56 protein-coding genes and 1 pseudogene (1 of these 57 only partly in view) are annotated in these 57,411 nt (G+C 45.2%); 29 read left to right on the top strand and 28 right to left on the bottom strand.

The window, feature by feature from the left end; genetic code table 11:
* Positions 1-2,361 carry the 3' portion of a tail fiber domain-containing protein gene (locus VF412_RS14155; RefSeq protein WP_331339902.1) on the top strand. 2,436 nt of this gene lie to the left of the window's left edge, so 2,361 of the gene's 4,797 nt are visible here — the last part of the coding sequence; its start codon lies off the left edge, out of view; its stop codon occupies positions 2,359-2,361.
* Between the two features lie 56 nt (positions 2,362-2,417).
* Here VF412_RS14155 and VF412_RS14150 read toward each other — a convergent pair whose 3' ends face one another.
* The 6 genes from VF412_RS14150 to VF412_RS14125 form a co-directional block, all read right to left on the bottom strand.
* Complete coding sequence (locus VF412_RS14150) at positions 2,418-2,705, bottom strand: HU family DNA-binding protein (protein WP_331339901.1); 288 nt, start codon at positions 2,703-2,705, stop codon at positions 2,418-2,420.
* A gap of 124 nt (positions 2,706-2,829) precedes the next feature.
* On the bottom strand, positions 2,830-4,089 hold the full coding sequence (locus VF412_RS14145) for a glycosyltransferase family 4 protein (RefSeq protein ID WP_331339900.1): 1,260 nt from the start codon (positions 4,087-4,089) through the stop codon (positions 2,830-2,832).
* 4 nt (positions 4,090-4,093) lie between these two features.
* Positions 4,094-5,191, bottom strand: a complete 1,098-nt coding sequence (locus VF412_RS14140; RefSeq protein WP_331339899.1) for a hypothetical protein — start codon at positions 5,189-5,191, stop codon at positions 4,094-4,096.
* Between the two features lie 5 nt (positions 5,192-5,196).
* A complete protein-coding gene (gene mutT, locus VF412_RS14135; RefSeq protein WP_331339898.1) occupies positions 5,197-5,658 on the bottom strand; it encodes an 8-oxo-dGTP diphosphatase MutT in 462 nt (153 codons plus the stop codon).
* Positions 5,642-6,628 (bottom strand): quinone-dependent dihydroorotate dehydrogenase, encoded by a 987-nt coding sequence (locus tag VF412_RS14130; RefSeq protein ID WP_331339897.1) that lies wholly within the window; start codon positions 6,626-6,628, stop codon positions 5,642-5,644. The genes mutT and VF412_RS14130 overlap by 17 nt, the downstream gene beginning before the upstream one ends.
* A gap of 59 nt (positions 6,629-6,687) precedes the next feature.
* Positions 6,688-7,962 (bottom strand): Glu/Leu/Phe/Val dehydrogenase, encoded by a 1,275-nt coding sequence (locus tag VF412_RS14125; protein ID WP_331339896.1) that lies wholly within the window; start codon positions 7,960-7,962, stop codon positions 6,688-6,690.
* 198 nt (positions 7,963-8,160) lie between these two features.
* Between VF412_RS14125 and VF412_RS14120 the strand changes: the two genes are divergently transcribed.
* Positions 8,161-9,786, top strand: coding sequence for a hypothetical protein (locus tag VF412_RS14120; RefSeq protein WP_331339895.1), 1,626 nt, complete (start codon positions 8,161-8,163; stop codon positions 9,784-9,786).
* Positions 9,787-9,828: 42 nt separating this feature from the next.
* Here VF412_RS14120 and VF412_RS14115 read toward each other — a convergent pair whose 3' ends face one another.
* Positions 9,829-10,791, bottom strand: a complete 963-nt coding sequence (locus VF412_RS14115; protein ID WP_331339894.1) for an alpha-ketoglutarate-dependent dioxygenase AlkB — start codon at positions 10,789-10,791, stop codon at positions 9,829-9,831.
* A 126-nt stretch (positions 10,792-10,917) separates the two neighbouring features.
* Here VF412_RS14115 and rfaE1 point away from each other — a divergent pair, with 126 nt between their 5' ends.
* From rfaE1 to VF412_RS14095, 4 genes are all read left to right on the top strand, one after another.
* Positions 10,918-11,946, top strand: coding sequence for a D-glycero-beta-D-manno-heptose-7-phosphate kinase (gene rfaE1 / locus VF412_RS14110; RefSeq protein WP_331339893.1), 1,029 nt, complete (start codon positions 10,918-10,920; stop codon positions 11,944-11,946).
* A complete protein-coding gene (locus tag VF412_RS14105) occupies positions 11,946-12,329 on the top strand; it encodes a DOPA 4,5-dioxygenase family protein (protein ID WP_331339892.1) in 384 nt (127 codons plus the stop codon). The genes rfaE1 and VF412_RS14105 overlap by 1 nt, the downstream gene beginning before the upstream one ends.
* Before the next feature lie 223 nt (positions 12,330-12,552).
* Positions 12,553-13,761, top strand: a complete 1,209-nt coding sequence (gene rlmN / locus VF412_RS14100; RefSeq protein ID WP_331339891.1) for a 23S rRNA (adenine(2503)-C(2))-methyltransferase RlmN — start codon at positions 12,553-12,555, stop codon at positions 13,759-13,761.
* A gap of 11 nt (positions 13,762-13,772) precedes the next feature.
* Positions 13,773-14,681, top strand: coding sequence for a PfkB family carbohydrate kinase (locus tag VF412_RS14095; protein WP_331339890.1), 909 nt, complete (start codon positions 13,773-13,775; stop codon positions 14,679-14,681).
* A 157-nt stretch (positions 14,682-14,838) separates the two neighbouring features.
* Here VF412_RS14095 and VF412_RS14090 read toward each other — a convergent pair whose 3' ends face one another.
* The gene (locus tag VF412_RS14090; RefSeq protein ID WP_331339889.1) at positions 14,839-15,255 is read right to left on the bottom strand and encodes an organic hydroperoxide resistance protein; all 417 of its coding nucleotides are present in this window, start codon (positions 15,253-15,255) and stop codon (positions 14,839-14,841) included.
* Positions 15,248-15,700, bottom strand: coding sequence for a MarR family transcriptional regulator (locus VF412_RS14085; protein WP_331339888.1), 453 nt, complete (start codon positions 15,698-15,700; stop codon positions 15,248-15,250). The genes VF412_RS14090 and VF412_RS14085 overlap by 8 nt, the downstream gene beginning before the upstream one ends.
* Before the next feature lie 204 nt (positions 15,701-15,904).
* On the opposite strand from VF412_RS14085, the gene VF412_RS14080 reads away from it, so the two are divergent.
* From VF412_RS14080 to VF412_RS14070, 3 genes are all read left to right on the top strand, one after another.
* Complete coding sequence (locus VF412_RS14080) at positions 15,905-17,311, top strand: hypothetical protein (protein WP_331339887.1); 1,407 nt, start codon at positions 15,905-15,907, stop codon at positions 17,309-17,311.
* Between the two features lie 61 nt (positions 17,312-17,372).
* Positions 17,373-18,452: a hypothetical protein gene (locus VF412_RS14075; RefSeq protein WP_331339886.1), complete on the top strand. Its 1,080-nt coding sequence runs from the start codon at positions 17,373-17,375 to the stop codon at positions 18,450-18,452.
* A gap of 23 nt (positions 18,453-18,475) precedes the next feature.
* The gene (locus VF412_RS14070) at positions 18,476-19,693 is read left to right on the top strand and encodes a glucose-6-phosphate isomerase (RefSeq protein WP_331339885.1); all 1,218 of its coding nucleotides are present in this window, start codon (positions 18,476-18,478) and stop codon (positions 19,691-19,693) included.
* A 23-nt stretch (positions 19,694-19,716) separates the two neighbouring features.
* Here VF412_RS14070 and VF412_RS14065 read toward each other — a convergent pair whose 3' ends face one another.
* Complete coding sequence (locus VF412_RS14065; RefSeq protein WP_331339884.1) at positions 19,717-20,667, bottom strand: hypothetical protein; 951 nt, start codon at positions 20,665-20,667, stop codon at positions 19,717-19,719.
* Between the two features lie 14 nt (positions 20,668-20,681).
* Entirely contained in the window at positions 20,682-21,086 is a 405-nt protein-coding gene (locus VF412_RS14060) for a DUF3465 domain-containing protein (protein WP_331339883.1), read from the bottom strand.
* 238 nt (positions 21,087-21,324) lie between these two features.
* On the opposite strand from VF412_RS14060, the gene VF412_RS14055 reads away from it, so the two are divergent.
* A complete protein-coding gene (locus tag VF412_RS14055) occupies positions 21,325-22,242 on the top strand; it encodes a S1 family peptidase (protein ID WP_331339882.1) in 918 nt (305 codons plus the stop codon).
* 590 nt (positions 22,243-22,832) lie between these two features.
* Here the strand turns inward: VF412_RS14055 and VF412_RS14050 are convergent.
* Genes VF412_RS14050 through VF412_RS14025 form a run of 6 tightly spaced genes read right to left on the bottom strand, consistent with a single transcriptional unit; the run spans position 22,833 to position 32,018 of the window.
* Complete coding sequence (locus VF412_RS14050) at positions 22,833-23,810, bottom strand: ROK family protein (protein ID WP_331339881.1); 978 nt, start codon at positions 23,808-23,810, stop codon at positions 22,833-22,835.
* On the bottom strand, positions 23,807-25,234 hold the full coding sequence (locus VF412_RS14045; protein ID WP_331339880.1) for an alpha-amylase family protein: 1,428 nt from the start codon (positions 25,232-25,234) through the stop codon (positions 23,807-23,809). Before VF412_RS14045 ends, VF412_RS14050 begins: the two co-directional genes overlap by 4 nt.
* A 34-nt stretch (positions 25,235-25,268) precedes the next feature.
* Positions 25,269-26,312, bottom strand: a complete 1,044-nt coding sequence (locus tag VF412_RS14040; protein ID WP_331339879.1) for an ABC transporter ATP-binding protein — start codon at positions 26,310-26,312, stop codon at positions 25,269-25,271.
* A gap of 2 nt (positions 26,313-26,314) precedes the next feature.
* The gene (locus tag VF412_RS14035; RefSeq protein WP_331339878.1) at positions 26,315-27,133 is read right to left on the bottom strand and encodes a sugar ABC transporter permease; all 819 of its coding nucleotides are present in this window, start codon (positions 27,131-27,133) and stop codon (positions 26,315-26,317) included.
* Positions 27,133-29,331, bottom strand: coding sequence for an extracellular solute-binding protein (locus VF412_RS14030; RefSeq protein WP_331339877.1), 2,199 nt, complete (start codon positions 29,329-29,331; stop codon positions 27,133-27,135). Before VF412_RS14030 ends, VF412_RS14035 begins: the two co-directional genes overlap by 1 nt.
* Positions 29,331-32,018: an alpha-1,6-glucosidase domain-containing protein gene (locus tag VF412_RS14025; protein ID WP_331339876.1), complete on the bottom strand. Its 2,688-nt coding sequence runs from the start codon at positions 32,016-32,018 to the stop codon at positions 29,331-29,333. Before VF412_RS14025 ends, VF412_RS14030 begins: the two co-directional genes overlap by 1 nt.
* 95 nt (positions 32,019-32,113) lie before the next feature.
* Here VF412_RS14025 and VF412_RS14020 point away from each other — a divergent pair, with 95 nt between their 5' ends.
* The 6 genes from VF412_RS14020 to VF412_RS13995 all read left to right on the top strand — a co-directional run bounded on the left by VF412_RS14020 (position 32,114) and on the right by VF412_RS13995 (position 37,596).
* Positions 32,114-33,424, top strand: a complete 1,311-nt coding sequence (locus VF412_RS14020; protein ID WP_331339875.1) for a carbohydrate porin — start codon at positions 32,114-32,116, stop codon at positions 33,422-33,424.
* Positions 33,425-33,559: 135 nt separating this feature from the next.
* A complete protein-coding gene (locus VF412_RS14015; protein WP_331339874.1) occupies positions 33,560-34,492 on the top strand; it encodes a diguanylate cyclase in 933 nt (310 codons plus the stop codon).
* Between the two features lie 63 nt (positions 34,493-34,555).
* Positions 34,556-34,996 (top strand): MAPEG family protein, encoded by a 441-nt coding sequence (locus VF412_RS14010; protein ID WP_331339873.1) that lies wholly within the window; start codon positions 34,556-34,558, stop codon positions 34,994-34,996.
* A gap of 67 nt (positions 34,997-35,063) precedes the next feature.
* Complete coding sequence (locus tag VF412_RS14005; RefSeq protein ID WP_331339872.1) at positions 35,064-36,206, top strand: hypothetical protein; 1,143 nt, start codon at positions 35,064-35,066, stop codon at positions 36,204-36,206.
* Positions 36,193-36,570 carry a hypothetical protein gene (locus tag VF412_RS14000; RefSeq protein ID WP_331339871.1) on the top strand — a complete coding sequence of 126 codons (378 nt, stop codon included), beginning with the start codon at positions 36,193-36,195 and terminating at the stop codon, positions 36,568-36,570. The genes VF412_RS14005 and VF412_RS14000 overlap by 14 nt, the downstream gene beginning before the upstream one ends.
* A 162-nt stretch (positions 36,571-36,732) precedes the next feature.
* On the top strand, positions 36,733-37,596 hold the full coding sequence (locus VF412_RS13995; protein ID WP_331339870.1) for a hypothetical protein: 864 nt from the start codon (positions 36,733-36,735) through the stop codon (positions 37,594-37,596).
* A 49-nt stretch (positions 37,597-37,645) separates the two neighbouring features.
* On the opposite strand, the gene VF412_RS13990 is transcribed toward VF412_RS13995, so the two are convergent.
* A complete protein-coding gene (locus VF412_RS13990; protein WP_331339869.1) occupies positions 37,646-37,894 on the bottom strand; it encodes a hypothetical protein in 249 nt (82 codons plus the stop codon).
* Positions 37,895-38,221: 327 nt separating this feature from the next.
* Between VF412_RS13990 and VF412_RS13985 the strand changes: the two genes are divergently transcribed.
* The 4 genes from VF412_RS13985 to VF412_RS13970 are packed head-to-tail and all read left to right on the top strand — an operon-like array spanning position 38,222 to position 41,176.
* The gene (locus VF412_RS13985; protein ID WP_331339868.1) at positions 38,222-38,845 is read left to right on the top strand and encodes an RNA polymerase sigma factor; all 624 of its coding nucleotides are present in this window, start codon (positions 38,222-38,224) and stop codon (positions 38,843-38,845) included.
* 4 nt (positions 38,846-38,849) lie between these two features.
* On the top strand, positions 38,850-39,332 hold the full coding sequence (locus tag VF412_RS13980; protein WP_331339867.1) for a hypothetical protein: 483 nt from the start codon (positions 38,850-38,852) through the stop codon (positions 39,330-39,332).
* 21 nt (positions 39,333-39,353) lie between these two features.
* Positions 39,354-39,848: a hypothetical protein gene (locus VF412_RS13975; protein WP_331339866.1), complete on the top strand. Its 495-nt coding sequence runs from the start codon at positions 39,354-39,356 to the stop codon at positions 39,846-39,848.
* Positions 39,849-39,853: 5 nt separating this feature from the next.
* Entirely contained in the window at positions 39,854-41,176 is a 1,323-nt protein-coding gene (locus VF412_RS13970; RefSeq protein ID WP_331339865.1) for an MFS transporter, read from the top strand.
* Here VF412_RS13970 and VF412_RS13965 read toward each other — a convergent pair.
* Together VF412_RS13965 and VF412_RS13960 are read right to left on the bottom strand one after the other, a co-directional pair.
* Positions 41,160-42,140 carry an aminopeptidase gene (locus VF412_RS13965; protein WP_331339864.1) on the bottom strand — a complete coding sequence of 327 codons (981 nt, stop codon included), beginning with the start codon at positions 42,138-42,140 and terminating at the stop codon, positions 41,160-41,162. The two genes, VF412_RS13970 and VF412_RS13965, sit on opposite strands and share 17 nt — an antisense overlap.
* Before the next feature lie 53 nt (positions 42,141-42,193).
* A complete protein-coding gene (locus VF412_RS13960; protein WP_331339863.1) occupies positions 42,194-42,766 on the bottom strand; it encodes an outer membrane protein in 573 nt (190 codons plus the stop codon).
* Between the two features lie 90 nt (positions 42,767-42,856).
* Between VF412_RS13960 and msrB the strand changes: the two genes are divergently transcribed.
* Positions 42,857-43,276: a peptide-methionine (R)-S-oxide reductase MsrB gene (gene msrB, locus VF412_RS13955; RefSeq protein ID WP_331339862.1), complete on the top strand. Its 420-nt coding sequence runs from the start codon at positions 42,857-42,859 to the stop codon at positions 43,274-43,276.
* On the opposite strand, the gene VF412_RS13950 is transcribed toward msrB, so the two are convergent.
* Positions 43,273-44,181 carry a TonB family protein gene (locus VF412_RS13950; RefSeq protein WP_331339861.1) on the bottom strand — a complete coding sequence of 303 codons (909 nt, stop codon included), beginning with the start codon at positions 44,179-44,181 and terminating at the stop codon, positions 43,273-43,275. The two genes, msrB and VF412_RS13950, sit on opposite strands and share 4 nt — an antisense overlap.
* 186 nt (positions 44,182-44,367) lie before the next feature.
* Here VF412_RS13950 and VF412_RS13945 point away from each other — a divergent pair, with 186 nt between their 5' ends.
* The 4 genes from VF412_RS13945 to VF412_RS13930 all read left to right on the top strand — a co-directional run bounded on the left by VF412_RS13945 (position 44,368) and on the right by VF412_RS13930 (position 47,196).
* Entirely contained in the window at positions 44,368-44,871 is a 504-nt protein-coding gene (locus tag VF412_RS13945) for a PilZ domain-containing protein (RefSeq protein ID WP_331339860.1), read from the top strand.
* 156 nt (positions 44,872-45,027) lie between these two features.
* Positions 45,028-46,344, top strand: coding sequence for a PhoH family protein (locus VF412_RS13940; protein WP_331339859.1), 1,317 nt, complete (start codon positions 45,028-45,030; stop codon positions 46,342-46,344).
* Between the two features lie 11 nt (positions 46,345-46,355).
* Complete coding sequence (locus VF412_RS13935; RefSeq protein WP_331339858.1) at positions 46,356-46,775, top strand: MaoC family dehydratase; 420 nt, start codon at positions 46,356-46,358, stop codon at positions 46,773-46,775.
* Complete coding sequence (locus VF412_RS13930) at positions 46,768-47,196, top strand: BLUF domain-containing protein (RefSeq protein WP_331339857.1); 429 nt, start codon at positions 46,768-46,770, stop codon at positions 47,194-47,196. Before VF412_RS13935 ends, VF412_RS13930 begins: the two co-directional genes overlap by 8 nt.
* 56 nt (positions 47,197-47,252) lie before the next feature.
* Here the strand turns inward: VF412_RS13930 and VF412_RS13925 are convergent, their stop codons facing one another.
* Together VF412_RS13925 and VF412_RS13920 are read right to left on the bottom strand one after the other, a co-directional pair.
* Complete coding sequence (locus VF412_RS13925; protein ID WP_331339856.1) at positions 47,253-48,443, bottom strand: clostripain-related cysteine peptidase; 1,191 nt, start codon at positions 48,441-48,443, stop codon at positions 47,253-47,255.
* Positions 48,444-48,608: 165 nt separating this feature from the next.
* Positions 48,609-49,166, bottom strand: coding sequence for a TetR/AcrR family transcriptional regulator (locus VF412_RS13920; RefSeq protein ID WP_331339855.1), 558 nt, complete (start codon positions 49,164-49,166; stop codon positions 48,609-48,611).
* Positions 49,167-49,262: 96 nt separating this feature from the next.
* Between VF412_RS13920 and VF412_RS13915 the strand changes: the two genes are divergently transcribed.
* The 3 genes from VF412_RS13915 (at position 49,263) to VF412_RS13905 (ending at position 51,967) form a co-directional block, all read left to right on the top strand.
* Positions 49,263-50,543, top strand: coding sequence for an acetyl-CoA C-acetyltransferase (locus tag VF412_RS13915; RefSeq protein ID WP_331339854.1), 1,281 nt, complete (start codon positions 49,263-49,265; stop codon positions 50,541-50,543).
* Positions 50,544-50,597: 54 nt separating this feature from the next.
* Positions 50,598-51,548 (top strand): hypothetical protein, encoded by a 951-nt coding sequence (locus VF412_RS13910; protein WP_331339853.1) that lies wholly within the window; start codon positions 50,598-50,600, stop codon positions 51,546-51,548.
* A gap of 92 nt (positions 51,549-51,640) precedes the next feature.
* Positions 51,641-51,967: a hypothetical protein gene (locus tag VF412_RS13905; RefSeq protein WP_331339852.1), complete on the top strand. Its 327-nt coding sequence runs from the start codon at positions 51,641-51,643 to the stop codon at positions 51,965-51,967.
* A 17-nt stretch (positions 51,968-51,984) separates the two neighbouring features.
* Here the strand turns inward: VF412_RS13905 and VF412_RS13900 are convergent, their stop codons facing one another.
* From VF412_RS13900 to VF412_RS13890, 3 genes are all read right to left on the bottom strand, one after another.
* Positions 51,985-52,395, bottom strand: coding sequence for a hypothetical protein (locus VF412_RS13900; protein ID WP_331339851.1), 411 nt, complete (start codon positions 52,393-52,395; stop codon positions 51,985-51,987).
* A 110-nt stretch (positions 52,396-52,505) separates the two neighbouring features.
* Positions 52,506-53,927 (bottom strand): dihydrolipoyl dehydrogenase, encoded by a 1,422-nt coding sequence (gene lpdA / locus VF412_RS13895; protein ID WP_331339850.1) that lies wholly within the window; start codon positions 53,925-53,927, stop codon positions 52,506-52,508.
* A gap of 1 nt (position 53,928) precedes the next feature.
* On the bottom strand, positions 53,929-55,605 hold the full coding sequence (locus VF412_RS13890) for a 2-oxo acid dehydrogenase subunit E2 (protein WP_331339849.1): 1,677 nt from the start codon (positions 55,603-55,605) through the stop codon (positions 53,929-53,931).
* 296 nt (positions 55,606-55,901) lie between these two features.
* Here VF412_RS13890 and sfsA point away from each other — a divergent pair, with 296 nt between their 5' ends.
* On the top strand, positions 55,902-56,633 hold the full coding sequence (sfsA, locus tag VF412_RS13885; protein WP_331339848.1) for a DNA/RNA nuclease SfsA: 732 nt from the start codon (positions 55,902-55,904) through the stop codon (positions 56,631-56,633).
* On the opposite strand, the gene VF412_RS13880 is transcribed toward sfsA, so the two are convergent.
* Positions 56,634-56,999: a hypothetical protein gene (locus tag VF412_RS13880; RefSeq protein WP_331339847.1), complete on the bottom strand. Its 366-nt coding sequence runs from the start codon at positions 56,997-56,999 to the stop codon at positions 56,634-56,636.
* Positions 57,000-57,075: 76 nt separating this feature from the next.
* Positions 57,076-57,411: pseudogene (locus tag VF412_RS13875) on the bottom strand (hypothetical protein); the annotation flags it as partial.

Raw genomic sequence — 57,411 nt, 5'->3', positions numbered from 1 at the left:
GGTGGCGTGGGTTGCACTGCGGGACAGACTTTGACCTGGACGGCAGCCACTGACAACCTGTCTTGTACAGATATTGCGATCACAGGATCGCAAGTAACGTATTCTTCGCAGACGGCGAACACATTCTTTGCGGCACCCAATGGAAGTACCGGCGCACCAACATTTAGAAATATTGTCGCGGCGGATCTTCCTACAAGTGGCGTGACAGCAGGGACATACAAGTCTGTGACAGTCGATGCCTATGGTCGGGTGACTGCTGCGACCAATCCAACAACGGCCAGCGGTTATGGTATTACGGATGCCTTTGTCAACGGAGGAAACTCCTTCGGAGCTGCAGCGAATCTTGGAACAAATGATTCCAACGTTCTTAATTTAAAAACTAACAACGCCACTGTTATGACCTTATCTACATCTGGAAAGGTAGGAATCGGCACAACATCACCGGGCTCATTAAATAGTACGGATGCTCTGACTATTTATAAAGCCAACTCAAATATCGGGGAGTCTATCATCAGCGACAATACGTCGACAAATACAGCCCGCTATCCAGCCATCATGGTGATGAACTTTATGGGTAGCCCTGGCACTGGGAGCGGGGGCAATCCATCATTTAATATGTTGAATTCGCGCGGAAGCTCCAGCAGTCCAGCGGCGATGAAGTCGGGCGAGTCCTTAGGTGCATTTGTATTCAATGGAGCCTCTGATACCAGCGGAAATTATATTGAAGGTGCGGCGATTTGGGCGATGACGACTCAAGCATATACATCGTCAGCAGCGGGAACGATGCTACAGTTTTATACGACAGCGAATAATACCAATACCGCAGTTCCTCGTGTGACGATTGATCAAAGCGGTTATCTTGGAGTTGGAACCCAATCTCCAGTATCAATGTTACAAGTCGGTGGCAGTGCACTGTCGCAAGCCTCTTGGACGACCCAAGGTTCTCATCTTTATATTCCTGGTGTGACTTCAACAGACACAACTGGCTCTGGGACAATTGCGGCTAGAACTGTAGCTTCAATTGGTACTCACACTTTCGCGGCATCAAGTTCTGAAACAATCACAAACGCTTCGACGATGTATCTTGCGGGTGCGCCTTCAGCAGGAACTAATGTGACGATCACAAATCCGTTGGCGCTTCACGTCGGAGCGGGCAACAGTGCTTTCATGGGCAATGTGGGAATCGGTACCACAAGTCCAAATTCTCCTCTTCAAGTTCAGGGGAATATTGCATCTATAGGTTCGCAAGCGAGCACCACAGTCTCTGTTACGAATGACAATGGAACTTCATCTGCAGGTAACTATCCCAAGATTTCTGTCACGAACTTCAAGGGGACGTCTTCAGGATTTCCACAAATGACGCTGACAAACTATGGGGGGAGTGGCGCAAGTCCCTCTGCTGTGGCTGCGGGTGATATTCTTGGGAATATCAGTGTTGGAGGAGCGAATGGTTCTGGGTATAATGTCAATTCTGGCGCACAGATCAACTTTACTGCCTATGACGCTTTCTCTACGACTGATGCCGCCACCGATATTTCTTTCCTGACGGCACCAACTGGCTCTGTAAGTCCTGCCACCGTGATGACAATTAGCCATACGGGCGCTGTGGGTATCAATTCAACATCTCCAACGACAAAATTATATATTGCGAACAGCTCGACGTATAGTCCGTCTACAAATGCTTTAGGTGCAATGACGGTTCAAGGCTCTTTCGGTGGCGGCATTATTCTTCAGGATGGTACTTATAGCGGTGTCATTTATACGAATAACAATGGGGCGAATTTAGTATTCGCGGCCGGAGGTACTTCGACAGGAAGTCCTTCCGCTTCGATGAATATCAGTTCTGCGGGTAATCTAGTTGTCTCGGGGTGTGTGGCGTACAATGGAGGCACATCTGGTACATGTCTTTCGGATCGTCGGCTGAAAAAAGACATTCGTCCGTTTGATCTCGGATTGGATAAAGTCTTGGGGTTGAATCCGGTATTTTATAAGTATAATGGTCTTGGAGGAAACGACGCTGATACCAAAGACCGCCTTGGTGTGATTGCACAAGAGGTTGAAAAAGTCGCTCCGGAGCTTGTTGAAACTCGCCAAGTAAAACTGCACCGAGATGATAAAGAAGAAACGACAGTGAAAGTGGTTAACTATAACGCCTTCACTTATATGCTGATTAATGCCATGAAGGAATTTTACCACCAATTCACCGATACAAAATCGGAAGTCGCAGGACTGAAGCGTGATATTGCCTCTTTGAAAGATGAAAATGCAGCTTTGAAAGCAAAAGAGGAAAAGGCTCAGAAAGAAAATGCTGAAATTAAGGCTCGTCTAGAGCGTATCGAGAAATCTTTGAACTCAAAATAACCGAAAATATCTGCAACAACCCAAAAATAAAAAAAGGGATCTTACGATCCCATTTTTTATTCACCTTTACCGTTATTGATATCTTCTTTAAGTTCTTTACCGACTTTAAAGAATGGAAGTTTCTTTTCTTCGACGTTGATGATTTCACCCGTGCGTGGATTGCGTCCTTTATAGGCGCCATATTGACGATTCACAAAGGAACCGAAGCCACGGATTTCGATACGATCGTCACGCATAAGAGCTTCAACCATAGAATCAAAAATAGTGTTAACTACAGTCTCAGCTTTCACGCGAGTGATGCCAGCTTTTTCAGAGATCAAATTTATCAAATCCGCTTTAGTCATCTTCAAATTCCTTGGAATCCGCAGGGGACAAAAATGACTCCCCGAGGTCCTTCATAAAGTATTGATAACACTCTCGATTATACAGAAGGGAAAAGGCCTGACTACCACTTTTCAATGGTTTAACTCAATGCTTCTTATACATTCCAGTGTTTAAGAGGATTTTTTGGTAGGCATCGGACACCGACTGGACCAGTTTTGGGGTATCAAACAGGTCTACGACCCGTTGGCGAGCCCTTTCACCGATTTCGTCCGCAGGCATTGTACCTGAAAAGATCTCTACCAAAAGATTGCTCATAGATTCCACGTCGGCAGGTCTAAGAAGGAATCCATCACGGCCATCTTCAATAATATTGGCAATCGGAGAGACTTCCGAACCCATAACGACTTTTTTCTGAGCCATCGCTTCCAAGGTCGAAGGTTCAAAGCCCGTTGTTCGTGAACTCATGTTCACAAAAACATCACCTAATACGATATAGTCTTCAATTTCTGGAGAGGGCACAGCTCCGGTCAAAATCACGCGATTGCCTAAAGCTAAATTTAAAACTTCGAACTCGATATCTTTAAATCTTGGACCGTTGCCCACAAGAATCAAATAGCTATTTGGTTTTTTGATGGCGACTTTTTCGAAGGCCTTCAGTAATGGAATCAGCTCTTGAACCTCAGTCATGTCGCTGATCGTAACCGCCACGTGCGAGTTTTCAGGCAAGCCTAATTTCTTACGAAGCTCTAACGACTTTTCTTTCGGAGACAAATCGCCTAATTCGATTCCGTAAGGAACTGTGTAGGTATGAAAGTCAGGATAAAGATAGTAACGCTCAAGAATGATTCTTTGCTGCGGATTCGTCACAAAGATTCCGTCCGCTGTCGAAAGAAGCTGACGATCGCCACCGTAATAAGTGGTCAGAAACTTGTAAGCCGTGGCAATCGCCGTTGTCAGCATACTGCCCAAGGTTTCACGTTTCATCGCTAAGATAGCAAAAAGTTGCGACATCTGAGTCGCCTCAACATCATAAGCCATGGCAACGTTGAATTCTTTTTTTCGAGTCCCAATGCGATAACCCGAATTATCGATACTATGAACCAGATGGAAGGGCTCTTCCTTATGAAGTTGTGCAAACTTCTGGCGCACGGCCATCTGGAAATTTAAGTGAGAAAGGCTTTTCGCACCTTCATGAAGATATAAGACACGAACGCCATCGCGAATCACTTCAGATTTCTTTAGGAAAGAACTTGTCGAAAGAACTGTCACCTTGTGGCCTTGACGAGCAAGTCCTCGGGCAATAGGCCACAAAAAACCGTGATCTGTTGCACGACTTAAAATCGGGAAACGATACGATGTCAGGCAGATATTTAAGTTTTCAGGCAACTTCGACTTGGAAAACATGCTCTTATCTTAGATGAGATAAGGCCTTGTTGTACAGACGATTGAGTTCATTTAAAGAGGAATCGATGAGGTGGCTGTTTTGCGCGGACTGCTCTGACAACATCTCGGGCAGACGAAGGTGAGGGCGGGACAAAAGTTTCACCAAATCCCTTTGCACATTTTCATGATTCAGGACCCAGCAGTTCACGGCATTCTTCCAAAGATCAGAATGGATGCTGGTTTGTTTTGAGTCCAGGATCAAAACAGCCTGGGACTGAATCGCACGCATATAATATTCAGTCATTTCAACCGGGGTGAATCTTTGTCCTGCCAGAACAAATGCGGAAGCACGCTCGAGTAAAAGCTTCGAATAGTGCGAGGGCATAGAGCCAGTGACAACCCAACGATTCTCGCATCCAAACTTCGCCATCCAAGAGGCAAATTGTTTGCGGTCTCTTAATGGCCAATGGGAATAAGACCCCCACAAAGCCACTTTGTGTTTTTGCGCCAATGTACGAATACGCACAAAATTGTCAGAATCAGGTTTAAAGCGAGCCTCATGGAAAGGAACGACGAAGTATTTTTCATCGCTCAGATCATGAATCAAACGGGCTTCGCTGCCATCAGCATAAATCTTGTCGATTTTTGTGTGACGAAAATCCAAAGCTGGCGCCAAGATTCCGCGGCCTTGTTGATTCGCGCGAACGTTCAAACCACGAAGTTGCCCCAATGTTTCAACAGTCGGGAAGGTGATGATGTCGCTTTCTTCAACCAGATAACGAACGGGATTATTGCGACGAAGACCAAAGCGAATATTTAGCAAAGAGGTTGTTAGAACACAGCTCGGGTGAGACTTCGCAAAAGTAGAAAGCACAATTTGCGCTGGGTTCATGCGGTCTTCATCAAGAATGACATGCAAGATTTGGGGCTGCAGGCCGAAGAGACCTGGAATGATTTTAATGCCTTCAAGGAAACTCCATTTTTTGAAGTAAGCCATGAATTCAATATTTTTTAGATCATCTAAAGGTTCTTCGCCCTGACTTGTGAGAATCACGACATCATGCTGTTGGCTGCGCAAAGCTTGTGCTAATTGCCAGGAGGTCGCCGTGATGTTCTTACTCACAAGAATTATTTTCGCCATTCAATCCCTAAGGCTTTGTAGATGCGATCCAGAATTTTGCGATTGGCTTCTGGAATATTGCGATGCTTGAGTTCCTCGGGGTGAATCCATTCGAGCATCATATGATGTTTCGCACGGGGCTCGCCCTTCCAATAAAGAATCTCATAGAACAAGATGAGGATCCCTACATCTCCGTAGGAATGAGTGCAGGCCAGCTTTAATTCACCGACTTCAGCCTCGATACCTAGCTCTTCATTCAGTTCGCGAGCCAAAGCTTGTTCAGGAGTTTCACCGTTTTCAATTTTTCCGCCAGGAAATTCCCACTGACCCGCAAGAGAGTTGTTTTCAGGGCGTTGACCGACAAGAATCTTGCCGTCTTTACGCAAGAAGCCCGCAACCACAGGAATCCAATGTCCTTTACGGATTTTAGATTTTTTAGGTTTTAGTGCCGTGCTACTTTCGTCCGTCATTTTTCTTTCTTGCAACTTCGTGGAAAAAACCAGGTCCGTGAAACACGAGTGCAGAATAAATTTGAACAAGATTGGCGCCCATTTGCAATCTTTCAAAGACATCTTCTGGGCTCATAATGCCACCTGCGCTTACTAGAAGCTTATCTCCCCGGTTTTTGCCTAAAGTTTCAACAGCAATTTGCAAGGCGCGTTGTGAGAGATTTTTCAAAGGAGCCCCTGAAAGGCCCCCTTCTGCTGGGAAATGGCATCCTTCGGGACGGGAAAGAGTGGTGTTCGTCAAAACAAAACCATCAATCCCAAGCTCTGCACAATGTGTGATTGCTTCGGCCAAATTTTCATCGCCCATGTCAGGGCTCAATTTAACTAAAACTGGTGTAGGTTCAAAGTGCGAGACCCGATCTAAAATAGGGCCAAGAAGATTGAGAAGGTTGTCTTTGTTCTGAAGATCACGAAGTCCCTTTGTATTGGGACTAGAAACATTCACAACAAAGGCATCCGCAAATGGGCGGAACTTGTCAATCAGGGTCAGATAATCCTTCAGTGCCTCGCTGTTCGGCGTATTGCGATTTTTCCCAATATTCACAAATACAGGAGTGCGGAAGTTCGGAGCATAAGAAGCCAAGTTATAAAAAACTTCGTCGGCGCCGTGACTGGGGAAACCCATTTTATTCCACATTGCTTGCAGTTTTAAATCGCGATCCATGATTTTCCCGGGATTCGCATTTTGGGCCAGGGGAGTCACAGTTCCCACTTCGATGAATCCGCACCCTAGTTTCCACCACTCTTTTAAATGCTCGGCATTTTTATCAACGCCACCCGCGATACCCAAAGGATTTGGAAACGTCATATCTCGCCAAGTGAAACTATTCCACTCAGGAGTTGGTTTTCCATAAATTAAAGAAATAAGAGGCAAAGCAAAAGGAGTTAGATCGTGAGCTAAGCGAGGAGGAAGTAACAACCAAGGGCGCATTAGAAAGAAGCTCCGTAAACAAAAAAAAGGCGGCCTTACAAGCCGCCTTTTGAGAAACATTATCTAGGGTACAAACCTCTAAGAAGCATTGCTTTCTCAAGGCGTTGAACAGACACCGCCATAGCAGCAGATCTCATATCAACATTCTTTTCTTGGGCCATAGAGTAACCTTTGTCGAAAGCTTTCGTGATGATAGTTTTCAACTTGCCGTTAACTTCTTCTTCGTCCCAGAACAAAGACATAGTGTCTTGAACCCACTCAAAGTAAGAAACGATCACACCGCCACCGTTAGCGATAACGTCTGGAGCGATGAATACGCCACGTTTAGAAAGAATTTTAGTACCAGCATTTGTGATAGGACCGTTCGCACCTTCAACGATGATTTTAGCTTGGATTTTTTCAGCGTTGTGAGTGTCGATTTGGTTTTCAAGAGCGCACGGGAACAAAGCATCACATTTTACTTCAAGCAATTCTTCATTGCTGATGGGTTGTGCTTTTGGATAACCCTTCAAGAATTTGTGAGCTTTCACGTATTCAAGAACTTCAGGGATATCAAGACCGTCACCGTTGAAGATACCGCCAGAAACGTCAGAGACTGCAACGATACGCGCGCCACGATCGTGAGCGAATTTAGCTGCGAAAGAACCTACGTTACCGAAACCTTGGATCGCGATAGTCGCGCCCTTCATGCTCATTTTGCAAACTTCGAAGGCTTTCTCTGCTACGTAAACAACACCCAAACCTGTGGCGTGGTTACGTCCCAATGAACCACCGATTTCAACTGGTTTACCAGTGACAACACCTGGTTGTGCATAGCCGCCTTGCTCTTGAGAGTAAGTGTCCATGAACCAAGCCATTGTTTGAGGATCCGTGCCCACGTCTGGAGCTGGGATGTCTTTCGTTGGTCCAACGAAAGGAGCGATCTCAGAAGCATAACGACGAGTTAGATTTTGTTTTTCAGTGCGAGAAAGTTTAGTTGGATCAACAGTGATACCGCCTTTCGCGCCACCCAAAGGCAAACCTAGTACAGAGTTTTTGAAAGTCATCAAAGCGGCTAAGCCGACAACTTCTTGTAGGTCTACGTTTTGGTGATAACGAATACCACCCTTGTATGGGCCCAATGTAGGAGAGTATTGCACGCGGTAGCCTGTGAAAACTTTCACAGAGTAATCGTCCATACGCACAGGTACTGAAACCGTGATGCTGCGACGAGGGCGTTTAAGACGTTCTAGTACGTTCGGGTCGCAGTTAATGATCTTAGCTGCTTCATCGAGAGTTTGAATGGCGTTTCTAAATAACGGGCCATCATAAAGAGGCTCGATTTTGTGTTCCATGATTTGTGTCTCCTTAAAAATACACGGATGAAGTTTAATTAAGTAAATACTCAGTGTCACTCTGGAAAAAGGTGATGACTCGGTGGTTCTTTTTGGCCACAATCGAGACCTATGCTTCGGTCTTGTTTAGCCTCGCTCACACTTCTTCTAACTGTTTCGGGTCCCGCTTTTTCGGCAACGACTCCGCAGCAGTCTTTTATGGAACAATTCCAAAGCTCGCGAATCGCGTTTCCTTCAGAGGATTCTGCGATTCTCACAGACAGCCCAGGGCGTTATCCCGCAGTTCTTAATTTCGTTTTTCAAAGTCTACTAGGTTGGACGCCGACAGGGATAGGCAAGACTCTGTCAGCAGGATGTAATCCAGATGTTTGGCAGGCACGCATGCTAGACGCGCGAGTCAAAACCTCGGCGCAAATCCAGGGTGCACTGCTGCAAAAGTATCTGCAAGAGTGTGGATCTGAGCTTGAGACCGGTGTGAACGGCACCTTAGGAAATGCTCGTCGCCAAATGTCGATCAACTTAAAGTCCAAAGAACATCCGTTCATGCGACGTGTGGTGATTAATTTGCCAGGCAACGTTCGCCTTAAAGGATTGCTCGCTTTAAAAGGAGACTTCAAGCGTCGTCCTTTCGTCATCATGAGAACCGGAATTTTTTCAAGCATCGAAGATTTTCGTCCCGAGCGGGCTTGGTTGATGATGCTGTTTGAACAAGCTCCATTCAACGTGCTTGTTCTAGAAAATATGTCGAGCGGAGACTTCATCAATAATAACAGCCAATTTGCATTCGGCGGTTATGATGAAGGCATTCAAAATCTTCTCGTCTCAAAGTTGCTCAGGGATCCCAACGAGCCTCTTTCAAAAATCGTCGATAGCGTTCACATCTTTGGGATGAGTCTTGGCGGCCACGGAGTTTTATTCTCTTCGTTGCTAAATAAATATAATTCTCCAGAGGGTTATCCACTGGTGCAAAGTTTCTTGGCATTCTGTCCTGTCGTAAATTTGAAAGACACGATGGAAGGTCTTACAAAAGGTGGAATCACTTCCGCATTTATTGATATGTGGGCTCATCGTCGTTTGGGGCCGCTGGAGAATAAACTTCCTGGCTTAAGTAATTACAAGGCCTTTCACTTTTTCCCCACGGCGATTTCTGAAGTCGTTCGTAACTACACAGGTGGTTTATCATATGTATCATCTGTGAAGTTGCCACCGGGAATGAAAGATGGCCCTGACTTCTGGGGTTTGAATGATTTTTGGAAGTCTTATTCAGATGTGCAAGAGCCGGTGATGATTTGGACAACAACCGATGATGGTCTTGTTCCAGCCAGCGCGAATGCAGGAATGATTTCTTCGAAGAAAATAAAACTGGCCAGCAAAAATATTAAAGTCGTGGAATTCCCTCGAGGATTCCATTGCACTTTGCCGATTGCTTACGACTGGAAAGCCATTTCCACGATGATGCAGTCTTATATTTTATCCCATTCACCAAGCTTCCGCATGAAAGAAAAAAATCTGACTGTGGATTTGATGGATGATGAATGGAAGGGCTTCTTTGTTGGCCCGGTCATTGCCAACTATGAAGTCAAAGAACCTGCGAAAGATCAAAAATTTGTACGCTTAGAAATTCACTTGGTGAATTCAAAAAAATCAGACAAGAGTATGAACTTGAGTTTGCCGCTGTCTGAATTTGATTTCCGCTTCTTGAATCAGGATTTAACAACCGCAGAAAAGCAAATGATTGTTCGCTGGTTGAATCAAAACTTGAAAGTGGACGTTCTTCAGGGGGCGAAACCTGCTTTGAAAGTTAGTTGGAACGTAGCTATCTAATCAAGAAAAAGGCCGTTATTGAGCACGGCCTTTTTTATTATCTTAAATTTGTGATTTAAAGAATTCAGAATGTTCTGAGAGTTTTTCCATATAGCCGCGAACGTCTTCTTGCGCTTCTGCTGGCAGTCGATTGAAAGGCACGATGTGTTCGTCGGGAACATAACGGAAGGTAAAATTGATTCTGCGAGTTTCAAAATTTGAAATCTCGTTCAGTGGGAATACTTTGTCGTCTTTTTTTTCTACGCGTTGAACGCGGTGGAAAAGATGTTTCTTGAATTTGTCGCCGCCGAAAATTTGTAGCGAGCTATCTTCGAGCCATTGTTGAACGACGACGTTGGATTTGCTTTCAGTTCCTTGGCTGGAAACGAACTGGAACAGGGCGCGTTCTCCGAATGAAATCGACGCCACTGGGCCTGGTTCGAAGTCTTTGTGCTCGCCCACTCGTGCGCAGTCTAAACGTTTGCCGTCTTCTTGAATTTGATCGCCGTAATAGTTAATCAAACAGGTATTCAAATGCCATCCACGAGGAATGTCGCGAGGATTGTAGTGCTCATGTACCAAAGCTTCGATTTTCTGAATTAGATATTCCAAAATCGGTGGAAAACTTTCGGCAGTCACGCAGCGATTATAAATTCCTTTTGGTGGGTGATAGTAATTCAAACAAGCAAACTGCCAGTTCCCTAACCAATAAACGGGGCGCAAAAGGGGGCGTTGTTTCTGGTTCTCGGGTGGAGGATTGTTTTTCGAGTAACGCATTTCCCAAATCGGATAAAGCGTTTCAAGATACTTGAGAATTTCCTGTTTTTCTTTCCCAGAAATGTAGTTCTGTTTGTAAATCAAAGAATTCGGAGCCGATTTGTCCTCTTGCATGCGCACGGAATGAGGACGACCCGCATTTTGCGGTCCACGGTGTTTCCCTTGCGACTTGCTATTTGAATTTCCAGGGCCTTTTCCACCGGGGTGTCCAGCAGGGTTGCCTTTGCCAGCGACTTTCGATTTAAACATAGACGGCGGTTCTATCACATTGGTCCAAATCCTGCCAACCGTAGGTGCTGCAATGCTTTGAAATTGAGTTCTAGGGATGACAGAAGGGTGAGGTTCAGCTACAAAGAAGCCTTGGAGGATGAAAAAATGACAACACCCGTTCAGGCCAACGTAGGTCCTCAGGAAAAACAGATCCTAATCAATCAAATCCCTGCGTTAAAAGGTAAAAAAATCCTCATTATCGGCGACGTCTGCGTTGACGAATATGTGATGGGTGAAGTTCGTCGTATCAGCCCTGAAGCTCCGGTCCCAGTTCTTGAAGTTGAGCAAGAAGACGTGCGTTTGGGCATGGCAGCCAATGTGGCTCAAAACGTGAGCAGCCTTGGCGGCAAGGCGATGCTTGTTTCTGTGGTTGGCAACGACACTGGTGCAAACCTTCTTCGTGAACTGTGTGCGAGAAGCGGTGTGAGCTCTGAATTCCTTGTGACAGATACAAAACGTCCTACGACTCGTAAAACTCGCGTGATGGCAAAACACCATCACCTTGTGCGTGTGGATTATGAAGTTCGCAACAGCTTGTCGGCTGAAGTTGAAGCCGAGATGATCAATGTTGTTGAAAAGAACGTGGACGACGCAGATTGCGTTGTGATTGAAGATTATAAAAAAGGCGTTGTTTCTCGCAATGTCGTGGAAAAAGTTGTCGCGATTTGTAAGAAAAAAGGCAAACGCGTGATGGTTGATCCACACAAAACTTCTTCAGGTCCTTTCTATCACGGCGTTGATTTGATCAAACCAAACTTCGACGAAGCAGTGACTTTGGCGGGTATGGATTTCGATGATCTTCGCAATAATCCAAATAAAGTTGTCGAGGTAGGTCGCGCTCTGCAAAAAATCACAGGCGCTAAAGAAGTGGTTTTGACTCGTGGAAAAGACGGCATGACGATTTTCTCGGGTGAACAAGTGACTGAAGTGCCAACATACGCTCGTAAAGTGTTCGACGTAACAGGTGCTGGTGATACGGTTATCGCGGCCTTATCATTGGGTCTTGTTTCAGGTCTTTCATTGGTGCAAAGCTGCATGCTTGCAAACTTCGCTGCCGGCGTTGTTGTTGGTAAAGTAGGTTGCGTGCCTTGTGAAATTCCAGAACTTATCGAATACATCCAAACGGCTCACTAATGTCTGAGCCGCGTTCGTTCAAAGTAAATTCGCAACTTCTCCCGACGGGATTTCCTCGGGAGTTCGATGCGCACATTTATTTTAACGACGCCAATCGCACTTTTGCTGAAGAATTCCGTGCGAAAGCCATCAAGGAATTCGCAGGCCAAAAAGTTTTTACCGGCGAGATGATCCCGGTCGCGATAGGTCCTCATCCCACACCGATGTTTGAAATCAATTTCCCTAAAGAGATGTTCACCGACGTCGTTCTTTGGCTAATGAAAGAGCGTAAAGATCTATCCGTTTTGGTTCACGAACTGACCGGCGATGACCTCTATGATCACACCCAAGCCGCTATGTGGTTGGGTCCCGAAGTCCCTTTGAAATACGACGTTTTTAAATAAAACCCGCCTCAGAAATACGAGCTACAGGCATTTTTTGCAGAAATTGCCTTAATGGCAGCATTTGGCCCCCTTAAAACCTCTTAAATCGATGGAATTGCTAGGATATCCGGTAGGGCTGTGGTAGAAACCCTGCCACACATAATCCTTAACCAAAGGGAACGGCCCTAAGCCACAAGTTCCCAGCTGTAACAAGCAAGGCTGTCATAAGCCGAGGAGCCCGAAGATGGAATTGAACGACGCAACTTCTTGCGCCACCACCGCACCTGTGAACTATGCCGACGACAACGTCGCAAAGCCTCTCGAAAACAAAGCCGTAAATTTTTATTCTCTGACATTAGAAGATTTGAAAGCTTACCTGAAAGGTAAAGGCAAAGAGCAATTCCGTGCTCAGCAAATTTTCAAATGGGTCTACGAGCAACGTGTCACTGATCCAGAGCAAATGACGAACCTTTCAAAAGAGTTCCGCGCCTCTTTGCCAGAGATCTTGTCTTTCGAACTTCCTCCTGTTTTGACTCACTTGAAATCTGTGGATGGAACTCAGAAGTTTTTGTTCGACATGGGTGGTGGCAATAGCGTTGAAGCCGTTGTGATCCCGTCTGAAGGTCGCCTGACTTTGTGTATCTCTTCCGAAGTGGGTTGCAACATCGCTTGTAAGTTCTGCTTCACGGGTAAACAAAAACTAAAACGCCGTCTTCGCACGGAAGAAATCGTAGGTCAGTTCATGCAAGTTCATGATCGTTTGGCTGAAGGTCAACGCATCACGAACATCGTATTTATGGGTATGGGCGAGCCGCTGGATAATCCAGAAGCAGTCTTCAAAACAATCGACGTGGTTCATTCTCCGTGGGGTATTAATTTGTCCCGTAAGAAAATCACGGTATCAACATCAGGTATCGTTCCAGAAATGTGGCGCGTAGCTGATGCGAAGGTTCGTTTGGCGGTAAGTTTGAACGGTCCTAACGATGAAATTCGTAGTGCTGTGATGCCAATCAATAAACGTTGGAACACGACTGAATTGTTGAATGCATGTAAAGAGCACTATCGTATTTCAAAGGATAAAATCACTTTCGAATATGTTTTATTGAAAGGGATCACGGATCAAATCGAGCATGCTCGCCAGTTGGTGAAATTGGTGAAGGATGTTCCGTGCAAGATCAATATCATCCCATTCAACGAACATCCAGGTTCTGGTTACGAGCGTCCTGCTGATGAAACGATTGAAGCATTCCATGCAGAGTTGATGCGTTTGGGTGCTCACGTTCTGTTAAGACGTTCCATGGGTCGTGACATCTTTGCAGCTTGCGGTCAGTTGACAAGCCAGGTGCCGAACAAGCCAGAAAGCATGGATATTTCAAATTCAAAACTTGCGGGTCTTCCGAAATACAAACGTGAAATTCTCGCGCAACAAGCTCAAGAAAATACTAACAACTAAGGGGAAAACACATGTCTGAAATTCTAGTCGTCGGAAGTCTTGCTTACGATTCAATTAAAACTCCATCAGGAAAAGCGGATCGCGCTCTTGGCGGCTCAGCGAATTATTTTTCCCTAGCAGCGTCTTTGTTTTCTAAAGTGCGCGTTGTCGGCGTTGTTGGTGAAGACTATGACCAAAAAGATTACGATCTTTTGAACGGTCGCGGTGTTGATCTTGCGGGCCTTTCTAAAGTTCCAGGTAAGACATTCCACTGGGAAGGCTCTTACGAAGGTGATTTGAACGAAGCAAAAACTTTGAAAACGGAATTGAACGTTTTCGAACACTTCAATCCGCAATTGCCGGAACACTTCAAAGATTCTTCATTCGTATTCTTGGCAAACATCGCTCCTGAATTGCAATTGCAAGTTCTAGAGCAAGTGAAAGCACCTAAGTTTGTTGGTATGGATACGATGAACTTCTGGATCTCTATCAAGAAAGATGCGCTTTTGAACGTCATCAAAAAAGTAAACTTGGTATTGATCAACGAAGGTGAAGCAAAAATGCTGACGGGTGCACCGAACGCTATTTCTGCGGCACCAATGATCACAGCAATGGGTCCTCAGGCCGTTGTTATCAAACGGGGCGAGTACGGTTTTGCGATGTACACGAAAGACGAAGGTTACTTCATCCTTCCAGCAATGCCGATCCCAACAGTGATTGATCCAACAGGTGCTGGCGATACATTCGCTGGTGGTTTCTTCGGTTATTTGGCTGCTCAAAAAACAGCTCCAACAATCGCAAACTTGAAACAAGCCTGCATCATGGGTTCTATGATGGCGAGCCACACGATCCAAGATTTCTCTGTGAAAGCTTTGGCGAAAGTGACTTTGACGGATCTTGAAAAGCGTTTGGCTGAATACAAAAAAGTTATCACGGTTTAATTGACCGTCTACGATTCGACTTATCGAATCAGAGCAGGTATTGAACTAAAAAAATAGAAAGCGTCGGTAAGAGCCGACGCTTTTTGTTTTTTAAAACCTTGCGGTCGAAACAGGCCTTGCCGAGGGAGGCGAGGCCTGTCATTACAGGAGGGGAAAATTAAATTAGTTCTAAGGATACTTCGATATTGCCGCGAGTGGCATTGGAGTAAGGGCACACCTGATGAGCGGCTTCGAGAAGTTTTTTAGCTTCGTCTCTGTCGGGGCCTTCAATGTGCGCTTGAAGTTTCACCGCGAGTTGGAATCCACCCGAGCTGTTTGGACCGATGCCGACCTCTGCAGTTACAGTCGTGTTTTTCAAAGTGACTTTTTGATTGCGAGCTACGAACTGTAAAGCGCTATCAAAACATGCTGCATATCCGGCCGCGAAAAGTTGTTCCGGGTTTGAGTAAGCTCCACCTGGGCCGCCCATTTCCTTTGGAATTCGTACTTCAAGATTTAGAACACCGTCGGAACTTTGAACTTTTCCGTTACGACCACCATTGGCTGTTGCCTTTGCTACATACACGCTACTCATACAAATCTCCTTTTAGGGTTTTATTCATCTCGCTGACGAGATGTTTGAGTTGATTGCGTAAACTTTCGAGTTCTGATTTTTTACAAGCCACATCACAGAGCAATGTGTCGGGGAGATTCGCAAATTTCTCCTCCATGTTCTTGCCTTCTGTCGTCAGTTGCACGACTACGGTGCGTTCGTCTTCTTTAGAACGACGGCGAGTCAGCCAACCTTTTTGCTCCATACGTTTGATCAGCGGAGTGATCGTGCCCGTATCAAGCAAAAGCAGATCTGCGATTTCTGTGACTTTGCGTGGAGATTTTTCCCATAGAACCAAGAAGACCAAATATTGCGGATAAGTCAGGTCGAAGGCCTTAAAGTGAGGTGCATACAATTGAGTGATCAGTCGCGAAGCCGCGTAGATCGGGAAGCAAAGCTGATTTTCTAATTTGAGCTTCTTGTTCATAAAGACATCATGCTCTTTTAATAAATTTCATGCAATTAAATTGTGTGCAATATAAATAAGGCCGAAAATTATTCAGGGATTTCAAAGGGGCAGGGCGATAAAGAGCGTCTCATTATGAGAATTCCTAGACCTAAAGCCTGATCTCGACCTTCAGGTGAATTGTCCTCAAGAGGGGGCCTAAAAATACCGATATTTCCAATAGCTATGAGCAAAAAGAAAAAGAGTTCGTCAGCAGCAGAAAACCTCATTGAATCATTGATGGATGATCTTAAAGACATTCAATCTGATTCTTCTTTCCATAAAAATGGACAGGAGGATGATAATTTTGCTGGCTTACCAGGGCTTGATAGCGATGAACATCGTATAGAGAGCAAAAATTCTGCTTCTACAAGTTTGTGGGACAGTCTGGAAAAAGACTTAGGCATGACCCCAAGTGCAGAGTCCGCATCAGAACTCGATGATGCAGAATTCTCTGGCGGTGCTCCGAATGAATATTCTGATTACTCTTCTCATGACGATGACGGTTACGACAATTCTGATGCGGCGATGTCTTTGAAGGATATCGAGATGCCAGAGGGTTTTGGTGACTTGCCACCGTCGGAAAGATTCATGGTAGGTCCTTCTGCGGAAGAAAATCACTATGAAGGTCCTTCCGCAGAAGGAGGTTATCAAGATTCTGACGAGATCTACTCGACTCCTCCAGCGACACCAAGCAGCTTCAGCGCAGAGCCAAGTTATGCGCTGAATGCGACCGATGACGAAGCGACTCGACCTGTTTTCAGTAACAGCGCGCCATCGGGTGGAGAAGATAAAACAGTTTCTATTCAACAAGATCTGAACCTGACCTCTTCTGTGGCTGCAGGAACCGATGCAGATAAAACTGTAGCTGTTGATGGTTTTGCCAATGCAAGATCAAATCAACGCAATAAATCCTCCTCTGATTTTGATGTGAAAGTCAGCGTTGGAAACTTCCGCGGCAGCAGCCGTACGGGCGCCGCTAACGTTTTGACTTCTGTAGATGCCAGCCTTGCTCAAGCTGAAAACCTGAAGCTTGCGCAACAACGCATTCTTGAGCTTGAAAAGGAAGTTGAACATCTTCGCGCGGAAAATGAGGAGCTTGCTTCCGCAGGCGAGATCATTCGTTCACGCACAGATGAATTGACGGTGCGTATTTCTTCTTTGGAAAAAGAAAAAGACGAGGTCCGTGAATCTGCCCAATCTGAAATCCTGATCTTGAAGGGAAATCTTCAATATAAGGAAAACGAAGTTGCCAAAGCTCGTATCAAAGTTGAAGAGCTGGAAACTCGACTTAAATCCGATTTCAAAAAGATCCGCGTTCGCGAACGAGAACTTGAAAATCGACTCGAGCTTTTGCGTGCAGAAAAAGCAGCCTTAGTTCGTTCGAAAGACGAGTATATACTCGACCAAAAAAGAAAGATTGATCAGCTTTCGCAGGAACTGGATAATTATCGCAAGAAGTGTCTTGAACTCAACAAGACTCTCGAGGCGAACCAGGACCAATTCAAACGTACTGAACGTGCATTGCGTTTAGCTCTGACGAATTTAGAGGTCAAAGAGGAGAGCCTCACGCCACTGAAGAAAGCAGAGTAGTATGGATGCCAGCTCACCGGTTGAGTCCAGCGAGGGTACGGTCGTTACCAAGCCCGCTCCCGTGAAAAAAATCAAAGTCATCGTGAGCGATTTGCATTTAGGCAAAGGTCGTCTGTTGCCACAAGGTGGTATCAACTCGCTAGAAGAATTCTACTATGGTGAAAAGCTGGTGGAATTCATCCACTACTATTCATCAGGCATCTATCGTGATTATGAAGTTGAACTGATAATCAACGGCGACTTTTTTAACTTCTTGCAGTGTGATTACAAGGGACATTTCCTTTCGGTAATCACCGAGTCCGTGACTTTAGAAATTTTGAAAGAGATCGTGAAAGGTCACGAGCACGTTTTCAAGGCCATGGCTGAATTCGCTTCGAAGCCAGGCAATAACATCACTTACATTGTCGGAAATCATGATCAGGGAATGTTGTGGCCCGCATGCCGCGCTTATCTGAATCAAGTCATTGGCGCGCCGGTTCGTTTCAAGAACATTGTATACTTCTTTGATGGAGTGCACGTGGAACACGGTCACATGCATGAAGCGGCAAATCGTATGGACCCCAAAAAGTTTTTCCTTAAAAAGAATCTTGTAGAGCCGATCTTGAATTTACCGTTTGGCTCGCACTTCTTTTTAGAGGTCGTATTAAAAATCAAACAAACATATCCCCATGTCGATAAGATTCGTCCTTTTGGCAAGATGGTGCGTTGGGCTGTCGTGAATGAAACGATGGTGATTGTGAAGGCCTTCTTTATGGCCGTCATTTACTTTTTAAAGAGTGCTTTTGTTAAAGATCCGCGTCGCCATTGGCCGATCAAGCGAATCATTCAGGTGATTTTAGAAAGTGCTATCTTTCCTGATTTATCTGAGTCAGCGCGTAAGATTCTTGTTGATGATCGTGTACACACTGTGGTCTTTGGCCACACTCATGTATATCAATATCGTCAATGGAATGAGAACAAGGAATATTTTAATACAGGAACATGGACGGAGCTTACTTCTTTGGATATTGTGTCCTTAGGTAAAATCACGAAGCTTACGTACTGTCTAATTGAGTACCCTGAGGATGGCGGCCGCCCACGCGGTCGCTTGAAAGAATGGAAAGGGTATCATCGCATCGAGGAAGACGTAGCCATCTCGTGATTTTCCATTAATGGAGAAATCACATGTTGGAAATTACGCACGCAAGTCAGCCTATTCAAGACAGCCTTCTGCAAGAGTGCCAAGCCTCTTTGAAGTTATTTATGGAACGCAAAGAGATCGGCTTTCCACAGCTTGTGGAACGTATTCAATTGTGGCAGCAGTCGTACAAACACGGTTCAGAGTTCGCCACAAAATTTAAAAAACTTGTGATCGTAGGCTTAGGCGGGAGCTCGCTAGGTACTCGTGTGATCGCAGAGGTATTCCGCTCGCAAACTTTATTCTTCGTAGACAACGTCGATGCTTTGGAATTTGAAACTTTGATTGAAGAGCTTGGCAGTCTCAAAGACGTTGCTTGGGCTTTTATTTCTAAGAGCGGAACAACAATCGAATCTTTGTGCGCGCTTGAAATGTTGATTCAGATTTATCAAGAAGAGAAATTGAATCTTCCAGAGCACAGTATTGTGATCTCTGAAGCGAAGGAAAGCTCGTTGACTCAATGGGCCCGTAAACACTCTGTTCCAGAGTGTGAAATCCCTGTGGATGTGGGAGGAAGATTCTCGGTTCTTTCTCCGGTAGGTATGTTCCCAGCTGCGTTCCTCGGTTTGGACTTAGAGAAAATTCGCGTCGGAGCCAAGCGCGCACTTCTTGATACCGCGACTGTGACTAAGACAATGGCGCAAGTAATTCAAAGCTATCAACGTGAAGAATGGATAACGCTTTTGTGGTCTTATAATTCGCGCCTGAAAGATTTTGGAGGCTGGTATCAGCAGCTATGGGCTGAATCTTTAGGTAAAGATAAAACGCGCGTCGGTGGGCCCGCTCCGCGCGTCAGCACGCCGATGTCAGCCATCGGTGCTTCAGATCAACACTCGATCTTGCAGCAGGTGATGGAGGGCACGAAAGATAAATTCGTTATCTTCATGCGTGTTGATGAATCCGAGGGCGGATCTCAAAAAGTTCACACTTCTCATTTTAAAGAGACTGCGGATCTTCAAGGCCGCACGATGGGAGAGCTTCTTCGCGCAGAAGCCTTGGCAACTCAAGAGGCTTTGAATCAAAATGGGGTCGTGACGATGACATTGAAAGCAAAGGCTTTGGATGAGGAAACGCTTGGGTACTTGTTCATGTTCTGGCAATTAGTTGTTGCGGGCTTGGGCGAGTATTTGAAAATCGATGCTTTCAATCAGCCAGGTGTAGAGCTTGGAAAAGTTCTTGCGAAAGCAAAACTTAAAAAGTCTTAGGGCTTTAGAATGGCGCCACGGAATTAGAGCCCGTTGGCGCTCGATTGAAATTTTTGAAAGTCTGACAACTTTCTTTCATAGTCTTGGGTCATGTTTCGAACTCTCAAAGACTGCTGATCTGCTTCAGACTGTGTGTTGTGTAGATCATTTTCGTAAGCCTTCTTCAATGCTTCCGCTTTTCCACCTTCTGATTTTAATTTCTTAAGATCATTTTCAGTTTCGTGAATCTGCTGACGGATTTGTGCCTCTGTGGCCTGAAGATCTTGTTGTTCTAAAGCCATCTCGGCCTTGATCTGACGAGATTTTTGATTGTCGCTAAAATTAGAATTAGCGCGATCATTTTGAAGTTGGGCAAGAACCTGTTCCTGCTCTTCTTTTTGTTTGTTTAACTCTTCAAGTTTGTCGTGTTGATTGATGTCATGGGTTCGCTTTTGCCAGAATGCAATTTGCTTAGCTGTTTCTTTGACCAGACCTTGCTGGATTTTGAATTGCTGGTTGATCTCAGCATTCACAGCTTTCGCTTGGGCATTAGTGCTTTTCAAATTCTGAACGCCTTGGCTACTGGCTTCTTTTTCCGCGCCTTTATAATCACGAAGACGATTATTTAGAGTCTTCAGACGTTCTTGATCTCGTTGAATCTGTGCTTGCAGAGCTTCATTGCTTTGAAAGCCTTTTGATTTAATATTTTGCAAACGCTGTTGGATTTCGACAAGCTTGGTGCGTTCGGCAGATAACGCTCGGAACATTTCATCGAGCTCGCTTTGACGAACTTGCTTCTGACGTTGTAATTCGTCCTGTCGTTGATTCAATTGATTGTGCAGTTGTTGCTCGAGATTTTTCTCTTTAGACAGAGCACGATTCAAGTCGGCGATTTGCGCCGCCGACTCTTTTTGTTGCTGTTGCAACATCCAGTTTTGATAAGCAAGTCCCGTAATAAGAACTGCAGCGATAATATAAGATGCAATTTTCAACATTAGGACATCCGTTCCTATTTTCCGCCGTAGTAAACTCCATTGGCGTAGATGTATCCGTCAGGACGACGGCCTTTTGGATCTGCGTGCAGCCAGTGTAGCAGAGGTCCTTGCTCGCCCATAATAAGTTGTCCGCCGGCGGCCACGGTTTCGCCAATTTGCAGAGGAACTCTATCGCCCATGTCTGAGTTATAGATCAAAGCCATTGTGGAGTTATCGCTTAGGCGCACCATCCAGCGTTGATGTGGAAGGCCCACTGTATCGTCAGGCAAGATTTGTGTGACCACCATGTTGCCGGCCTCGATGAAGTTCACGTTTTGATCCTGATGGATCGCTTGAACAAGGTCACTATCATTACTTACTAATGCGAAAGCCCCAGAACACGATAGAAGGACGAAGGCTGCGATAACGGTTTTAAGCATGTATTTCCTCGCTTGGTTCGTTTTTCACAAAAGTGAATATAATAGATTTGGCAAGCGGTCGAAAGTGGGCACCTCCATTTCAGAGGGATTTTGAAAAAAGACCTTAGAGCGACCAACGAATCGACATGTAAAGTCATCATGATTTCAAAGAGTTTTAAATATTTTAACAAAAGTTAAATAAAACGCTTGTACTTTTGGAACAAATGGATTTTAAGGAGGCTCCAAAGGGAGGGGTCCTATGGGGTTATCTAAAAAGGTTCTTGGGGTTATCGCCGGCGTAGTAATGACGGCAGCATGTTCTCCACAAAATAAGGCAGCATTTCAATCAACGGATTCAGCATCGAATATTATCGGTGGTACAGCAGTTTCTGCTCAGGATCCAATCAGCTTTTCAACAGTTCAGATCTTGCACATGACTTTGCAAAAAGATGCTCAAGGTCGCACGATGATCAAAGGTCTTTCGACTTGCACAGGTACTGTGATGACGAACGACGTGATCTTGACAGCAGGTCACTGTTCAGCAAAAGACCCAGGTTCATTGTTGGTTCTTTTCTCTGACCAAATTCCTAACTGGAAACAGTTCTTTGCAACTCTTTCTAAAAATCCGATGGTTCGTCGTGTAACTGGCGGTGTAACAGCTCCAAACTGGGCGAAACTTTCTAATGATACTGATGTGAACTGGGGTGATCTTTCTTTGCTAAGATTCTCTGGCGGTTTGCCGCAAGGTTATGTTCCTGCGACTTTGGTTCCAGCGAGCGCTCAACTTAAAGCGGGCATGCCTGTAACTCTTGCTGGTTTCGGCGAGACTGACGGCGTGAAACAAACTCCGGCGACTGAGTTGATGAAAGTTACTGTGAATATCGCGGATCCAGCATTCAGCGACACAGAAATTAAAATCGACAACACAAACGGTACCGGTGCTTGCCACGGTGACTCTGGTGGCCCAGCTTACGTAACTTCAAACGGTGTTAACTATCTAGTAGGTGTTACAAGCCGTGCGGATGTGGCAACAGATCCAAAAGCAGTTTGCGTAGGAAAAACGATCTACACGAAAGTGGCTCCTTACCTTCCTTGGATTTCTTCAGAGATCCAAAATTTGGAAGGCAGTGCTTCTTATGGCACAACAATCGCTGAACCAGATGGTTTCGATCAGTAATAATTTTTTCTCTTAAATTAAATGGTTTCTTGTTAAAGGCTCACTTTGGTGGGCCTTTTTTTTTGTGTGGGAATGGAGTGCCGGAGGAGTGGCAGCCTTATTTAGGCTCCACGCTTCGTCGGCACGCCATCCTGGCTCGTTGCCGCCCGCTTCGCGGGTTCGCGCATCCATGCGCCGGCAATGGCCGACTTCGGTGGCGCCTAAATAAGGCTGCCACTCCTCCGGCACTCCATTGGGTAAAGAAAATAGTCCAAGTGATCTTGAGAAAAAGAACGATCACCAAAAAGAGCACAGATCTACTTTGATCCCAACTTGCGCAATTTGAACCCCTGTTTATTCCAAGTCTGTCTCTAAAAAACCCAACTTCCCCAAGATCGAAGACGAGAATTTGGTAGGTAAGGGAACTCCCTGCCTTAGAGGGCCCCGCCGAAGAGCGGCCTTTGTCGGCGCCACGATGGCGCGAACCACGGCGAAGCCGTGGCGACAACAGAGCCCGGACGGCGTGTCGCACGCAGCGCAGGGCCCTCTAAGGCAGGGAGTTCCCTTACCTACCAAATTCCCTCGCACTACAATCAAACGGCGATATTAAACTATTTCTTAGAAGAAGCAGAATAAAGATGAGGCAAATAACCAGCCCCCAAAACTCCTGCGTGATTTTTCGTTTTCGCGATTTCAATTTTGCATTCAAAAGCTGGATTCATTTGGTGAATCATTTTTTTGTAGTGGGATTTCATTTCTTTCAGATACAAATGCTTGATCTTAATCAAGCCTCCGCTGATGAAGATCTGTTCGACATTGTAGCCAATAGAAAGATCATAGCAAAGACATGCTAAAGCCCAAGCCATGTCGGCATAAAGTATGTCATACTTTGGATCTTTGGTATCAACCAACTCTTCCACCGAGTTTCCGGTGAAACCCATTTCTTTAGCACGACGAAGAAGGCCCGTACCTGAGGCGACGCCTTCTACTGTACAATGGTGAAGCTTGTCTGGATTTTCCTTTAATTTTTTATAATCAACAATCGTGTGACCGTACTCAGAACCACGACCGTTTGTTTGGCAAGGGTAGTGATTAAAGATGATCCCTGTGCCCACACCTGTGCCAACTGTGACGACAGCGTACGAGCTCATTTTCTTTGCTCCGCCAACCCATCCTTCAGCTAACGCCGCTGCCGTGGCGTCGTGTTGGAAGAAAACTTTTGTGCGGAAGCCCTGTTTTTGGATTTCTTTTTCAACCAAGTCACGAATAGGAACGATCTTCCAGCCTGGGTAGTTTACTGGATAAGTCAGTTTGCCTTCAGCGGCATTCAATGGGCCTGCACTGGCAAGGCCGACACCTTTAAAAACGCCCGCTGCCGTTTCTTTCGGAAACCTTTTTTTGAAATCAAGGGCGATGTCCGCCATCAATTGAAAAACACGCTTCTGTGTTTTCGTCGCCGAGCCTTCACGATTCATGTCGACAGGGACTTTAACAAAATCAAGCATTTCACCTGTGTCTGTTAAAAGAGCTGCAGCCAGTTTTGTGCCGCCAAGATCGAAACCAATGGTGTAAGTTGTTTTTTTCTTCATGGTGTTGTCGCCTTCTTAGCTGCTTGTGATCGATTCAAAAGGACAAGGGCCGAGTAAGAATTTAAAGTAATGCGCGCGATTCCGTTGTTATCGACGACAACACTTTGCGAACATGTGTGTGTTGTCGGGTTGTAGGAAGACCCCGCCATATTGCAGTAGCTTCCCGCAGGCAAACCCGTTTGAAATTCCTTCGGCAAAGGATTGCCAGAAAAATTAATCGCGACAAATCCTAGATTACCGCGATTGAAAGACAATTGGTCTTGGCCGTTGCTCCACCAGTTGCTGGCAGAGAAGGCGTGATCCGTGTTGTTTCTAAAGTCCACCATTGCAGCCACTTCAGGGGCACGATGCTCGCAAGTCCATGGAGCTGTACAGTGTGATTGATTATCTAGAATCGGCAATGTGTGAAGGGCACTATCCAAGGGTGGTCCCTGATCGTAGTTCTTAAAATCAAAACCAGAGTAAAGCTGAGGATAACCGTAAGGCCAAGCCAACATGAAGATTTGAGCTAAGCGATACAATGTTTGGTCTTGGCTCGAATAACGAAGAATCGCAGAGTCCCCACCACGCTCAAGATCATGATTCGTTAAGAACACGATGGCATCATCCGTAGCCGGAAGGTTATTAGCAATTGTTGTTAGCGCATTGATGTTCTTAGATTTAATCGCATCGCCAATACGGTGAGCGTAATCGTAAGCCGTCACATCACCCACGGGAGTGTAATCGCTGTATTGAACAGGTCCCGCAGGGTCATAGATCACCTCTTGATAAATATAGGCCGAACGTTTTAGCCCAGAAAAAATCTTTTGAAGGTCTTTAGCGGGTATATGTTTAGCGGCATCCACTCGGAAGCCGTTCACGCCCAAGTCCAAAAGATGGTTCAGGTAAGCGACTTCGTGAGATTGAACATTCAGGGATTCTGTCGCGAGATCCGCAAGACCCACAAGTTCGCAGTTTTGAAGCTCATAAAGATCATTAAAGTTTACAATGTGATCATTGCCGTTGCGACCGCAGTGATGGAAGTCATTGTATCCATAGATGCCAGGGTAATTGTATTGAGTGAATGGACTTCCCGCAGAACCGGTGCCGCTAGGAACTCCGGCCATATGATTCAAAACAACATCGGCGTAAATATCCACGCCGACTTGATGACAGCGTTGAACCATGTCGGCAAACTCAGCTTCCGATCCAGAGCGGGATTCGATTTTATAGCTAGCAACTTGATAACGCTCCCACCAAGGACTGCCTGACCAATGAATATGCTCGTGAGGCGGAGAAACTTGAACAGCGGCAAAACCAGCGGGGCCTAGGTAAAGCTCACACTCGCGGGCGATGTCCTTCCATGGCCATTCAAAAAGCTGCACGAACACCGTGCGCGGAGACGCCTCAGCAGACAGCCCGGCGAAACAGAAAATCAAAGCCAAAAGTTGAACGGTGAGCTTCCTCAGAAAAATGCTCCTAAATTCGTTGATTAAGTCCTGTTTTTTTATCAAAGAGGTGCGCCTTTGTCAGGTCGATCTTCAGGGGGATCCTCTGGCCCGTGGAAAAATTATCTAAAGAGTCGACCAAAATTCTGACAGTTTGATCTGCCAGTTGCCCATGAAGCATCTGTTGGCCGCCCAAATTTTCGGAAAGCTCAATATCGAAATCCCCTAATTCGATTTCCTGCGAATTGACACTGCCGTTGGAGACTTTGAAGGCCTCCGGGCGAATTCCCAGAACAGAATCGACCCTTCGGGCATTAGGCCATGGAAGTTTTTGCACAATAGAACCTTCCAGGAAGTTCATCTCCGGAGACCCGATAAAACTCGCAATAAACATGTTCTTAGGGCGGTGATAGATCTCGGTTGGTGTCCCCACTTGTTCAATCAAACCGTCTTTCAAAACAGCAATACGGTCACCCATTGTCGTTGCTTCCATTTGATCATGAGTCACATAGATCATAGTGCTTTTTAAAGTTTGGTGCAGACGTTTTATTTCCACACGCATTTGCGAACGAAGGTGCGCATCCAAATTCGACAAAGGTTCATCGAACAATATGACTGGAGTCTGCCGGCTTAAAGCGCGGCCCAAGGCCACACGCTGACGTTGACCGCCAGAAAGCTCTTTCGGCTTGCGAGCCAGCAAGTGAGAGATTTGCAAAAGATCAGAAATCCCTTTCACGCGTTTTGAAATATCAGAGGAAGATAGACCTTGAAGCTTTAAGCCGAAGCCCATGTTTTCTTCAACAGTCATATGTGGATAAAGCGCATAGTTTTGGAAAACCATGGCGATGTCACGATCCTGGGGCTCGACGTTGTTGATAACTTTTCCGCCGACAGAAATAGTTCCAGAATCAAGTTTCTCAAGGCCCGCCAGTGTGCGAAGCAAAGTTGATTTCCCGCAGCCTGAAGGCCCTACAAGAACCAAGAATTCACCGGAAGCGATTTGCAAATCGATGCCTTTGAGGATTTTCGCAGAGCCAAAACTTTTTTCACATTTTGAAAATTCAATTGATGCCATAACTATCCTTTTACGCTTCCCATAGTCAGACCAGATACAAGATAACGAGAGATACTAATGAATAAAACCAGTGCGGGAATGCTGACAATCAAAGCTCCCGCCGCATACAGACCCCACTGAGTCGCAAGACTGGCCTGGAAGGAACGAAGCCCCAAAGGCAAAGTATAAAGTTGAGGATCTTGCAAAACCACAGCGGCGATCACGTACTCACTCCAACTATTCATAAAACTGAACAAGGCTGTGATCACAAGGGCCGGTGAGGATACCGGCAAAATAATTTTCGTAAAGATCATCCACTTCGAACAGCCATCTAGCAACGCAGCTTCTTCAAGCTCGCGCGGGATTGTGTCGTAATAGGCTTTCATCTGCCAAATGCAGAATGGCAAAGCTGTCGAAGAGTAAATCAGGAACAAGCCCCAAAAACTATCGATCAAATGAAGCTTCGAAAGTATAACAAAGAAAGGAAGCATCAACATCGTCGCCGGAAACATCTGCGTCGTCAAAAGGGAAAACAACATCATGTTGCGACCGCGGAAACGATAGCGGGAAAGAGCGTAAGCACTTGTTGAAGCCAGTGCCACGCCCACCAAGGTGGTCACAGCGCTGACCAACAATGAATTACGCAGCCACAATAAGAAGTCCGTTTCAAAGAACAGCGTCGAGAAATTCTTCAGCGTCGAATTCGGACCAATGATTTCCAAGGATTGTGTTTGGAAAGCGTTATCTCCACGAAGCGAGACTGAGATCACATACAAAATCGGATACAAAGAAAACACTGTGAAAAGAAGAATGCTAGTCCAAGCTAAAATCTTTTTCGTCATTACTTTGTCTCCTTTCTGTATTGAGCTTTTAGTGATCCGAGGCCCCAGATAATCAAGATTAGGAAAATCAAAACTGAAACCGCAGCCGCATAACCATAACGATACAGGTTAAAGGCTGCTTTATAGACATAGCTGACGAGGATGTGAGTTTGATCACCGGGTTCGCCACTGTTGGAAACAAGCCAGATCACATTCAAGTTATTGAAGGTCCAGATTGAGCCAAGTAGCGCTGCGGGGACCATTACCGGCAAAAGAAGAGGCCAGGTGATGTGACGAAAGCGTTGCCATGCATTGGCTCCATCTAAGACAGCGGCTTCATAAAGTGACTGAGGAATCGACTGCAAACCACCCAGGGCAACAATCATCATGAATGGGAAGCCCAGCCAGACGTTCGTTAAAATACACGCAGTAAAAGCAGTGAAGGGTTGGCTTAGCCATTGAACGGGGGACAGATGCAAAAACTTCTGCAAGAAGATATTAATCGGACCGTATTCTTGATTGAACAAAGCTCGCCAAGTTAGAGCTGTAATATATTGAGGCACGGCCCAAGGGATGATGAGCAGTGCTCTCCAGAATCCTTTGGCGGGCATCACTTGATTGATCACAACAGCTAAGAAGACACCGATCGATACGTGGAAAAGAACATTTACCACAGTCCAGATAACAGTTTTCAAGAACAATGAATAAAATCGGGCATCACCCAAGGCATTCGCATAGTGATGGAAGCCGACGATTGACCAATCTTGAAATGTACGAAGGCTAAAGTTCGAAAACGAGATCGCGATATTATAGAAGAAAGGATAGATAATCACCGCGAAGATGCCAAGAAATGCTGGCAACATCATATAGTAAGCAAAACGTTGAGGTCCCTGGAAGCCTTTCACAAAGGCCACCGCCGATCCGCGGAAGAAATAAATCAACGTAAGAAGGCCGATGATGAAAGCAATTTTGATTATCCAAGCGCCAGGACCCGGCTGAAGGACTTCATTCATCTCCTGGATTTGTCTTTCCGCCGTTACTTGGGCCGCTTCAGCAGCCACCGTTGGTGTCGCACTTCCTGCCAAGACTTTTTGGTATTGAGTGCGTAAGGCGTCCCACACTGCGCGGATTTCAGGAACGATCGGCATTGGATGACCAACCTCCATAATATCGGCAGAGACTTTTAATAAGGAATTGTCTTTCACGATATCAGATTTACGAGCATCCAAATTTGATGGCAGAGTTCCCACTTTCTGTGCGAATAAAAGCTGAACAGGTTCTGACGTCAGATATTTGAGAAGCTTGATAGACGCTTCCAAATGCTTTGGTGATTTCATGTTTACGTTCAGTGAATAACCCTTAGTGCCGACTAGAGGACTGGGCCATTTACCAGTGGAAGAAATCATCGGAATGCGAGCGATACCGAAATCAACTTTTGCCTCTTTATAATCACCCCAAGACCAATCGCCATTGATCAGCATGGCGGCCTTACCTTGTTTAAACAAGGCATTGGCTGTTTCATAGTCACACTCTTTAGGAATGATTTTATATTTGTCGCGCAGATCCAAGATAAATTGGAACGTGTTACGCAAGGCAGGCGTGTTCAAGTTCGGAGTGACGTCGTTTTTCAAGAAGTCTTCGCCAAATGCAGGAATGAACGGAGCGAAGAAGAAAGGCTCGGTATAATTGAAAACCAAACCCCATTGATCGATTTTGCCATCGCCATCACTATCAACAGTCAGTTTCTTTCCAAGAGAAATCAATTCATCGGAATTTTTCGGAGGATTCGGCATCAACTTCTTATTGTAAAGAAGCATTAAGTGATTACCGACTCCATCGCCCACCATGAAATGCTGATTGTTGTAAGCTGGTATTGCTAAAGGATCTAATTGAGCAAAGAAATCTTTGTCCAGGTATTGATCTAGCGGTTGGATGATTCCCATTGTCGCGAAAGGACCAATTTGATCGCTAGGTCCATAGACAAGCTCGGGACCGCTGCCTCCCATGGCCGCAGACTGATAACTGCTGCGCAGTTCTTCCGTTTCACGATAAGTTGCCTGAACAATTACGTCTGGATTTTCTTTTTCAAACTGCTGAAGAGCTTCCGCTAAAACCTGGCGGTGCGCATAGATCATCTGGTGCCAGATATGCAGACGGATTTTTTCTGCGTGGGCATTCATCGATGTCAGAAGCAACAGAACAAAGAAAGCAAAACGCATCAACGGCCTCCCACAGGTTTAGTGCTTAGAGGAAGTCTTAACACTACAGTGCTGCGACCTGGGATTTGAATTTGCGATTGAGATGGATTCAAAACAACTTGAGATAAGACAGGATCAATCGAAGCATCTAAGTAAGGATGAATTTGCCAAGCATAGCTCATAACTTTGTTAGAGTATGTGCGTGCTGTACGAGATGCATTGAAGAAAACTAAAATAGCCTCTTGCTGGTTGTGAAGAAGCATTGCGATTAAACCAGGTTCGCTTGAATTTTCATCATCGATGAAGACCAGCTGCTTTAGAACTTCATCAAGGCTGTTCATTTTAAATAGCGAACTGCTTTGACGTACCCGAAGAAGAGCTTTGAAGTAATTATTTGTTCTTCCAATTAAGGCAGGTGTTGGCTTTAAGTCCGCTATCTGTAGACGTGGTTGCCAGAAGGACCAATCATCAATGTTTTTCCAGGATGGTGGAAGACCCTCGCCCCAATAATCTGTCTGACCCGACCAATCCAAGCGATTGAAGAAATCACCGGAATCATAACTGTCTTGATCGCCATTTTTAGAGCGCAAGATCTCGGTGCCAGCCTCAATAAACGGAATACCTTGGCTTAGCAATGGAATTGCCATTGCCAACTGTTGCATCCGTTGACGATCCTCTAAAGTTGCAAGAGCCGGGGATCTGCCATCGGTATAGAATGGAGCTTTCGCCTGAACAGCATCCCACAACGTATAACCGTCATGGGCAGAAACATAATTAATCGTCTCGATAGGTTCGGCAGAAGTCGCCACGTTGCTCGAGCGATAGATAAGATCTCCACCGCGAATGACTGTGCCTAAATGCTCTTTGAAAGAAAAATCGCGCAGGTTTCCGGCCAAGCCCACTTTGATCACATCGCCCAAGTGCAAAAGTTTGTCGCGCTGTTGATCCATATCTGTCGGAGTATTGCGATTTGCAGGTTCTTTATTGAAGTCAAAGAACAAACCTGTTGCAAAGCCTTGATCGGATTTTTCACTGGAGTTGGTTGTGCCACCACGAACAGCATCACGCATGCGATCATTAAAGAAACCGATGCCTGAACCGTAAGCATTTTGCTGGCTCATAGAATCTTGAGGATCTTGAGCATACAGAGAGCCAAACGGCCAACCTTCTCCGTAAAGATAAATTTTTGATCCGTCGACGCCATCGTTTTGCAAAGTCAAAGAGCGTAAAGCCTCTTTGATGTGCTCGATTGTTGATCTTGAATGGAAAGACATTAAATCAAAACGGAAGCCGTCGATTTTGTATTCCCGTGCCCAGTGTAGAAGACTATCCGTCATCAACTTTTCCATCATGTGGTGTTCACTCGCAGTGTCGTAACAACAAGAGCTTGAAGCAACATCGCCGTTCTCATTCACACGGTAGTAGTAGAGAGGAACGATTTTATCGAAGACAGAATAAGGTGAAAGACCATTTTGATAAGTGTGATTAAAGACAACGTCCTGAATGACACGAAGGCCTACGCTGTTCAATGCTTGAACCATCGAACGAACTTCGCGAACTCGGGAAACACCCTGTGGGTCCACCGCATAACTGCCATCGGGAGCCATATAGTGAACAGGATCGTAACCCCAGTTAAAAGCATCAACGTTGCGAATTTGCCCCAGAGCTCCTTGAGCGTCTTGTAAATTCGAACTTGGAGTGCTGAGAGTCTGCCAAGTAGATTTATCTTCATTCACGGAACCAAAATCATTAAATGGAAGCAGATGAATATGAGTCAAACCTGCTTGAGCCAGGGATTTCAAGTGTTGCATCCCAGCGCTGCTGTATTGAGTGAAGGCATCGTAGGTGCCTCTGTACACAAACGGAACAGTTTGGTCGTTGGCGCTGAAATCTCGGATGTGCAATTCGTAAATCACCATGTCCTTAAAAGAATTCAAAACGGGTTTTTGCAAGTCATCCCAACCAGCGGGTTTTAAATTTGAACTATCTAAATCAACCAATTGTGATTTCTCGCCATTCATCGCAAGGCTGAAACTGTATGGATCGGTGACTAGTGAAGTCTCCATACGATCTGTGCTTGGTTGGTACACAGTCACTTCATAAAGATAGAAATAATTTTCGAACTGACGAGGAATAGAAACACTCCATGCATTTCCGTCCAAGGTCATTGGGAAAATCTGCGCGGGCTCAGCATTCGAGGTATTTCCAGCGGGATAAATCAAAGCGCGCACAGAAGCAGCAGTTGGCGCCCACAGCTTCAATTGGAAATTAGAACCCTCGACGGTAACGCCCAAGTCATTGCCGTCGTAAGTGTAAAGCTCGTCGAGAAGACCTGCATATTGAATAGCCGTTGAGTCAAGAAGCTGATTGTTTCTATCTGTGATAAAAACTTTCAGCGGACGATGAATCAATTCATTGACGGTGGCAAGATCGATTTGTGCCGTGGAAAGAACGGCGTAAGTGCCATGATTTTCTAAAACGGGAAGAGCCACTGAAGTAGAGTTATTGCGGAAGTTGACATCGCTGTTGGCAAGAACAAACACCATGTTGTCAGCAACACGCAAACCTTGCGTGAGTTTTACCAAAAGTGTTTTGGAGTTTATCCATTGCGCGCGCGCGCTACCAGCTTTGGCAGTTTCGAAAACTAAACATGAAACTAACAAAACAATGATAAATCTGAAAACGCGGTCCCCAGCCTGTTTCAGCAAGTACTCCCCCTACCAATTCGAGTCTCTACTCTATGCATAAGTTGTAGTCAGGGCGGGACTTTATGGGTAAGCCTCGTGTTTTTCAAGGGAGTAGAATGAAAAGAATCGTTTGGGTCCTAATTTTCACCTTATTTGGCAGGGAAAGTTTCGCGCTAGATGCTGATTTTATCGGCTACATGCGCGGTGGAACCGGGCTGAATCTGCAAGGTGGTCAGAAGGAGTGCTTTTATAATCAGGGATTGCCGGGCAATTTCCTACGTTTAGGCAATGAGTGCGACTTCTATACTGAATTAGGATTTGTGTTCAATCATGTGAAACCTACTGAGGACGATCCCATGTTCTTCAGAACACAATTGCGTTTTACTTACGGTTCTAAAGGGCTGCGTCAATGGGAGTCCACGGTCGTTCCAGTAAATACCACGGCAAACACCGCCAAAGTACCCAATAGCGAAATCGAAGCCTTTGTAAAGGCCGGCGGTTTTTCTGAAGTCCCTGGCGAGTTCTGGGTTGGTAAAAGATTTTATCGCGACGTCGATTTGCATATTTTCGATTGGTACTACTACGCGGACATGAGCGGTGTCGGTGCAGGTATTGAAGCGATTCCATGGGGACCAGGTCAGTTCGCTATCGCCCACATGATTCAATCCAATGAAGATCTTTCGACAACATCAGTGGGGCGTCCTGTTTTAAACGCCATTGATCTTCGTTATACATCTTGGGAAGTGGCTCAAGATGAACGACTGAATTTTTGGGGAGTCTATGCCTGGGCACCAGGAAGTTCCGACGGCACAACAGAATATGTTCCAACAAATGGCTATGTAGCAGCGACTCGTTTTGAAGGTGCGGCATTTACTGGTCATAACAGCACGACGCTGATGTTTGGCCAAGGAGCAATGAAAGACTTCAACATCTACGGCAATAGTGCTGTCGTATCGACAGATACGTCACAAAATCACGCGTGGAATCTTCGCTTTGTTGAAGACTGGAGTCGTGACGTGACAGACAAGTGGGCTTTGATGTTAGGTGTTGCTGCCAACTACGGAAGTAACGGCCAAGATCATTTCAATATTGTTCAGTGGGAAGAGCTTGGTGTTCGTCCGATTTATTTTGTATCAGATAGATTTCAATGGATGTTTGAAGCCGGTTATTCTCATTACAAAGACGAGTCGGAAGTTTCGACGAATGGTCAGCGCACAGGGGATCGTGATCTTGCGCGTGTGACAGTGGCCCCACAGCTATCCATGAAAAAGAGTATTTGGGGTCGTCCTGTTTTGCGTGCTTATTTATCTTACTCGTTTTGGAATGAAGCTAACGAAGACGTGAAATATATCGGAGCCGCGGCTCCAACTTTTGCTGCAAAATCTTCTGGTGCCACATTTGGCTACCAGTTTGAAGCATGGTTTTAATTGCTAAATGATTTTGTATCATTTGGACTCACGACCAAAGTCTAACGATAACGCTGGCTAGGCAAGAGGCCAGCGTCAATGAAAATGGCCATTGAGTGTTGTCATTCATCGCCTTCGCACTCTATAATTTTCCCTATGGCTCACAATGATGACAGCTCAGACAATTTAGAAAAAACCAGTATCGTCGCGAGTGACACTTTCAAAGGTCGTTTGCGCGAAGCCGATGACGTTCCACCAGCGGTTCTTGTTTTGATCGGGCCTCCGGGTTACGTGGGAAAGCAATATCCAATTACTGCAAATGACATCGTGATTGGTCGTTCTGTCGAGAGCCAGGTTTACATCGACGACAAAAGCTTAAGTCGTTCTCATGCGAAGTTCGCTGTGAACGGCGGTGAAGTTTCTATTATCGATTTAGGTTCAACAAATAAAACCATTGTGAACGGTCAAGCCTTGCCACCGCTTGCATCTTGTTTGTTGAAAAATAATGATCAAATCAAAACAGGCAACGTGATCTTCAAATTCCTTGAAAAGGGAAGTTTGGAAGCGATCACCAACCAAGCAATGTACGAAAAATCGCAAAAGGATGCCTTGACGGGTGCTCACTCTAAGGGTGCTTTGATTGAAAAAGGACCTGAGGCGATGAAGCGTTCAGAAGTTCTGAACGAACCATTAAGCCTTGTGACTTTCGACATCGATCATTTCAAAAAAATCAACGATACATTCGGTCATCCAGGTGGTGACTATGTGCTGAAAGAACTGTGCCGTATCGTGATCACAAAGCTGATCCGCGCCAATGACTTCTTTGCTCGTTACGGTGGTGAAGAGTTTGTTCTTCTTCTTTCCGGTTCAAATGCAAAAATTGCCGGCGAAGTGGGCGAGCGTATTCGTCAAACAATCGAAACCAATGAATTTGTTTTCGAAGGTAAAAAGGTTCCTGTGACCATCTCTGTTGGCGTTGCGACAAAAAATGCAACTGAAACCGAGTGGACTCAGTTGTACGACCGCGCGGATAAAGCCCTGTATCAGTCTAAACAGGGTGGACGTAACCGCGTCACTATTGCTCCTTAAAAATTATCTTCTTCCCTTTCGTTTAAAAAATAAGAATGCTTTTATAAACGAAAGGGAGAAGTCATGCCTGTTGTAAACACTCATCTTGTCTATCCGATGTGCGCGATGTTCGCGCTTTCAGTTGTTGTCTTAGCCAAAATGTTTATGGCTCGTTATAGTGCGGTGAAATCGGGTCAGATGAAACTCGGCTATTTCAAAACATTCACAGGTGCGGAGTGTACAGAGGATGTCGTTAAGACTGGCCGTCAATTCACCAACTTGTTTGAAGCACCTGTTTTATTTTACATTGCTTGTTTGATTGCCATGATTCTTCCGGTGGAAGGGTTTACATTTCTTGTTCTGGCTTGGGTCTATGTTGCTGTTCGTATCGTTCATGCTTATATTCACATGGGTGCAAACAAAGTCATGATTCGCATGCGTGTGTATGGAGTAAGTTGGCTCGTGCTAATTGCGATGTGGATTCTGATTTTCGCGAAGGCCCTTGCGATCTCTGCCATTGCATAAAGAATTCTTTAACGATTTACACCTAGGTCCATTGTCAGTTTGCAAGGGTGCCGAGACAATTAAATAAATGATCAGAACGTCTCTGGCTCTTCCATTACTATTAGTTGCTTCCGTGTCTTTTTCTCAGACAACACGAAAGAAGATGACCTTTGGGGCGCCTACGGCAGCCTCTGTGGCCGCTGCTGACAGGGCCATAGAGGCCTCTTTGAATTCCGACTGTTCGGAAGTGGATTTGAATAAAGGTATCAACTCGCCATTTAATAAGATCCCAGTTTACGATCAAGACGGCTCGTCACTTTGCTATTCGTTCGCAACATCGCAGATGGTTGACTATTATCGTATGAAAAAAGGCGATAAGTCTTACGACCTAACAAATCCGGTTTATGCGGCTTGGGCCACGTACTTTCAAAAAGCGGGAACAGGCCAAACAAATTTGCGCGGTGGTTTTTCCACGGACGTCAATAAAACATTGAAACACTCAGGTGTTTGCAGCAATGAAGAAGTTAAATCTCGCCTTTCTGAGTTTACAAAATCTGCGGGAGTGACTGAAGCGGAAGTTCTGCATTTTCTAGAAGTCGTCTATGACAATTACGGGCAGGGTGGCGGGAAGAATTGGAATAAAGTTGAAAAGACTTTAACCTATGACTCCAACATCAGTTGCGATCAACAAGCGAATTTGAAAAGAGTCTTAGTAAAAAAAGGATATCTTGGTGTTCCTTCCACGGCGATATTGCAAAATCTGTTTAAAGGTTGCAAAGCACAGCCGGTGAAGGTTCCTAATTTGAAGGAATTCTATCTTGGTTCAGATCTGGATATGAAAAAGGCTGTGGATGGAGCACTCACCGGTGATATGCCGGCGGAAATCAACATGTGCTCTGTCGTATTCAATACTCCGAAAGCTCGCGGTCAAAAAAATATAAATCCAACGTTAGGTCGCGATACGGAAGGCAACTCAAACCCCAACTGCGGACGGCATGCAGTACTTGTGACGGGAAGAAAGATGATTGGCGGGCAATGTGCTTACATGATTCGCAACTCATGGGGCGCTTACTGGAAGCCTAAGGGCGCTATGACTTGTTCATGTCGAACGTTGAAGGGCGAGTACAAACAAGCATGTAATAAGCCCGATGAAGTGGACGAATACGTAGGCTGCTGGTTTGACAGCAAAGATCTTATGGCCAATGTCGGGAGTGTCGATGTCTATCAATAAAATCTTACTTCTTTCGTGCATGTTTTTTACGGCGGTGAGCGCAGAAGCTGCTTGCCAAGGTGCTAAATGGGAAGTGGAAGGCAAAGCTGAAACCATTTGCTATGATGAAAAAACAGATGTGAGGATGTCTGCTTCCTGCCAAGAAAAATCCTGCGAGGCTCGCGCACTTGTAGAGAAAGCAAGAACACTTGATCTCAAGAATACAGAAAGTCGTCCTAAAAATCCGGGCACCGCTTACTGCAATTTCTTAAACGGAAAAGTAGTTATGGGTGAAAATTCTCGAGGATCGCAGACGGCATTTTGCAAAGCTAGCGATGGCACCCTGGTCGATTTGTCTGGAATGGCCCAGCACGCTTCTGAATAGAGATTAGACAATTCCCCTTTCTGTCCAGCGAAACACGTCACATTTCTAAAATTCCATATTCAGCTCAAAATAAAGGCTTTTTGAGGGCTCTTCCACCTGGCAGAGCCCTTGCTTTTGGTAATCGCGTTCAATAATTTAATAACACTTTTCAGAAGGTAATTCATGAAACGTCAAAGCCAATTGATCGTGGGTGCTGCCCTTGTTCTTTCAACGGTATGGTCTTCAATGACTTTTGCTAGTGAAATCGATAAATCTGGAAATACAAGAGCCGCGACTAGTAAGGCAGAATTTTGTAAAAACGCGGACGATCCCAACTATTTCAAAAGCCTTCTTTATAATGAGAACAACCATCTTGCGAGTTTGAACCACGGTGGTATCGCGAATGGTGGTGTTTGCTGGTGGCACTCAATGTTCTCTCGGAGTGCTACGTTTTTGGCTGTTTATCGCCCTGATCTTCCGCGCCCTTCAGCGGATCAGGCTCATAACATTATCGAAGATATCTCGACGAACAAAGGTATCGTTGAAATTCCTGGTTATAGAAATTTGGCTGAGTTCTCTCAGGATTATGCTGACGATATTCAGCGTACTCTTGAAGGAATGCAGATTGGTGACGGCGTGATCATGTTCGGTTGGGTCCGTGGGTTGAGTGGTGACTCTGAAGTGTCAGCCGATAAATTGAAGAGTATGATGGATGACCTTTATAAAGAAGTGCGTGTGAACAACCGTATCGTTTATCAAAAGCTGCAAATTCCTGGTATCACGGCCCATGCCTGGTTGGTTGTTGATATGAAGAAGTCTTCTGATGGTTATGTTCTTGAAGTTCTAGACAGTAACTACGGCAGCATCTATCAAGTGAACTATCACATCGGTATGACTAAATTCGAGTCGAATTACAACATGGTTCCTTACACAAGCCGCAATGGTATGGATTATTCCGCATTTGCTGCAGCGAAAAAACAGTACTGCAAATATGGTATGACTGCTGAAGATATCCGTGAAAGACAAAGCGGCAGCGCGGGTCACTAAGATCAGCTACTTGAAATCCTAAAAAATAAAAAAGGCCTAGCGGCCTTTTTTATTTTCCTTCCGAGTTCATCTCTTTCTCTTTTTCCTTCATTTGCTTGTGGGCTTTTCTCTTAGCCTCTTTGGTTTGCTTTTTGGTTCCCACCAGTGTGGTGTCGGGCATATCGGGTTTGTTGGTAGGAGGAGTCGGCTCTGGCGGCTGAGCGGGGTTCTGTGCCACCGATGATGAAGCCCCAGATGGAGCATCGGCCGCGAATAGATATAAAGGCATTAGAAAGAAAAGTAAGGCAAAGACCTTCATAGAACCTCCACATAGATAAGGATGGCAGGGCTTCTAAAGTTTTCAATCCTGAGGGCCGTCTTCATGAATTTGACATGCTAAGGGCTGTGCAAAGTGGCATAAGATTTTCTTATGTCGACCATAACAAAATGCGTAATTCATAAATTAAATCATATATTTAAGGTCAATTTGACTCTGCTTATTTTGGCATCAACGTTGCTTTAATGAAACAGTGTAGGCACCGCGGGTTTGGGGGCGAATTTACCGGGGGCTGAGAGGGGGCACAATGGCTCTTCTGGAAAAAAATTCAGAACGTTAACCGAAAATAGACAGAAACGAGTCATAAATATGGAGAGAGATCTAATAGTGTTATCGGATCTTGAACTGGTAGAAAAAGTGAAGTCGGGGGATCGACGCTCTTTTTCCGAACTCGTGAAACGACATCAGAGAAGTTTGCTGCGCTTGAGTTTGAGGTTTGTAAAGGACATGGATGTAGCTGAGGACGTGACTCAGGAAGCTTTTATTAAAGCTTATGAGAAACTGAACTCTTTCGAGGGAAGGGCTTCCTTCAAGAGCTGGTTGTTCCAAATCGGAGTGAACACGGCTCGCAACAAACTCCGCGAACTAAAACGCGACACAGTTGATGTAGAAGACGTTCACTTAGCAGTGGAGGCGGAGGCTGAACACACTCTGGTCCACACGGCGGTGGCTGACATACTTCAAAAAGAAGTAGACAAGTTGCCAATGAAACAAAGAACAGCCTTGGTTCTTCGTGTGTACGAAGATCTTAGCTTTAACGAAATCGCTGAGATCATGGAGTGCCCATACGATACAGCCAAAGCGAATTACCGCCACGCTTTGATGAAACTTCGTCAGACTTTTGAGCAACAAGAGGAGCTTAAAAACTGGACTGAAGAAGTTGGTGGTTTCTTTACAGAAATGAATCATAGATTTGCGGAAGCAGAAGGATAATTGCATGGACCGTAAGGAAAATCAGAACGAGCCTTTGGATAAGGTTCGCAAAAAAATGAAAGCCATCGATGATTTTGAAATGACCATGAGCGATGATTTTTTTGATTCGCTCCATGACAAAATCATGGCGAAGGTCGAAGAGGTCGAAATGGCACCCGCCCCTGTGCTTATGACCCCACGCAATTTATTGCGTTCTCACTGGCGTGGATGGCTTTATCCAGTTGGCGGCTTGATGTCACTTTTCGTGATGTGCTCTTTGTTGATGACTCAGGTGTCAAAAGTAAACCAAAGCATGCAGCGTGTTGGCCTTTTGAGTGATGGTCATGAACGCATTGTCGCTGAGGCTCTTTTGGATCCTGAAGATATGTCCCAGACTTTAATCAGCTCTCAGAGTGAATCCGACTTTTTTGTAGACGTGGCTAGCGAATCATTTGAAAATTTATCGGTGGCCAAGTTCAACAAAATCATGGGTGAAAGCGTGCGCTAATCACCCATTGCGGGTGATAGAGTGCGCTTCATACTTTCGTTCGTCTTAGTTATAGCCTTTTATTTAATTCAGCCGCGTGCTGTCTTTGCCGCTGAATCTTCAGACAAAAGAAATCAATTAGAAGAACTTTTCATTTGGAAATTGAGTGACGAGTTAAAGCTTTCCCCTGTCGAGGAAAAGAAGTTCACGGACATCGTGAAGAATCTTAATAAAAAGAAAGCGGACCTCAACCACTCTCTTTCTGAAGCCATTGACAAGATGAAACAGGCCTCTTCGACGAAACAACGCGAAGAGGAACTGGTTCGTTATCGCAAAACACTGCAATCTTACAATCACATCAGCGAAGAAGAGTTTGATAAACTAAAACCGCTTTTAGGTGCGGACCGTATGGTTCAGTATCTGCAAATCAAGATGGATCTGACGAACAGAATCAAATCCATGCTTGCCAACCCTGAGTCTTCTCCGAAGGGTGAGAAGAAGGCCTTACCGGCGCCGAAGGTGATCGAAGAAAAGTAGAGTGTATGGAAAGAGAAAGCGCATTCATCAGCCTGTGGGACGAACTCGCAATGCTATGTCTGGTGAATCTGCTCGCATTCTACTGTTTCTATCTTTCCGGTGTTCTTTATATCGATAGCACGACAATGTTTTTCAATCCCGAGACAACGGGCTTTGCGAAAGTCAGTTCTCTTTTGACGTTTCTTTTGGGATTTGTACTTCGTCCTGTGGGTGCGGTTTTTTATGGCGTCTTTGCCGATCTTCGCGGAAGGCAAAGGGCATTGATCTCAAGCCTCTATGTCATTTCGATTTCCACGGTATTGATAGGTCTTCTTCCTTCGTATGCGCAGATGGGGGATCTGTCGACAATTCTTAATATTTTACTTCGAGGAGTTCAGGGCTTTGCCTTGGGCGGCTCCTATGCCTGTGCGGCAGTTCTTGCTTACGAAATTGCTCCCTTTCAACAGAAAGCACGTTATACAAGTGTGATTCAACTGTCGATCACAGCAGGATTTCTTACGGCCATTGCCATAATTGTCATTTTAAAATTGCTTTGTGGAATTGATGCTTTTCTAGCCTGGGGCTGGCGGATTTGCTTTTTGATGTCAGGCCTTATTATTTTGGCGATTCGCCGATTGAATCGCTCTTTGGTTGTGAAGGAAGCCCCCATTATGACTTTGAAGGAATGGCATCGTAACGTAACGAAGCCCTTCTTTTTAAGCAAAAAATCATTTCATCATTTTATATGGTTTATGATTCCTGTCGTTGGTGGATTGGGAATTGCTGGCTATGTCAGTCATCCTTATAAGCTCTATTTTCTGCAAAGTATTTTGAAAGTTGAACCTTCCACGGTCAGCTTTATCGTCGCAATCTCGAGCGTATTCTATATGCCTACAAATATTTTGTGGGGATATGTCGGTGACAAGGTCAATCGAAAGAATCTTTTGCTAATCGGTCTGGCTGCCTGCTTAGTTTTATGTTATCCGCTTTTCATGCTGATGGATTATTGGGTCAAAAATCATCCAATGATAGGCGGGCAGATTTTGTCTAATACGATGGTGTTGATTTTAATTTCCGCTTTGATCAGCGCTTTGCCGATAATTGGATATGGCCCCATGATTGCTTATATTTGTGAACATGTTCCAGCGAAAGCTCGCTGTACCGCCGTGGCCGTGGTTTATAATTTAGGTTTTGGCATCTTTTCTGGAGTAATCAGTCTTGCGACTGGTTATTGGTATGAAAAATATAACTGGAGCTTCGCGGGCATCGCTATCGCCGAAGTTGTGTTCCTAATCTGCTTGTTATTTGCAATTAGCAATTATCCGAAAAAATCTATGAAGCACGACTGACGATTTCTTTTAGCTTCTTGGCCGGATCATCAGCGCCTTCAAGTTCCTTACATTTTTCTATGAAGATGCTGAAATCGTGATTGGATTGCTCGTAAAGTTTTTCGAAGTCGCCAAGATCCTGCATATAGGTTTTATAAACTAATAGACGGGCATTATTCAGATGAATTTTAGGGAATTTTTCAAAATCATTTGTTTGCATGTGAGGAAGAATATCGCTGGCGAAGCGCTTTTGAATTTCAGCGATACGTTCCATGCGTTTTTCTTCTCTTCTATCAGTGGCTGGCAAAGCTTTGTACCATGCCTCTAAGTCCTTCAACTCTTTCGATATGAATTCCGAGAATATTTTATCATCGGCATTGTCTTTCTGAATTTCTTTAAGCGTCGTTGAGTTGGGACCTTCAAGTTTTAAATAGTAAAGCTCTGCTCCCTTGCCGCCGAGGAAGCTTGCAAGGCGTTCATTGAAATCGGCTGCGTGCTTGATGTACAAAGTTGCATGAACGGTTTCGTGAATGATCGTATTCACCAGCTCGTAGTCTTTATAGCGAAGCATTGAACTCAATAGAGGATCTCTAAACCATCCCAATGTGCTGTAAGCGGAAACTCCGCGCATGTAGGTGTCGAGATCTTCCTTTTGTAGCTCTTGTTCTTCCTCTTTGGCATCAGCTTCATTGAAGTAACCTTTGTAAGGCATTTTTCCCACAAACGGATAAGACCACTGATAGTGTTTTAACTCCCATTTGTAGGCGGCACTGACCACGTAAGTGACATAGGGACGATCCAATTTCACATAGGATGTGTAATTCTTTGTGGGTTTCAAATGAAGATCGTTTTCGGCAAATGTACGGGCTTTTTGCGCGAGCTCTAGTTTGCGTTTTTCTTCATCGCTGACTTTGGGATCCTTTAACGCCTCTTCAATAGGCTCACGGGAATTGAGAAGCTTCATTTGATTATACGCAGAACTCATCAGGTAACCCATTTGGCAACCAGTAAGCAGGGGGAAAAGTAAAATCAGATATTTTAAAGAGTCCATGAAATACCAGCGCGGAAGGCCGAGTCGTCAGTTTGGCTGCCTCCGCCGACGGGTGTTTTCCAGGCTTCATAGCTCAGTTTTATGCCGAAGCTGTCGGTGATGGAAAGTTTCACACCCACACCGTAGCTCGGTGCAATCGCGCTTTCTGGATCATTTTCGTAAGTGTCTTGTCCTTCGATTTTAATTTTCTGTGTGCGGTTGATCTGGGCAATGCCGCCTTTGACGTAGGGTTGGAAGAAGGCTGTCTTATCGGCCAAAACGAAAATTAAATCGGCGCCCAAAATTTGTGAACGTTGAATTGTTGTACGTTTTGGATCGGTTGAGAAAGCCTTCGATTCAACAATCGCTGTGGCGTCCGTGTAACTGAGCTCAAGTGCGATGCGCTCCCAAAAATAAAGAGAGACAGAGCCAGTCAAAGACTCTGTTTGGTTCTTATTGTTTTCATCATAAGTTTGAGATTTATAGCCATAGGCAGCGCCAATTTCGGTGTACATCGCATTTGCGGAAAAAGAAGCCATGCTGATTACGAACAGAATCAATGCGAAACAAAGTCTTTTCATATTGTTTTATGCTATCAAAGGGAGAGTGGTGAGTAACACGAAATTGCCAAGCCTCTAGACTAAAGGGGCGAAAAGGAATAGAAGGAATGTATGAGCGAAAAAGTATTGAAGTGTGGACTTCCACAAGACGAAGCAGAACTTAAGAAACTTCTAACTCCAGAACAGTATCGGATCATGGTCGAGAACGGCACTGAAGCGCCTTTCCGCAATCAATACTGGGACAATCATGAAGAGGGCATCTATGTGGATGCGATCTCGGGCAAACCGCTTTTTTCCAGTGAAGATAAATTTGATTCTGGTTCTGGCTGGCCCAGCTTTACAAAGCCTATCGATGAAGATCAGATCGTTGAAAAGCGCGATCTTTCCCACGGCATGATTCGCGTCGAAGTGCGTGCGAAGGATTCTAATTCCCATCTAGGGCATGTTTTTGATGATGGTCCGGGACCCACAGGACTTCGCTATTGCATCAACTCTGCCGCGTTGAAGTTTATCCCCAAGAAAAATTCTTAGTTACGATTTACCAGAACTGGTGGGACGTAATTTACCAAGAAGCCGTATTTGATATGGATCAAGCCATCTTCTTTGATCATCTCGCGTGGAGGATTTGGGAAGACTCGGGCGTCTTTCAAGGCGTTTACGGCGGCGGCGTCGAAGGATTTCATTCCTGATTCTTTCATCACGATGACTTTTTGTAGGAAGCCGCGTGAATCCAACAAGAATTCCACTTCAGTCACCCAATTGTGATTGCCCGCGTTTGTTGCTGTGATGCGATCGAAACCTTCAATTGATTGCATCACACGAGTTTCCCAGCGATAGCGCAATAACTCTTCGATGCGTGCGTAGAATGTATAGAACAAATAGCGATCAGTATTCAGCGCCGTCAATGAGCCGACTTTGACGTCCGTTGGTAAGGCCTCGCCGATAGAGGATCTGCCATCGTTCAACTGATTCATCTCTTGCAGATCTTTAGAGATATCAACTGTGCGATAGCCATCTTTATCTTTCGTCTCTGCAGGTTTTTGTTCCTCTTTTTGTCGAGGCTTTTGCGCTTGCTGAGGAGGAACTTTCTTCGCAATTTGCGTGGACTTATTGCTGCGGTTTTCTGTCATGCCATTTTGTGAAGCTTGGGACTCTTGCTTCACGCGTTGTTTTTGTTCAGAAAGAAAGCGCGCCAATGTATCGTCCTCTGGAACTTTCATTTGTTCCGGAACCAGAGCTTGGCGAACGATTTGTTTTTCGTTTTCTTTTTTCTCTTTTTTCGTCAGTTCAGGCGGAGGAGGTGGGGCCAGAGTCACCTCAATGGTCTCGGGCTTTTTTGTTTCCATTAAAGGCGCAATAACGTACACCCCTGTTAAAAACAGCAAGTGAATCAGAAAACTGGAAGCTAATGCTAGCCAAATGAGTCGCCTTTTCATGGCACCCATTCTATGACTAACCCCGACCTAAGTGCAAGGCCACGACCTCCAAAAGTGCCAACTGCTGCGTTACTTCGTCCTCGACATAAGAAGCTGCGGTTGTCCCTTTTTGAGGCAGTGGACTAAAGGGGTCTAAAGTTGAAACAGAATTTGCCGATAAGTGAGGGACAGTAATTTGGGGGAAAAATGGGTAAAGTTCTCGAGTTTAATACGCGCCTAAGATCTCAAAACTCTTTGGAAAAGAACGCCAAAGTGGCTGAGGTTCATGACATTACCGAGGCACGTCAAGAAATTCTGAGCAGAGACCGCCGTGAAGTGAAGCGTACGATTCTTACAGAGTTCGTTGGAGCTTTTGTCGTCCTTCCTGAAAAAGGTCTTATGAAAGTGGCATTATACGACATTTCTGAAAACGGTTTGGCATTTGAGCTAGATATGTTGGAAGGCGCATTCCAGAATGGTGATGAAGTGGCTATGCGTGTGTACTTGAATCACACTACTTATTTCCCATTTACAATTCGTGTTTCTAACGGTCGTTTGATCGAAGAGGAAAGCATTGTTCGTCACGGTGCGAACTTCGTAAAAGGCACTATGAATGATGTTGCGCTCCATCATTTTGTGAAATTTATCGAAACTGTCAGTGCGAGTCTGAAAACAGACACTGGTGACGTTCTGGTTTCTCACATCTCTTAAATTCATTTAGTTATACGGCCTTTTCCGTAGACTTTGGTCCTGGGATTTGTTGCAATTTAGCTGTGGGTTGACCGCAGCCGGATGCTGCAAATCCCACTTTCATTTCGGCAAGACGCTGAAGTGAAATGCAATCATAGACCAAGCGGAGGGTTGTCCTTGAGTAAAGCTAAGCGCAGAAAAATTGTAGTTGATACGAATGTGATCCTTTTCGACGCTCAGGCGATTTTGCGTTTCGGGGAAGCGGATGTTCATATCCCTATCTCTGTGATCGAGGAAGTCGACAAGTTCAAAAGAGACCAAGGTGAAAACGGTCGAAATGCTCGTCAGTTCAGTCGCTTTATCGACGTTCTTCGTGCGAAGGGTCCTTTAGCAAGTGGTGTTCAGATCGATAACTCTGAAACGATGGTTTACATCAACACCGACCTGATGCTTGCAGGGATGCCTTCAGAGTTGGATCACCAAAAAGCTGACAACCGTATCTTGAATACAGCCTTGGCTTTGCAGAAACAACATCCACGCTACAAAGTGGAGTTGATCTCTAAAGACATCAATCTTCGTATCAAAGCTGACGTTTACGGTGTGATCGCAAAGGACTACGAAACCAACGACATCAATCGTGATGACCTTTACGAAGGCTATCAAGAGATCATGATCACTTCAGAACAAATCGATACTTTCTATCGTGAAAAACGTTTTGTGACTGACGTAAAACTTTACGCCAACCAATACGTAATCATGAAAGATTCATCGAATCCAAATCACTCTGCGATTGGTCGTTTCAGTCATGCTGAGCAAGCAATTGTGCCATTGGTGCAAGCGGCTGACTCTATCTGGGGCATCCATGCTCGTAACGTAGAGCAAGCGTTTGCTCTTGATTGCTTGTTGAACGATGAAATCATGTTCATCTCGTTGGTAGGTAAAGCGGGTACAGGTAAGACGTTGATGGCGATTGCTGCAGGTCTTCATAAAACTTTGGATCAAGGTCAGTTCCAAAGATTGCTTGTGTCTCGTCCCATTTTCCCAATGGGTCGCGACATTGGTTACTTGCCGGGTGATATCGAGCAAAAGCTAAATCCTTGGATGCAACCTATCTTTGATAACGTAGAGTTTTTGATGGGTGCGGACAAAAAAGCGGCGGGTCGAGCGCAAGAATTAATCAATCAAGGCATGTTGAACATCGAGCCACTGACTTACATTCGTGGTCGCAGCATTCCCAAGCAATACCTGATTGTGGATGAAGCACAAAACTTGACTCCGCACGAGATCAAGACGATTGTTACTCGTGCCGGAAAAGGGACAAAGGTTGTTCTGACTGGTGACGTTTATCAGATCGATAATCCTTACGTAGATTCTGCGAACAGTGGTTTGACTTACGCAGTAGAGAGATTCAAGGGACAGGCAATTGCTGCCCATGTGACTCTGACGAAGGGTGAAAGATCCGAGCTGGCAGAGCTAGCTGCGAATATTCTGTAGGAGTTTTAGAGATGGCAAATAGGAACGTTGAAGTAGGTTTTACGGATTCAGTCACTGTGCAAGTCACAGATAAAATGGTGCAACAATTTGCAGAGTTGTCTGGGGACCGTAATCCTATTCACATGGACGATGCTTATGCTGCCAAAACTCGCTTCGGTCGTCGCATTGCCCACGGTATGATTTCAGGGGCGCTGATTTCAGCGGCCCTTGTTAAAACAATTGGCGGTGGCGGCGTTTACCTGGGGCAATCTTTGAAATTTGTAAATCCAGTTTTCATTGATGATGTCATTACGATCACAATCAAAATCACGGGCGTGCGCAAAGAAAAAGGCATCGCGACTGTTGAGACAAACGTGACTAAAGCAAACGGTGACGTTGTTGTGAAAGGCGAGGCCGTAATCATGGTTGGCGCCGACATGGAACATGCCTAAGGTATTCCAACTTGTATACGTCAGCCAAGCGGTTGACGACCTAAGTTACACAGACATCCGCGAGATTCTTGAGGTCTCGCGGAAAAATAATTCCACACAAAACATCACTGGCATTCTCATTCTTCGGGACGGCTATTTTCTGCAAGTCCTTGAAGGTGAAGAAAATAGCATTCGTAAGCTTATAGAAAAAATCAGAGACGATGATCGTAACTATAAGTTGCAGATCAAAATTGAAACGGAAAGCGACACACGCTTTTTCGATAACTGGTCGATGGCTTTTTTGGATGGCGATATCGAGGCGAATAGCACTGTGGATTTGATCAAGCTTTTTGATTTGTGTGTGAAGGCGGGGCCTCATGAAAGAAATCTGATCATGGGGATGGTAAAAAACTTCCGAGCATCTGCGCCAGATTTTAAATAGACAATAGCTGAAATAAAAAAAAGCCCGGGATCAACCCCGGGCTTTTTAGTTTTAAATTACTTCTTAATCAATTTTTGAACGAATGAGCCCCAGCCAGTATCTTTGTTGAAGCGAAGACCTTCATAGCGAGAAGAATATGGATCGTAGTCGCTAGAGTCAGTTGGGATCCACACAGATACACCGTAAGTGTTTTTATCTTGAGTTTGATCGTTAGACATGACGAACTTGTTTTGTGCTGAACGAAGAGTCGAGAACGAAGAAGCTTTCACTCCACCTTTTTCAAGTTGAGCCAAGAAATCAACTGCGTCTCTGTAGTCCCAGTTCGTGAAATATTTTGTATTGCCAGCAGCGGTTTGAGCCTTCGTGATGTCAGCAGCGCTTAAGCTGTTCAATTGAGTTGCCAATTGTTTGAATGCAGCTTCGTAAGTACCGATTTGTGACAAATCGTAAGCAGCCATTGTTACCGGGCGTTTGCCGTAGATACCGCCGTTGTAAGCAGCAGTATATTCTTTAGACAGAAGAGTCGCTACTTGTGCGGGGCTCAAAGAATCAATTTGTGAAGCCCATTTACCTAAGAATACATTGTATGGCCAGCCTGCGCCTGGCTCGACATCTTGAGAACCAACGAAGTAGTTCACAGAGTCTTGCATTTCTGAAGCCACTTCAACCATGCCCATCATGCAAGCGTCAGAAGCATAGATATCAACCTTGTGACCGATAATCTTTGCAGATTCTGCCATCGCAAGTGCCAACTGTTCAGTTGTCATGTTGTTGCCAGAGTGGTCATCCCAAGAAATATCTTGAATGTGAGTGGCAGTGTTGTCAGAGCTAGTGAAGTGCCAACCGTTACCGTGATCCCAAACTACGATGAAGTAGTGTTTCGCAGGGTAGTTTTGGTTCGCCCAATCAACGAAACGGATCAACTCTTTATAGTCACCCATGTCAGCAGCGCCCAAGTTTTGAACAACTGGTGATGTGACTTTCGTCGTGTCGTTGTCTTTTTTAATCAATAGACGAGATACGTTTGTAGAAGCCTCTGAACCCCACTCAACAAGGATGTTCATTTTATTGTTGGAACCGATTTCTTCCATTTGATTGATATTCTGAGAGCCGAAGCTATCAAGGCTGTTGATACCGTTTAGGAAAACCAGAAAGTTCCATTCTTTTACCTCAGCAGCTGCGTGAGCGAAAGAAGTGCCAAGCATTAAAAGAAGACATACTAAAACGCGCGACAAGTGGTTCGTCATTTTTCCTCCATGAAAAATGTGTCAGGAGCATAGTGTAGCTCCATTTTGGAACTAGACGGGGCCAGAATTAACGTTTGATAAGACCTTGGGTCGGGCTAGAAATGAATAGAAACTCTAATTTATGCCTACGAGGTGACAATGTGTGAAATAAAACTCGACTTAAGTTTAGGACTTAAGAAGTTTCAACAGATTGGCCACGCTGTTTTTCGCAAGTGCAGAGGTTTCATGCATGCGTGCAAGTTGCAAACTGCCTTGTGCGTTGGCGATAATCATCGTCGCTAATTCTTTTGGCGACAATGTTTTGATAACATCATTGTTTTTACGAGCAGCCGTAATGGTTTTTTCCAACCACTTACTTTGTATTTTATGGAATTGCCCCAGACGTTTTTGCATGGATATGGGAAGGGTATTGTAGTCCGAGCAGAAAACTCCGGTAGGGCAGATCTTTAAATTGTCTTGAGAAATACGATAAAAAATCAGGCAGAATTTTTCTAGTTGATCCATTGGGTCAAGGTCTTCGACCGTCTTGCACCATTGTGAAAAAGCATCTTCATAATCAGCAATCAAAGCTAAGCCTAGCTCTTCTTTTGAGCTAAAGTGATAATGCAGGCTGGCCTTACGGATCCCTAGTTCATCCGCGATGTCCTGAAAGCTGAATCCATTGAAGCCCTTAAGCTGCAACAGTGCTTTGCCTGTTTCGATTGCTTGGGATTTAGTATCCACTTTCTATCTTCCTTGCGTTGATCGGCTAGTATAGAGTATATTCTACCTATCAGTAGGTAGGTAATCAAGCCCCTTAATTGTTAAAGGATTGATCGTATGAATACGAAACAGATGCGTCCCGTAGCTATTCTGGCTGGTTCCAGAATTCCGTTTACAAAATCGTTCGGAAATTACAACCGTATCGGCAATCAGCAGATGATGACAGCCGTTCTTAAAGACTTGGTATGGAAAACAAACCTTGTTGGAAAACGCTTAGGCGATGTTTCTACAGGCGCTGTGATGAAGAATGCGTCGGACTGGAATATGACTCGTGAGTCGGTTTTAGGTGCGGGCTTGAATCCTCACACTCCAGGTTATGATGTGCAACGGGCCTGTGGTACGGGGCTTGAGACGGCATGGCAGATTGGTTTGAAAATCGCTTCAGGCGCGATCGACAGTGGTATCGCCGGCGGCACTGATACGAATAGCGATATTGCGGGAGTTTTGCCTCACGAATTCTCTTGGATCATGATGGAAGCGCAAAAAGAGAAATCTTTGGTGGGTCGTATTAAAAAATTCGCAGAAATTAAGCCGCAATATTTGAAACCACAATTTCCGGCGGTGATGGAGCCTCGCACAGGTCTTTCTATGGGCCAGCACACTGAGAAGATGGTGAAGGAATGGAAGATCACTCGTGAAGAGCAAGATCAATTGGCTTTATTAAGTCACCAGAATGCCGAGAAGGCTTGGGCTGAAGGTTTCTATAACGACCTGGTTTTTGAATTCAATGGCTTGAAAAAAGACACGTTCGTTCGTGGTGATACAAGTATGGATAAACTTGCGAAGTTGAAACCGGCTTTCGATTTCACTGGTACCGGAACTTTAACAGCTGGTAACAGCACGGGCTTATCTGACGGTGCTTCGGCTGTTTTATTGGGTAGCGAAGAGTTTGCGAAAGAACATGGTCTTCCAGTTCTAGCTTATTTGGTTGATGCCGAAGTTGCAGCAGTAGATTACGTAGCAGGTGAAGGCTTGTTGATGGCGCCGACATACGCTATTGCGCGTATGCTTCGTCGTAATAATTTGAAATTTCAAGATTTTGACTTCTATGAAATCCATGAAGCTTTTGCTGGCCAGGTTCTTTGTACATTGAAAGCCCTTGAGTCTGATGAATACTGCAAAAAAATGGGCGAGCCAAAGGCCTTGGGTTCAATCGATCGCAGCAAAATGAATGTGAAGGGTGGAAGTTTGGCTCTTGGGCATCCATTCGCTGCAACAGGCGGTCGTATCTTGGCAAGCCTTGCGAAGATGTTGTCACAACGTGGCTCGGGCCGCGGCCTTATCTCTATCTGTACAGCAGGTGGAATGGGTGTGACCGCTATAGTTGAGCGTCCTTAATAAACGAAATGACATCTCTTCCTAAACTTCATAAGATTTTTAGGAAGAGGTGTCGTGTTCCTTCGAATTGTTCTTAGCATCTTCATAGTGATTTCTTCTGCATTTGCCTACGGGCAAGATGCTGGTAGTAATCCCACGCCGGTATCGCCACCACCAGTACCGCAAACTCCTTCGGAGCCGTTGATTGATCAAGCCGCCCAGTACTTGCAAGGTTCACAAGAGAGCATTTCAGATCGTGTGATCATTCTTGCCAATGACGTGGACTTGCTATTCGGAAATCAGCGCGCGTTGGATGAATATTATAACAGCAGCTTGCACGTCACTCAGAAGTTTTACGCGAATTCGGTTGCCTCAGGCTCTTACGATATTCAGACCAACCTGAATTTAAGTTTGCCTAATTGGAAGGATACTGAACAACGCATTCAACGCTGGTGGAATGGTGAAGAGAGTACCGATCAGCAGGTTTCAAAGAAAGAGTATAAAGAACTCAATCCGTGGACCTTCAATGACGGGATAGGCTTGCGCTTCAGTCGGCCACTTGCTTACAACTTGAATGCACGTCTCAGTAAGGATTTCTTGATTGGCCCGACGGTGAATCACTTCTATGAACAGCTCAGTTGGGATTCCGATAATCTTTGGCAGGAAGTGACGTCATTAACGAATGACTATGCCTTAGATAAGAAGTTGCTCTTCCGTTTTCTTAACGAAGCAGATTGGAATATCAGCAATCTACAATTCAACTCTTATCATGGTCCTTCATTGATCTATACTATCAACAAAGTCAGTCTGACTTCTTTTGATTTGCGATTGATCACAGCGACAGAAAATAACAATTTCTATACGGATAGTTACACAGCAGGCATTACATATCGTACCTCATTGCATCCTTTAGACTGGATGTTCGTGCAAATCACTCCCGAATTGTCATGGCCCCGACAAGAGCACTTTACCAGTGTGTGGACGATTTATGTGACTCTGGATGTGGTCTTCGGAAGTCGCAAGTAAGCTATATTACAGTGGCAGGGATTCCTCAGTATCTGTCATTTGTTTTGCATATCAGCCAACCGTACTCTTAAAAATGGTATTGTGAGGACTTTATGCTGTGGATACGCACGTTTGTTGGCACTTTGTCGATTTTTTTGTCACTAGCTTCTGCTGCTCAGGCGGCTCCAGTCATGGCTCCGCAGCAAAGAGCCTATTTCGCTAAATACCAAAATATGATGGTTGGAGTGATTCGCTCCACCACATCCGAGAACATCGCAAATATAAAACTGCTGTCTGTGAATGGTTATGAGTTTGAATTCGCCGTTCATTTTTACTCAGACTACAAATCCTGCTATCGTGCAAAGGTCGGAGAGATCAAGTATGCGAATCGTGGAAAAATGATCTTGAAGGATCTTGTGCGCGACACGTATTGCGACTAGAAAATCACTTCTCCGGATTAGCCTGTTTTTTTTAGATTGATCAGCTGAAGGCGGGCTTCGCGTACCATGTATTCGTCGTACTCTGGATTGCCCAGATGATCTTCATAGATTGTGGTCCATGACTTAATATCAGTGAAAACCACACTAGCAAACAGAGATCTTGAGCTAAATGTTAAGTCATCGTGAGAGCCTGTCGCATCGAGGCCGCAGTAAATATCCCCGTCTGGAAAGCGCGAGAGGAATCCTTTGTTGTCGCGATAATCTTGAGCTTTAAATGTCGCATCCAATTTGTATAGATTGTCAGACACCTTCACGAAATGAAAGATTTGATAGAACTCGGGAATAAAATCCGCCGACTGAACAGAGGATCTGATCAGCCCGAAAAGTTCGAAATCATCTTTAGCGGTAAAAAGCTGCCCGACTTCCATGGGAAACTTATCGGATTGAGAGTAGGGACCCTAAAGAATCAGAAAGATACTAAGGCAAAAAAAAGGGAGCGTTATCGCTCCCTTTTTGAGAAGTATAAATTTACTGTCGACTATTTATTCAAAGGTTTTTGAATAATGTGGATCGCATGCCCTAAAGTCGCTTCAGCACATTCCATAATCGTCTCACCTAGAGTCGGATGTGGATGAATAGAGAGCGCTAAATCTTCAATGCGAGCACCCATCTCAATTGCCAATACAGCTTCTGAGATCAAGTTAGAAGCCTCAGGACCGACGATATGAACACCCAACAAAACGTGTGTCTTCTTGTCTGCGATCATTTTCACGAAGCCTTCAGTTTCCATCATGCTCACCGCACGGCCGTTTGCGCCGAATGGGAACTTGCCGATCAATAAATCGTTAAAGCCCTTCGCTTTGGCTTCCGCTTCAGTCATGCCCGCAGATGCAATTTCTGGATCTGTGAAGACAACCGCTGGAACTGTTTTCGCATCGTAAACACGGTTCGCTCCAGAGATCACCTCAGCCACCAAGACACCTTCGTGTGAAGCTTTATGAGCAAGCATTGGTTGGCCCGCGATATCGCCGATAGCAAAGATGTTAGGTACGTTGGTTCTGCGTTGAGCGTCTACTTTAACGAAACCACGTTCGTCAACGGCAATGCCCGCTGCTTTCAAGTTCGCTTGGTCACCGTTTGGACGACGACCCACGGTTACTAGGATTTTATCGCATTTAACAACTTCGTCTTTACCGTTGATTTCGACAGTAACTTCGTAGCCGTCTTTTACTTTCTTTTGAGATTTCGCTTTCGCACCGTACATGATTTTTACGCCAGCTTTATCAAGCTTGCGTACCACCACATTTGCGCAATCTGGATCAACAACGCCAGCTAGCAACGAAGGCATCGCTTCGATCACAGTCACTTCAGTGCCAAGTTTACGAAGGTAAGAAGAGATCTCTAGACCGATGTAACCACCACCGATAACAGCAACGCGTTTTGGAATCGTATCGAATGCCAAAGCGCCTGTTGAAGAGCAGATGTCCTTTTCGTCGAATTTGAAACCAGGGATTTCGATGGGACGAGAACCCGTCGCCACGATGAAGTATTTTGCTTGAACGGTTTCTGTTCCCGCAGAAGATTTCACAGTGATCTCTTTAGAGTTTTTGAATTCAGCATCACCTTTGATGTGAGTAACGCCGTAACCTTTAAGAAGTTGACCCACGCCACCTGACATTTTGTCGCAAACGGATTGTTTCCACTTCACAAGTTGTTTCATGTCGACGTCGATATCACCTTTGATCATCAAGCCCATGTCTTTGAAGTTATGTTGAGCTTTATGAAGAAGGTGAGTCGCAGTGATCATGGCCTTCGATGGGATGCAACCCACGTTCAAGCACACGCCACCCAAGAATTCACGTTCAATGACTGCTGTTTTAAAACCAAGTTGAGCGGAACGGATCGCGGCAACATAACCGCCGGGACCCGCACCAATTACTACTACGTCAAATGATTGCATATTAGAGCATCTCCACCAAAAGTTTACCCGGATTCTCGATGCGAGCGATGAACGCTGCCAAGAATCTTGCTGCCAAGGCGCCGTCGATCAAACGGTGATCTGCAGTCATTGTGTAGTTCATCACTTTGATTGCTTTCAACTGACCATCTTTGATAACCGGCTTTTCGTCAATTTTGTACATGCCAAGGATCGCCACTTCAGGGTGGTTGATCACAGGAGTCGCGTAAGTGCCGCCGATAGAGCCGATGTTCGTGATAGTGATTGAAGCACCTTTCATTTCATCTGGTTTCAATTTGCCGTCACGAGCGCGTTTAGAAAGATCGATGATCTCTTTAGAGATTTCCAAAATTGTTTTTTGATCCGCGTTTTTGATAACCGGAACAACAAGTCCTGTCGGAGTATCAGCAGCAAAACCAAGATTGAAATATTTTTTGTAAACGATTTCGCCGGCCGCATCGTCGATAGATGCGTTGAACATTGGGAATTCACGGATCGTTGCAATCATGGCTTTCATCACGATTGGAAGATAAGTGATCTTAGTTCCGTTTTTCTCTGCGAAGTCTTTCAATGACTCACGAAGTGCAACCAAGGAATCAACCTTTGCCTCGTCCATGATAGTGAAGTGAGGGATGATTTGTTTTGAGCGTTGCATGTTTTCAGCGATACGTTTGCGGATACCGATCAATGCCACGCGCTCTTCCGCAGCGCCAGCAGGGCCTTGGTAAGAAGGACGAGGAATTGTCATGCCCGGAGTTGTTCCAGCTTTCGCGACGGCCATCGCCCCAGCACTGCCGGCTCCCGCCGCCAAAACATCTTCACGAGTGACCCGACCGGCAAGACCAGAACCAGTCAAGCCGTTGATATCAACGCCAGTTTCACGAGCGAGTCTGCGAGTCGCAGGAGTCGCCAAAACTTTTGAATCAGCTACTGGAGGGAAAATACCATTAGGAGCAACAGTCGCTGCCGGTTTAGCCGCAGGAGTTGAAGTCGAAGCCGCTGCAAAGTTTGCATGAGCGGAAGCAGGAACTTCACGCTGCGCACCCGCTGGAGCTGCTCCAGCAGTTGCACCAGCCGGCGCAATTGCACTGCCAGCGTCTGCCGCAAGCGTAATCATCACAGATCCAACTTTCACAACATCACCAGCTTTGAATTTCAAATCTTTTACAACACCCGCAGCTGGAGTCGGAACTTCAACAGTGGCTTTGTCAGTCAATACTTCAGCGATAGCTTGGTCAGCCTTGACAGAGTCGCCAGCTTTCACCAACCACTTAACAAGTTCACCTTCAGTCACGCCTTCGCCAAGTTCAGGAAGTTTAACGTCTTGAACTTTACCAGCGCCATTTGTAGTTGCTGGAGTTGAAGCTTGAGCTGCCGGAGCAGGTTTAGAAGCCGCAGAAGTTGCTCCAGCTTGCGCGCCTGACGACGCTCCAGCACTGCCGGCTGCCGCCGCAAGAGTGATCATTACGGAACCAACTTTAACAACTTGGCCTGGTTTGAATTTCAATTCACCCACAGTACCGGCAACAGGAGAAGGCACCTCAACAGTTGCTTTGTCCGTCAATACTTCGGCGATAGGTTGATCGGCTTTTACAGAATCACCTGGTTTTACCAACCATTTTACCAATTCACCTTCAGATACGCCTTCACCAAGTTCGGGCAGTTTTACTTCAGTTGCCATGTTGAGAAAGTCCTTTCGTTGTTCCTAATTTAAAAAATCAAAATCTAATTCATTCATCGAGCACAAGGTCGATGATGTTCCGCAGTCCTCAAATTTCAGAGGGATAAAGCCCCTTCACTTTGAGGTGTCTTTGCCTCTGTTGCAAGCAATGACAAATAGTCTTTATAGAGAACACTTCCTTCTAGTCCTGCAGTAGAGTAATTGCACCGATTAACACATAGCGAAAGGGTTGAATTTCCTCGGAGCTCGCTCTAGTTTGGACCCTTGTTTTGACATGAAATTGATTCGGAGGACCCATGAAATTTTCCCAAAAACTGCAGGAAGGCATTTTCTTAAAACGCTATAAGCGTTTCTTTGCAGATATCGAGTTTCAGGGTCACACGCTGGTAGCCCATTTGCCCAATACAGGCAGTATGAAAAGTGCGAACAACCCAGGCCAGCATTGCCTATTTTCAACCAGTGACAATCCCGAGAGAAAGCTCAAATACACTCTGGAAATGATCAAAAGCCCCGCGGGAGCTTGGGTTGGCGTAAACACGGCGACTCCGAATGTCGTGATGCGTGAAACTTTACAGAAGGTCATAGGTCAAGGAAAGGCGGTCCAAGGAACATTCGCGAATTGGGCCCAGTTCGATGAGGTGAAACCGGAATTCAAAATCTCTGCGGAAACACGCCTGGATTTTATGCTGAAAAAGAAAGGCAGCGACAAAATGCATTTCATCGAGGTGAAGAACGTCACCTTAGGTGAAGAGGGTGTCGCGAAATTCCCAGATGCCGTTACCGAGCGCGGGCAAAAACACTTGCGCGAATTGATGGACCTGATGGAGCAAGGTCATACGGCAGAGCTTGTGTTCACAATTCAACGTAACGACTGCGGAACGTTTTCACCGGCGGATGATATTGATTCTGAATACGGAAAGCTTCTGCGCGAAGCTCATCAGAAGGGTCTAACGATTTCGCCAATCATCGTCGAGTTAAGCCCGTTAGAGGCAAATCTTTCTGAAACTGTATTGCCTTTGAAACTTTAATCACTGAGGCGCACCTAAAGAAATCCAGTCGTTCAAAATTGTTTTTTCAGTGTCGGTGAGGGGCGGTCCCCCTTTCGGCATCTGATTTGTATTCACTTGATCACGGATGTTGTTCAGGTTTGCAATGACATTGGCGTAAGTTTCTAAATTCACTCCGCCAGAATTTCCCGCTGCGTTTGAATGACAATGAATACAGTGAGGTTGAAAAATATTTGCATTTACATAAGCATAGTTCAAAGCGGAAGGATCGACACTATAACCAGTGTCGCCCGTGACGAGACTGCTGTCGTTATTGAGTGTGCTCCACACCCATCCGTTACAGCCAAAGAGGAATGTCGCTAAGCATGTGCAAATAATAAATCTCATTTGCAAGCCTCCAGTATTAAGATAACTGAAGGCAGCACGGGATTGAACCAAGGTTATGGCAACGGACTTTTGTGCTTTATTGTTGGGGTTCTGTCATGAAATCGACATAAGCCTTACGCATCATCTCTTGATCCGCTTGTTCTAACGAGGCTTTCGTAGTTGGTGCAGTTTGTGGTGCACCGGCTGCGATCCAGGCAAGAACTAAATTTTTCTGCGCGCTTGTTAAAGTCGTTCCTCGCGGCATGGACCCGCTGTTGATTGTCGATTTTACTCCGGAAATATTTTTCATCACATTCGCATAAGTTTCCAGATTCACACCGGCACGATTTCCCCCAGCGGCAGAGTGGCAGCTAAAACAATATGGCTGAAAAATCTGCGAGTTCACGGTTTGATATGTCGTGATACTTGGTTG

It is taken from the genome of Bdellovibrio sp. (genome assembly GCF_036384735.1).
In the GTDB taxonomy this organism is placed as follows: Bacteria; Bdellovibrionota; Bdellovibrionia; order Bdellovibrionales; family Bdellovibrionaceae; genus Bdellovibrio.
Note: the sequence above shows the minus strand (reverse complement) of the source record. Positions and strands in the feature narration are given on the sequence as shown.

Bases quoted from the DNA above. Each gene is read 5' to 3' on its own strand.
- VF412_RS14150 (WP_331339901.1), bottom strand. From the start codon at position 2,705: ATGACTAAAGCGGATTTGATAAATTTGATCTCTGAAAAAGCTGGCATC.
- VF412_RS14145 (WP_331339900.1), bottom strand. From the start codon at position 4,089: ATGTTTTCCAAGTCGAAGTTGCCTGAAAACTTAAATATCTGCCTGACA.
- mutT (WP_331339898.1), bottom strand. From the start codon at position 5,658: ATGACGGACGAAAGTAGCACGGCACTAAAACCTAAAAAATCTAAAATC.
- VF412_RS14130 (WP_331339897.1), bottom strand. From the start codon at position 6,628: ATGCGCCCTTGGTTGTTACTTCCTCCTCGCTTAGCTCACGATCTAACT.
- VF412_RS14125 (WP_331339896.1), bottom strand. From the start codon at position 7,962: ATGGAACACAAAATCGAGCCTCTTTATGATGGCCCGTTATTTAGAAAC.
- VF412_RS14120 (WP_331339895.1), top strand. From the start codon at position 8,161: ATGGAACAATTCCAAAGCTCGCGAATCGCGTTTCCTTCAGAGGATTCT.
- VF412_RS14115 (WP_331339894.1), bottom strand. From the start codon at position 10,791: ATGTTTAAATCGAAAGTCGCTGGCAAAGGCAACCCTGCTGGACACCCC.
- rfaE1 (WP_331339893.1), top strand. From the start codon at position 10,918: ATGACAACACCCGTTCAGGCCAACGTAGGTCCTCAGGAAAAACAGATC.
- VF412_RS14105 (WP_331339892.1), top strand. From the start codon at position 11,946: ATGTCTGAGCCGCGTTCGTTCAAAGTAAATTCGCAACTTCTCCCGACG.
- rlmN (WP_331339891.1), top strand. From the start codon at position 12,553: ATGGAATTGAACGACGCAACTTCTTGCGCCACCACCGCACCTGTGAAC.
- VF412_RS14095 (WP_331339890.1), top strand. From the start codon at position 13,773: ATGTCTGAAATTCTAGTCGTCGGAAGTCTTGCTTACGATTCAATTAAA.
- VF412_RS14090 (WP_331339889.1), bottom strand. From the start codon at position 15,255: ATGAGTAGCGTGTATGTAGCAAAGGCAACAGCCAATGGTGGTCGTAAC.
- VF412_RS14085 (WP_331339888.1), bottom strand. From the start codon at position 15,700: ATGAACAAGAAGCTCAAATTAGAAAATCAGCTTTGCTTCCCGATCTAC.
- VF412_RS14080 (WP_331339887.1), top strand. From the start codon at position 15,905: ATGAGCAAAAAGAAAAAGAGTTCGTCAGCAGCAGAAAACCTCATTGAA.
- VF412_RS14070 (WP_331339885.1), top strand. From the start codon at position 18,476: ATGTTGGAAATTACGCACGCAAGTCAGCCTATTCAAGACAGCCTTCTG.
- VF412_RS14065 (WP_331339884.1), bottom strand. From the start codon at position 20,667: ATGTTGAAAATTGCATCTTATATTATCGCTGCAGTTCTTATTACGGGA.
- VF412_RS14060 (WP_331339883.1), bottom strand. From the start codon at position 21,086: ATGCTTAAAACCGTTATCGCAGCCTTCGTCCTTCTATCGTGTTCTGGG.
- VF412_RS14055 (WP_331339882.1), top strand. From the start codon at position 21,325: ATGGGGTTATCTAAAAAGGTTCTTGGGGTTATCGCCGGCGTAGTAATG.
- VF412_RS14050 (WP_331339881.1), bottom strand. From the start codon at position 23,810: ATGAAGAAAAAAACAACTTACACCATTGGTTTCGATCTTGGCGGCACA.
- VF412_RS14040 (WP_331339879.1), bottom strand. From the start codon at position 26,312: ATGGCATCAATTGAATTTTCAAAATGTGAAAAAAGTTTTGGCTCTGCG.
- VF412_RS14035 (WP_331339878.1), bottom strand. From the start codon at position 27,133: ATGACGAAAAAGATTTTAGCTTGGACTAGCATTCTTCTTTTCACAGTG.
- VF412_RS14030 (WP_331339877.1), bottom strand. From the start codon at position 29,331: ATGCGTTTTGCTTTCTTTGTTCTGTTGCTTCTGACATCGATGAATGCC.
- VF412_RS14020 (WP_331339875.1), top strand. From the start codon at position 32,114: ATGAAAAGAATCGTTTGGGTCCTAATTTTCACCTTATTTGGCAGGGAA.
- VF412_RS14015 (WP_331339874.1), top strand. From the start codon at position 33,560: ATGGCTCACAATGATGACAGCTCAGACAATTTAGAAAAAACCAGTATC.
- VF412_RS14010 (WP_331339873.1), top strand. From the start codon at position 34,556: ATGCCTGTTGTAAACACTCATCTTGTCTATCCGATGTGCGCGATGTTC.
- VF412_RS14005 (WP_331339872.1), top strand. From the start codon at position 35,064: ATGATCAGAACGTCTCTGGCTCTTCCATTACTATTAGTTGCTTCCGTG.
- VF412_RS14000 (WP_331339871.1), top strand. From the start codon at position 36,193: ATGTCTATCAATAAAATCTTACTTCTTTCGTGCATGTTTTTTACGGCG.
- VF412_RS13995 (WP_331339870.1), top strand. From the start codon at position 36,733: ATGAAACGTCAAAGCCAATTGATCGTGGGTGCTGCCCTTGTTCTTTCA.
- VF412_RS13990 (WP_331339869.1), bottom strand. From the start codon at position 37,894: ATGAAGGTCTTTGCCTTACTTTTCTTTCTAATGCCTTTATATCTATTC.
- VF412_RS13985 (WP_331339868.1), top strand. From the start codon at position 38,222: ATGGAGAGAGATCTAATAGTGTTATCGGATCTTGAACTGGTAGAAAAA.
- VF412_RS13980 (WP_331339867.1), top strand. From the start codon at position 38,850: ATGGACCGTAAGGAAAATCAGAACGAGCCTTTGGATAAGGTTCGCAAA.
- VF412_RS13970 (WP_331339865.1), top strand. From the start codon at position 39,854: ATGGAAAGAGAAAGCGCATTCATCAGCCTGTGGGACGAACTCGCAATG.
- VF412_RS13965 (WP_331339864.1), bottom strand. From the start codon at position 42,140: ATGAGTTCTGCGTATAATCAAATGAAGCTTCTCAATTCCCGTGAGCCT.
- VF412_RS13960 (WP_331339863.1), bottom strand. From the start codon at position 42,766: ATGAAAAGACTTTGTTTCGCATTGATTCTGTTCGTAATCAGCATGGCT.
- msrB (WP_331339862.1), top strand. From the start codon at position 42,857: ATGAGCGAAAAAGTATTGAAGTGTGGACTTCCACAAGACGAAGCAGAA.
- VF412_RS13950 (WP_331339861.1), bottom strand. From the start codon at position 44,181: ATGAAAAGGCGACTCATTTGGCTAGCATTAGCTTCCAGTTTTCTGATT.
- VF412_RS13945 (WP_331339860.1), top strand. From the start codon at position 44,368: ATGGGTAAAGTTCTCGAGTTTAATACGCGCCTAAGATCTCAAAACTCT.
- VF412_RS13935 (WP_331339858.1), top strand. From the start codon at position 46,356: ATGGCAAATAGGAACGTTGAAGTAGGTTTTACGGATTCAGTCACTGTG.
- VF412_RS13930 (WP_331339857.1), top strand. From the start codon at position 46,768: ATGCCTAAGGTATTCCAACTTGTATACGTCAGCCAAGCGGTTGACGAC.
- VF412_RS13925 (WP_331339856.1), bottom strand. From the start codon at position 48,443: ATGACGAACCACTTGTCGCGCGTTTTAGTATGTCTTCTTTTAATGCTT.
- VF412_RS13915 (WP_331339854.1), top strand. From the start codon at position 49,263: ATGAATACGAAACAGATGCGTCCCGTAGCTATTCTGGCTGGTTCCAGA.
- VF412_RS13905 (WP_331339852.1), top strand. From the start codon at position 51,641: ATGCTGTGGATACGCACGTTTGTTGGCACTTTGTCGATTTTTTTGTCA.
- VF412_RS13900 (WP_331339851.1), bottom strand. From the start codon at position 52,395: ATGGAAGTCGGGCAGCTTTTTACCGCTAAAGATGATTTCGAACTTTTC.
- lpdA (WP_331339850.1), bottom strand. From the start codon at position 53,927: ATGCAATCATTTGACGTAGTAGTAATTGGTGCGGGTCCCGGCGGTTAT.
- VF412_RS13890 (WP_331339849.1), bottom strand. From the start codon at position 55,605: ATGGCAACTGAAGTAAAACTGCCCGAACTTGGTGAAGGCGTATCTGAA.
- sfsA (WP_331339848.1), top strand. From the start codon at position 55,902: ATGAAATTTTCCCAAAAACTGCAGGAAGGCATTTTCTTAAAACGCTAT.
- VF412_RS13880 (WP_331339847.1), bottom strand. From the start codon at position 56,999: ATGAGATTTATTATTTGCACATGCTTAGCGACATTCCTCTTTGGCTGT.